General features: G+C 29.4%; 54 protein-coding genes. 2 read left to right on the forward strand and 52 right to left on the reverse strand.

All coding sequences use genetic code 11. The features are described 5' to 3' along the window. Positions 1-99 precede the first annotated feature (99 nt). From B3Z56_RS15860 to B3Z56_RS15985, 26 genes are all read right to left on the reverse strand, one after another. The gene (locus tag B3Z56_RS15860; RefSeq protein WP_346846630.1) at positions 100-843 is read right to left on the reverse strand and encodes an NAD(P)H-dependent oxidoreductase; all 744 of its coding nucleotides are present in this window, start codon (positions 841-843) and stop codon (positions 100-102) included. Between the two features lie 153 nt (positions 844-996). Beyond that, positions 997-1,407, reverse strand: coding sequence for a hypothetical protein (locus B3Z56_RS15865; protein WP_346846629.1), 411 nt, complete (start codon positions 1,405-1,407; stop codon positions 997-999). A gap of 117 nt (positions 1,408-1,524) precedes the next feature. Further along, positions 1,525-2,964: a HAMP domain-containing sensor histidine kinase gene (locus B3Z56_RS15870; RefSeq protein ID WP_346846628.1), complete on the reverse strand. Its 1,440-nt coding sequence runs from the start codon at positions 2,962-2,964 to the stop codon at positions 1,525-1,527. Further along, positions 2,964-3,620, reverse strand: a complete 657-nt coding sequence (locus B3Z56_RS15875; RefSeq protein WP_346846627.1) for a response regulator transcription factor — start codon at positions 3,618-3,620, stop codon at positions 2,964-2,966. Before B3Z56_RS15875 ends, B3Z56_RS15870 begins: the two co-directional genes overlap by 1 nt. 117 nt (positions 3,621-3,737) lie before the next feature. Then, on the reverse strand, positions 3,738-5,603 hold the full coding sequence (gene htpG, locus B3Z56_RS15880) for a molecular chaperone HtpG (protein ID WP_346846626.1): 1,866 nt from the start codon (positions 5,601-5,603) through the stop codon (positions 3,738-3,740). Positions 5,604-5,720: 117 nt separating this feature from the next. Then, positions 5,721-6,143 (reverse strand): hypothetical protein, encoded by a 423-nt coding sequence (locus B3Z56_RS15885; RefSeq protein WP_346846625.1) that lies wholly within the window; start codon positions 6,141-6,143, stop codon positions 5,721-5,723. A 230-nt stretch (positions 6,144-6,373) separates the two neighbouring features. Further along, entirely contained in the window at positions 6,374-6,622 is a 249-nt protein-coding gene (locus B3Z56_RS15890; RefSeq protein ID WP_035133546.1) for a (2Fe-2S) ferredoxin domain-containing protein, read from the reverse strand. Between the two features lie 5 nt (positions 6,623-6,627). Beyond that, the gene (locus B3Z56_RS15895) at positions 6,628-8,316 is read right to left on the reverse strand and encodes a [FeFe] hydrogenase, group A (RefSeq protein WP_346879174.1); all 1,689 of its coding nucleotides are present in this window, start codon (positions 8,314-8,316) and stop codon (positions 6,628-6,630) included. A gap of 4 nt (positions 8,317-8,320) precedes the next feature. Further along, positions 8,321-10,195: an NADH-quinone oxidoreductase subunit NuoF gene (nuoF, locus tag B3Z56_RS15900; protein ID WP_346876915.1), complete on the reverse strand. Its 1,875-nt coding sequence runs from the start codon at positions 10,193-10,195 to the stop codon at positions 8,321-8,323. A gap of 1 nt (position 10,196) precedes the next feature. Continuing rightward, the gene (locus B3Z56_RS15905; protein WP_346846622.1) at positions 10,197-10,673 is read right to left on the reverse strand and encodes an NAD(P)H-dependent oxidoreductase subunit E; all 477 of its coding nucleotides are present in this window, start codon (positions 10,671-10,673) and stop codon (positions 10,197-10,199) included. Between the two features lie 314 nt (positions 10,674-10,987). Further along, positions 10,988-12,367, reverse strand: a complete 1,380-nt coding sequence (gene citG / locus B3Z56_RS15910; RefSeq protein WP_346879175.1) for a triphosphoribosyl-dephospho-CoA synthase CitG — start codon at positions 12,365-12,367, stop codon at positions 10,988-10,990. A gap of 123 nt (positions 12,368-12,490) precedes the next feature. Further along, complete coding sequence (gene citC / locus B3Z56_RS15915) at positions 12,491-13,528, reverse strand: [citrate (pro-3S)-lyase] ligase (RefSeq protein ID WP_346876917.1); 1,038 nt, start codon at positions 13,526-13,528, stop codon at positions 12,491-12,493. A 39-nt stretch (positions 13,529-13,567) separates the two neighbouring features. Continuing rightward, positions 13,568-13,771 carry a hypothetical protein gene (locus B3Z56_RS15920; RefSeq protein WP_150842468.1) on the reverse strand — a complete coding sequence of 68 codons (204 nt, stop codon included), beginning with the start codon at positions 13,769-13,771 and terminating at the stop codon, positions 13,568-13,570. A 110-nt stretch (positions 13,772-13,881) separates the two neighbouring features. After that, positions 13,882-15,228: a citrate/sodium symporter CitS gene (gene citS / locus B3Z56_RS15925; RefSeq protein WP_346876918.1), complete on the reverse strand. Its 1,347-nt coding sequence runs from the start codon at positions 15,226-15,228 to the stop codon at positions 13,882-13,884. Positions 15,229-15,346: 118 nt separating this feature from the next. Beyond that, positions 15,347-16,897 carry a citrate lyase subunit alpha gene (gene citF / locus B3Z56_RS15930; RefSeq protein WP_346846618.1) on the reverse strand — a complete coding sequence of 517 codons (1,551 nt, stop codon included), beginning with the start codon at positions 16,895-16,897 and terminating at the stop codon, positions 15,347-15,349. Continuing rightward, a complete protein-coding gene (locus B3Z56_RS15935; RefSeq protein ID WP_150842466.1) occupies positions 16,890-17,798 on the reverse strand; it encodes an aldolase/citrate lyase family protein in 909 nt (302 codons plus the stop codon). Before B3Z56_RS15935 ends, citF begins: the two co-directional genes overlap by 8 nt. A gap of 12 nt (positions 17,799-17,810) precedes the next feature. Continuing rightward, entirely contained in the window at positions 17,811-18,095 is a 285-nt protein-coding gene (gene citD / locus B3Z56_RS15940; RefSeq protein WP_346876919.1) for a citrate lyase acyl carrier protein, read from the reverse strand. Between the two features lie 242 nt (positions 18,096-18,337). After that, the gene (locus B3Z56_RS15945; protein WP_346846615.1) at positions 18,338-19,009 is read right to left on the reverse strand and encodes a GntR family transcriptional regulator; all 672 of its coding nucleotides are present in this window, start codon (positions 19,007-19,009) and stop codon (positions 18,338-18,340) included. A 222-nt stretch (positions 19,010-19,231) separates the two neighbouring features. Further along, positions 19,232-20,035 (reverse strand): polysaccharide deacetylase family protein, encoded by an 804-nt coding sequence (locus tag B3Z56_RS15950; protein WP_346876920.1) that lies wholly within the window; start codon positions 20,033-20,035, stop codon positions 19,232-19,234. Between the two features lie 150 nt (positions 20,036-20,185). Further along, entirely contained in the window at positions 20,186-20,956 is a 771-nt protein-coding gene (locus tag B3Z56_RS15955; protein ID WP_346876921.1) for a copper homeostasis protein CutC, read from the reverse strand. 111 nt (positions 20,957-21,067) lie between these two features. Then, entirely contained in the window at positions 21,068-22,093 is a 1,026-nt protein-coding gene (locus B3Z56_RS15960; RefSeq protein ID WP_346846612.1) for an asparaginase, read from the reverse strand. Positions 22,094-22,246: 153 nt separating this feature from the next. Continuing rightward, complete coding sequence (locus B3Z56_RS15965; RefSeq protein WP_346879176.1) at positions 22,247-23,635, reverse strand: MATE family efflux transporter; 1,389 nt, start codon at positions 23,633-23,635, stop codon at positions 22,247-22,249. Between the two features lie 186 nt (positions 23,636-23,821). Then, positions 23,822-25,330 carry a DUF1846 domain-containing protein gene (locus tag B3Z56_RS15970; RefSeq protein WP_346846610.1) on the reverse strand — a complete coding sequence of 503 codons (1,509 nt, stop codon included), beginning with the start codon at positions 25,328-25,330 and terminating at the stop codon, positions 23,822-23,824. Positions 25,331-25,462: 132 nt separating this feature from the next. Further along, entirely contained in the window at positions 25,463-26,530 is a 1,068-nt protein-coding gene (locus B3Z56_RS15975) for a nitronate monooxygenase (protein ID WP_346846609.1), read from the reverse strand. A gap of 241 nt (positions 26,531-26,771) precedes the next feature. Continuing rightward, entirely contained in the window at positions 26,772-27,422 is a 651-nt protein-coding gene (locus tag B3Z56_RS15980; protein ID WP_346879177.1) for a zinc dependent phospholipase C family protein, read from the reverse strand. A 19-nt stretch (positions 27,423-27,441) separates the two neighbouring features. Further along, positions 27,442-28,116: a hypothetical protein gene (locus tag B3Z56_RS15985; protein ID WP_346876926.1), complete on the reverse strand. Its 675-nt coding sequence runs from the start codon at positions 28,114-28,116 to the stop codon at positions 27,442-27,444. 236 nt (positions 28,117-28,352) lie between these two features. Here B3Z56_RS15985 and B3Z56_RS15990 point away from each other — a divergent pair, with 236 nt between their 5' ends. Beyond that, positions 28,353-30,146: an ABC transporter ATP-binding protein gene (locus B3Z56_RS15990; RefSeq protein ID WP_346846606.1), complete on the forward strand. Its 1,794-nt coding sequence runs from the start codon at positions 28,353-28,355 to the stop codon at positions 30,144-30,146. 61 nt (positions 30,147-30,207) lie between these two features. On the opposite strand, the gene B3Z56_RS15995 is transcribed toward B3Z56_RS15990, so the two are convergent. The 4 genes from B3Z56_RS15995 to B3Z56_RS16010 all read right to left on the reverse strand — a co-directional run bounded on the left by B3Z56_RS15995 (position 30,208) and on the right by B3Z56_RS16010 (position 32,361). After that, entirely contained in the window at positions 30,208-30,681 is a 474-nt protein-coding gene (locus B3Z56_RS15995; protein WP_346846605.1) for a lasso peptide biosynthesis B2 protein, read from the reverse strand. Beyond that, a complete protein-coding gene (locus B3Z56_RS16000) occupies positions 30,656-30,982 on the reverse strand; it encodes a lasso peptide biosynthesis PqqD family chaperone (RefSeq protein ID WP_346846604.1) in 327 nt (108 codons plus the stop codon). Before B3Z56_RS16000 ends, B3Z56_RS15995 begins: the two co-directional genes overlap by 26 nt. 105 nt (positions 30,983-31,087) lie before the next feature. Then, entirely contained in the window at positions 31,088-32,029 is a 942-nt protein-coding gene (locus tag B3Z56_RS16005) for a hypothetical protein (protein ID WP_346879178.1), read from the reverse strand. Between the two features lie 101 nt (positions 32,030-32,130). Then, entirely contained in the window at positions 32,131-32,361 is a 231-nt protein-coding gene (locus tag B3Z56_RS16010; RefSeq protein WP_346879179.1) for a hypothetical protein, read from the reverse strand. Between the two features lie 311 nt (positions 32,362-32,672). On the opposite strand from B3Z56_RS16010, the gene B3Z56_RS16015 reads away from it, so the two are divergent. Next, complete coding sequence (locus B3Z56_RS16015; RefSeq protein WP_346846601.1) at positions 32,673-32,924, forward strand: hypothetical protein; 252 nt, start codon at positions 32,673-32,675, stop codon at positions 32,922-32,924. Positions 32,925-32,975: 51 nt separating this feature from the next. Here B3Z56_RS16015 and B3Z56_RS16020 read toward each other — a convergent pair whose 3' ends face one another. The 22 genes from B3Z56_RS16020 to B3Z56_RS16125 all read right to left on the reverse strand — a co-directional run bounded on the left by B3Z56_RS16020 (position 32,976) and on the right by B3Z56_RS16125 (position 57,437). Then, a complete protein-coding gene (locus B3Z56_RS16020; protein ID WP_346879180.1) occupies positions 32,976-35,363 on the reverse strand; it encodes a right-handed parallel beta-helix repeat-containing protein in 2,388 nt (795 codons plus the stop codon). A gap of 91 nt (positions 35,364-35,454) precedes the next feature. Next, on the reverse strand, positions 35,455-36,684 hold the full coding sequence (locus B3Z56_RS16025; RefSeq protein WP_346879181.1) for a nucleotidyltransferase family protein: 1,230 nt from the start codon (positions 36,682-36,684) through the stop codon (positions 35,455-35,457). Between the two features lie 183 nt (positions 36,685-36,867). Then, positions 36,868-37,785, reverse strand: a complete 918-nt coding sequence (locus B3Z56_RS16030; RefSeq protein ID WP_346879182.1) for a phosphodiester glycosidase family protein — start codon at positions 37,783-37,785, stop codon at positions 36,868-36,870. A gap of 101 nt (positions 37,786-37,886) precedes the next feature. Next, positions 37,887-39,167, reverse strand: coding sequence for a polysaccharide ABC transporter ATP-binding protein (locus tag B3Z56_RS16035; protein WP_346846597.1), 1,281 nt, complete (start codon positions 39,165-39,167; stop codon positions 37,887-37,889). A gap of 10 nt (positions 39,168-39,177) precedes the next feature. Further along, positions 39,178-39,999 (reverse strand): ABC transporter permease, encoded by an 822-nt coding sequence (locus tag B3Z56_RS16040; RefSeq protein WP_346879183.1) that lies wholly within the window; start codon positions 39,997-39,999, stop codon positions 39,178-39,180. A 166-nt stretch (positions 40,000-40,165) separates the two neighbouring features. Further along, a complete protein-coding gene (locus B3Z56_RS16045) occupies positions 40,166-40,969 on the reverse strand; it encodes a glycosyltransferase family 2 protein (RefSeq protein WP_346876935.1) in 804 nt (267 codons plus the stop codon). A 10-nt stretch (positions 40,970-40,979) separates the two neighbouring features. Beyond that, positions 40,980-41,879: a glycosyltransferase family 2 protein gene (locus B3Z56_RS16050; protein ID WP_346846594.1), complete on the reverse strand. Its 900-nt coding sequence runs from the start codon at positions 41,877-41,879 to the stop codon at positions 40,980-40,982. Between the two features lie 13 nt (positions 41,880-41,892). After that, complete coding sequence (locus B3Z56_RS16055) at positions 41,893-43,080, reverse strand: glycosyltransferase (protein WP_346846593.1); 1,188 nt, start codon at positions 43,078-43,080, stop codon at positions 41,893-41,895. Between the two features lie 29 nt (positions 43,081-43,109). Then, positions 43,110-44,300, reverse strand: a complete 1,191-nt coding sequence (locus B3Z56_RS16060) for a glycosyltransferase (protein ID WP_346846592.1) — start codon at positions 44,298-44,300, stop codon at positions 43,110-43,112. 51 nt (positions 44,301-44,351) lie between these two features. Then, positions 44,352-45,542, reverse strand: a complete 1,191-nt coding sequence (locus B3Z56_RS16065; RefSeq protein ID WP_346879184.1) for a glycosyltransferase — start codon at positions 45,540-45,542, stop codon at positions 44,352-44,354. 10 nt (positions 45,543-45,552) lie between these two features. After that, complete coding sequence (locus B3Z56_RS16070) at positions 45,553-46,665, reverse strand: polysaccharide pyruvyl transferase family protein (RefSeq protein WP_346846590.1); 1,113 nt, start codon at positions 46,663-46,665, stop codon at positions 45,553-45,555. Positions 46,666-46,753: 88 nt separating this feature from the next. Then, a complete protein-coding gene (locus tag B3Z56_RS16075; protein ID WP_346876939.1) occupies positions 46,754-47,944 on the reverse strand; it encodes a glycosyltransferase in 1,191 nt (396 codons plus the stop codon). Further along, entirely contained in the window at positions 47,916-49,076 is a 1,161-nt protein-coding gene (locus tag B3Z56_RS16080; RefSeq protein ID WP_346879185.1) for a glycosyltransferase family 1 protein, read from the reverse strand. The genes B3Z56_RS16075 and B3Z56_RS16080 overlap by 29 nt, the downstream gene beginning before the upstream one ends. A 20-nt stretch (positions 49,077-49,096) precedes the next feature. Next, positions 49,097-50,182, reverse strand: coding sequence for an EpsG family protein (locus B3Z56_RS16085; protein ID WP_346879186.1), 1,086 nt, complete (start codon positions 50,180-50,182; stop codon positions 49,097-49,099). A gap of 13 nt (positions 50,183-50,195) precedes the next feature. Continuing rightward, positions 50,196-51,092 carry a glycosyltransferase family A protein gene (locus B3Z56_RS16090; RefSeq protein ID WP_346846586.1) on the reverse strand — a complete coding sequence of 299 codons (897 nt, stop codon included), beginning with the start codon at positions 51,090-51,092 and terminating at the stop codon, positions 50,196-50,198. A 57-nt stretch (positions 51,093-51,149) separates the two neighbouring features. Beyond that, positions 51,150-52,256, reverse strand: a complete 1,107-nt coding sequence (locus B3Z56_RS16095) for a glycosyltransferase family 4 protein (RefSeq protein WP_346876942.1) — start codon at positions 52,254-52,256, stop codon at positions 51,150-51,152. 65 nt (positions 52,257-52,321) lie between these two features. Beyond that, positions 52,322-53,470, reverse strand: coding sequence for a glycosyltransferase family 4 protein (locus B3Z56_RS16100; protein ID WP_346879187.1), 1,149 nt, complete (start codon positions 53,468-53,470; stop codon positions 52,322-52,324). Further along, positions 53,436-54,113, reverse strand: a complete 678-nt coding sequence (locus B3Z56_RS16105; RefSeq protein ID WP_346879188.1) for an acetyltransferase — start codon at positions 54,111-54,113, stop codon at positions 53,436-53,438. The genes B3Z56_RS16100 and B3Z56_RS16105 overlap by 35 nt, the downstream gene beginning before the upstream one ends. A gap of 87 nt (positions 54,114-54,200) precedes the next feature. Then, entirely contained in the window at positions 54,201-54,929 is a 729-nt protein-coding gene (locus B3Z56_RS16110; RefSeq protein WP_346879189.1) for a CpsD/CapB family tyrosine-protein kinase, read from the reverse strand. After that, entirely contained in the window at positions 54,929-55,615 is a 687-nt protein-coding gene (locus B3Z56_RS16115; RefSeq protein ID WP_346879190.1) for a YveK family protein, read from the reverse strand. Before B3Z56_RS16115 ends, B3Z56_RS16110 begins: the two co-directional genes overlap by 1 nt. 15 nt (positions 55,616-55,630) lie before the next feature. Continuing rightward, the gene (locus B3Z56_RS16120) at positions 55,631-56,227 is read right to left on the reverse strand and encodes a sugar transferase (RefSeq protein WP_346846580.1); all 597 of its coding nucleotides are present in this window, start codon (positions 56,225-56,227) and stop codon (positions 55,631-55,633) included. Between the two features lie 103 nt (positions 56,228-56,330). Next, on the reverse strand, positions 56,331-57,437 hold the full coding sequence (locus B3Z56_RS16125; protein WP_346879356.1) for a DegT/DnrJ/EryC1/StrS family aminotransferase: 1,107 nt from the start codon (positions 57,435-57,437) through the stop codon (positions 56,331-56,333). Positions 57,438-57,671 lie beyond the last annotated feature (234 nt).

Genomic DNA, 57,671 nt, shown 5'->3' on the forward strand with positions numbered 1-57,671 from the left:
TAATGTATTCATATTATAGTACTTATCATGTTATAGTTCAAGCTAAATTCTTATATCTTTCATATATTATTTTCCACTTTTTATATATTTATACATACCTTATTTATTCATTAACCCATAAATAATTGTTCCCATTAATTTTTTTAATATACCAATAGGAACTTTAGGTGAGAATACACCTTTACTCATATCTTCACTATGCCAGTAATCATAGTCTGCACTTCCTTCTTCATATTTCTCCTTTGACATGGCTTTCCAAAGGTTAAACATAACTACTGATTTTAAGGAAGGTTTATGAATCTTTTTAGATTTTAATTCCTCACTAAATTTTTTTCCACACTCTAATACCTTTTTTTTATTTTTCTCTGTAAGTTCCCTACTTCTATAAGCAATTGGTAAAGTTTGAACATGATTAAATCCCCAGTAGTTTAAAACACTTCTCACATAGTTTGCAGCATCCTTATGACCTGCGCCAGCTGTGGTGGTTATTATTAAAGCCTTCTTTGTAAATAAACTTGGTCTATGGAAATTGTAAGACATATGATCTATAAAGTTTTTTAGTAATCCACTTATTTGCATAGAGTATACAGGAGAAGTAATTATTAGTGCTTCTGCTTCTTTAATTTCTTTCATAATTTTACTCATAATATCTTTGTGAGGACATTTATCTTCGCCCTTATAAATGCAATTAAAACATCCTATACATAGGGGAAGATTTTCTTTTCTTAGCTCAATATCAATAAACTCTATGTCTAAACTTTTTCTCATTTCTTCCTTTACTAGGGTTAATACATTCCACGTATTTCCTCTTCTTGGGCTACCATGAATAACTACACATTTCATATTATTATCTCCTTCATAGTCGTAGTATATATACAATATTTTACCATAACTATCCAAACTAATGTAAAGAAATATTATAGAAAAAAGGAAGGTAGATATACTTATATAAATATATCTATCCTTCCTATAATATTATCTACCTAAATAATAAATTTAGTTATTTATACAATTTCCTCTACCAGCACCTTTTCCTTGGCCAGCTCCTCTACCTTGACCTGCACCATTACCTAAGCCTTGATTAAGTCCATAGCCTTCCTTGTTTTCTCTATTCATGCTAGTCCCATCACAAGTAGCACTATTTTCAGCCATTTCAGCTTTAATTTCTTCTCCTCTTTCTGCAGTTATTGTTCCTCTTTCTACCGCAGCATCTACTCTTTCATATTTCTCTTGTAGCATAATTTTCTTTGCATCTTCTAAAGTCTTTCCTTCTTCTACTAAGCTTTGAACCTGTGTAGCTCCACCATTTCTAAAAGCTCCTCCTAAATTTTCCTCCGCAAAGGCCATAGTTGCTCCCGAAGCGGTAATTACTCCTACTAGTGCTAAAGCTATCATTGATTTTTTCATATTAAATCCTTCCCTTCATTAATTATTTTTTATTTTCTTTACACCTTTATAATAACAAAGGAATGTTACATTAATGTTACAACAATCTAATAGTTAGATTAAAATAAATATACATTTTTATAACCTTAAGCTTATCCAAAATTCCACACCATGCTTCCTATTCTTTACCCCATAGGTACCCTCATGAAGATTTACTATTTGTTTCACTATGGCTAAACCTAAACCTAGGCGTTTTTCTTTATAGTTTCTTACCTTATCTACCCTTATAAACCCTTCCCAAATCCTAGTAAGGTTATCATCTTCAATGTTACTGCCACTATTATACACAGAGATTACTAAATTATCTTCAATTACTTTTAGATTAATATCTATTATTTTATTTTCATCTACATGGCTAAGGGCATTATTAATATAATTTTGTACTGCTTGCTCTAATCTAACTTCATCCACTATAATAGTAATATTTTCACCTTCCGTAAAGTTAAGATTTATGTTCATTTCTTCGAATCTAAATTTATTTTTCTCTAGAGTTTTTTTTATCAAACTATTTATATTTACTTCTTTTTTATTTAATTTAAAGGTATTTGATTCTAGCTTATATAAATCTAAAAGATCATTGACTATGATACCTAATCTTTCTGTTTCTCCACCTATTACATCTAAATAATATTTTCTATCCTCTTCTGAAGATATAAAACCTTCTTGAAGTGCTTGAATATAACCTGAAATAACAGTTATAGGGCTTTTTAGTTCATGAGATACAGATGACACAAATTCCCTTCGAGCTAATTGATTTTTCTTTTCATTATTCATCATAGTCTCTAACTCTAAATTCTTTTCTTTTAGATTTTTTAAGGTTTCTTCTATTTTATGGGATAAATTATTAACACTTTTAGCTAGTATTCCTATTTCATCAATACTCTTTATATTTAAATCCTCACAAAAGCTTAGCTCTTCTATTTTTCTAGTTTTTTTAGTTATTTCTATTACTGGCATAGTAAATTGTCTTGAAAATAATGCTGTTATAAAAAGTGCTATAAATCCAACAGGTACCATTATCATAAATAAAAGCTTCATAGATTTATTTACTGCATCATCAATAACAGTAATTGGTGTTTTAACAGTTATTTCGTAAGTATATACATTTTTTCCTACAGCAGTTAAGAACTCTACACCTGTAGATCTATCAAGAGTTATGGTTTCACTTACTCCTTCTTTTTCACCTATAAATTCTATAACTTCAAACCTATGCTGCCCATTCATCATATTATTTTTACCCATTTTATGGCTAGAAAATCTGCTCTCTGATGTTAGTGCATCTTTTATATCTATTTGAACACTATACTTCTCTGAAAGTCCTTCTAACTTCCCATCAACTCTATTATCATAATCTTTATCTATATAGTTTTTAATTTCTTCAATTACTTCATTCATTTCCATTAACTTTTCCCTTTGAAAAAAGTCTTTATATGTGACTCCATAGGTTGCAATCCCTAAGATAAAAATACTGAATATGAGAACTATACCAGAAAATAACTTTAATTTAATTGATTTCATCATACTTCTCCAAACTTATATCCAAAACCCCTTATGGTCTTTAGATACTTATTATAATCTTCCAATTTATTTCTCAACCGACTTATATGAGTATCTACAGTTCTAGTATCACCAAAGTAATCTTCATCCCATATAACTCTTAGTAGCGTTTCTCTACTTATTACTTTATTTACATTTTTTACAAAGTAAAGCAATAGTTCATATTCTTTCGGATTTAGTTCTTTCTCCTTACCGTCTATTTTTACCATGTGACTTTCTTCGTTTACTTCGATCCCTTTAAATACAATGCTTCCCGCCTTAATAATTTTACTTTTTAAAAGTCTATTAACTCTAGCAAGTAATAGGGCTATGTTAAATGGTTTAGATACATAGTCGTCCACTCCTATATCAAAGGCAAAAAGTTCATCTAAATCACTATCTTTAGCCGTTAATATAATTATAGGTACTTCTGATATCTTTCTAATCTCTTTACATACAATCCATCCATCATAAATAGGCATCATAACATCTAAAATTACTAAATCAATGGTATCATCAAAGTTCTCTAAAGCAAGTTTACCATCTTTTGCAGTAACTACTTCAAATTTATTAAAAGTTAAATAATCCGCAATAAGTCTTAAAATTCTCTCATCATCATCAGCAACTAAAATTTTCATTGAAACCTCCTAATATAATATATCATTTTTATTTTATACCATTATAGTATAAAATAAAGTGTATGTCCCCAAATTATTTTAGGACATACACTTCATCATTACAATTATTAGGTACCTCTAGTTAATTAATCTTCCAAGTAAATCATTGCTTCTTTTTATGAAATCAGACATTTCATCAGCACCTAATTGTCCATGACTTATCATAGCTAAGTCATACACATGGTTACAAATATCATTAACCAAGTCTTTTTTATTTTCATCTTTAGATAAATTAAATAGTTTTTTAATTAATGGATTTGAACTATTTACAACTAAAGTCTCTTCTTTAGGGAACATTGACATATCCCCTCCTCCAAACATCGCACTCATCTCAGCCATTCTTCTAGACTGTTCTGATAGAGTAATCATAGCAGGAACTTCCTCTGTTTTAATAGGCTCTATAGAGATTTTTAGTTGTTCCTTATTTATAGAATTCTTAAATATCTCTTCTATAGCCTTGTTCTCTTCAGGACTTTCATCTATTGCATCAGCCTTTAATATTTCTGTTAAGTCAGAGTCAATTCTACTAAATTGTACTCCTTCCTCTTTACTCTCCATTAAAGTAATAAAATGACTGTCTAGTGTGGTATTTAAAATCACAGCTTCTAAGTTATTGTCTTTTAGCATTTTAATATATTGAGACTGTTGCTTTTCATCATTAACATAAATAACTTTTTTATCATGATTTTCCTTATTGTTTTCTAGATATTGTTTTAATGTTACATGGTCTCCATTAGTAGTTTTGAAAATTAGTATATCTTTAACCTTGTCATAGAATTTTTCATCTCTTAGACAACCATATTTAATAAAAATATTTATATCTTTCCAAAAGTCATTGTACTCATCTCTATGATTTTTAAATAGAGATGTAAGTTTATCAGCTACCTTATTTACAATGTGTCTAGAAACCTTTGATACATTACTGTCCTTTTGTAGAAAACTTCTTGATACATTTAAAGGAATGTCTTCGCAATCAATAACACCCTTTAATAAAAGTAAAAACTCAGGAATAACTTCTTTTATGTTATCTGCCACAAAAACTTGCTTATTATAAAGTTTCACTTCTCCTTCTGTAGCTTCAAATTCATGTTTTAATTTAGGGAAGTACAATATCCCTTTTAAATTAAATGGATAGTCTACATTCATATGAATCCAAAATAGCGGATCATTATATTCATTGAAGACTTTTCTATAGAACTCTTTATACTCTTCATCTGTACAATCCTTTGGAGCTTTCATCCATAATGGTTTTGTATCATTTAAAGGAGTTTTTTCTATATCCTTCTCTGAATCCTTATCATCTTTTTTCTCATTCTCATCTATTAGATAAATCTCAACAGGGAAGAAGTTACAATGTTTTTTTATAATTTGCCTTAATTTATAATAATCTAAGAATTCATTGCTATCTTCACTTATATAAAGAGTAACAGTTGTTCCTCTAGAAGTTCTTTCAGAAGATTCAATTTCATATTCTGTACCGCCTTCACAAATCCACTTAACAGCTTCTTCGCCCTCCTTATAAGATAAAGTATCAATTTCAACTTTTTCTGATACCATAAAAGCTGAATAAAACCCTAATCCGAAATGGCCAATTATGCCTTTTCCTTCATCAATCTTATCTTTATATTTAGATAAAAACTCCTCAGCTCCTGAGAAAGCTACTTGGTTAATATATTTTTTTACTTCCTCTGAAGTCATTCCTATACCGTTATCTATAAACTTTATAGTTTTTTCATCTTTATTTAAGGATACAGTAACTTCGTATTTAGACTTCTCCACAGTTGCTTCTCCAAAGGTCACTAGTCTTTCTAATTTATTAATAGCGTCGCAACCATTACTGATAAGTTCCCTTATAAATATATCCTTATCAGAGTATAGCCATTTTTTTATAATCGGCATTATATTTTCAGTGTGAATTGAAATGTTTCCATTCTCTTTAAGCATATATATCTCCTCCAAACAAAAATAATAAAATTTTATACTCAACCGTATAAAATATTTTATACCTAATTCTATATAAAATAAAGAATATATTGTGAATTTTTTGTAAAAATATCACATTTACTCTGCTTGAGTTAGTAATCTTTTCATTATATCTCTCAATTTTCTTTCTTCTAATTGGTCATTTCCAATGATAACAATAATTTTTATATCTTTATCTGATTGATCCCATTTATAGGCCTTTGCATCTATAATAGCTTCCTCTGGAATAAACTCTTCCATATCTAAGGCCATCTCTTCTGCTAAACTGAGATATTCATCAAAAATGTCGTCCTCTTCCATTTCACTTAAATTAAAATCATCATATTCTTCTTCTATAATCTCATTTAAGATTGAGATTTTCACACTTAAGCAAAAGGCATGAACATCTTCTCTTTTAGTTCCCTTTGTCATATCCTTAATTACTTTAAAATCAGTTTTACTTTCTATTATTTCTTTCATCTCATCATTATGAATTACATTTTCACCAAATAATACATACATTTATATCAGCTCCTGTTAATTAATTCTTAAGTTTTACATGCACATCATTATATCACATATATAGATTTTAATTAACAACTGCAGAGATTTTTTAGAAGTTATACTTATTTACTATTAGTAAATAGAGCTTCTTCTCAAAATAGCTCACTAAAACTTACAAAATATTGAACCTACACTTTATTATAAGTGTAGGCTCAATATTAATTTAACATTTAGCTTGTTTTATTACCTTATTTTACTCTTGGTAATACTTCTTTTTTAAAGAAACTCTTTGCCGTTAAGCCTGATACACTGAATACTTCTCCGTCATCAATTTTTACAGATACAGCATCAGAACAATGACCTAAACAAAATACTGCCTTTAAGTCTACTTTATCAGATAGATTATATTCTTCAATGCTCTGTTGAAAAGCATTTATAACATTATAAGATCCCTTTACATGACAGGCGCTACCTATACAAACACTTAAGTTTACCACAGCGTTTACTCCCCTCTATTATAATTCACATGTAATAACTTATGAACTTTTCCCTTTAATAATCCTGAATAAAGAGACATCATTACTGGATTTTCTTCTGAACGTTTAAGGCTACTCATCTTATCTGCTGCATATAAACCTTCTCCACGTTTTTGCTTTCCTTCAAACATAGTAAATGGTTGCCCTGCTCCACCTACACATCCACCTGGGCAAGCCATTACTTCAATAAAATCATAATGTGCTTCTCCTGATTTTATCTTTTTCACTAGGTCATCAGCGTTTTTAAGACCACTAACTACAGCAATTTTCAATTCCTTGTCATTTACTGTAATACTAGTTTCCTTTACACCAGACATTCCCCTTACTCCATTAAATGCTATAGTTCTTAGTGTAGATACAGATTTGTCATCTAAAACTCTTCTTAAAACAGCCTCTGTAACTCCACCTGTAACTCCAAATATAACTCCCGCTCCACTACTAACACCAAATGGCATGTCTACAGCTTCTGGTTCTATCTCTGAAAATACAATTCCGGTTTCCTTTATCATAGCTATAAGCTCTTGAGTAGTTATAACATAATCTACATCCTTAACTCCATCAACTTTAAATTCATCTCTATCAGCTTCAAATTTCTTAGCTGTACAAGGCATTATTGCTACATTAACTATTCTTTTACTAGAATGACTATAGTGCTCTTTTAAAACAGAACCAAACATCTGCATAGGAGATTTACATGTTGAGATATTACTCATCATCTCTGGGTAAGTTCTTTCTACATAGTTAACCCAAGCTGGACAACAAGAAGTAAATAACGGAAGTCTTTCATTATTTTCTAATCTTGAAATAAATTCTCCTGTTTCTTCCAGTACTGTAAGATCAGCTCCAGTAGATGTATCAAATACTTCATCAAAGCCCATTCTCTTTAAAGCTCCAACGATTTTACCCATTACATTTTCTCCATCTTTTTGTCCAAGCTCCTCACTTATTCCAACTCTTACTGCTGGAGCTATTTGCACTACTACCTTAGTATTTTTATCACTTAAATCTTTCCATAGTTTTTGTGTATCATCTTTTACTACTATAGCTCCTGTAGGACATACTGCTGCACACTGACCACAACCTACACAGTTTGATTCTGCTATAGGTTTGTCAAAAACTGTACCTACACTCATCTCTGCTCCTCTTTTTATAAAGTCAATGGCACCTACATTTTGAATTTCATTACACATTCTTACACAGTCACCACAAAGTATGCATTTACTCTTATCTCTTACTATACATAAAGATGATGTATCTAATTCGCTTTTTTCTGCTGTATTGTCAAATCTTACTTGTCTTATCCCAAATCGATGTGCTAACTCCTGTAGTTTACAATGTCCATTTTTCTCACATGTAGTACAATCTCTACAATGATTTGAAAGTAATAATTCTAATATATTCTTTCTATATTTTCTTAATCTAGGTGTATTAGTATATATCTCCATACCAGCTTTTGGTGGTGTAGAACATGCAGCTTCAATTCCACCCCACTTATTTTCTACCATACACATACGGCAAGCTCCATATACAGAAAGCTCTGAGTAGTAGCATAAAGTTGGTAAATCTATTCCTGCTTTTCTAATAACCTCTAAAATATTTTTTTCTCCCTTTATTTCCACTGGGATGTCATCTATAATCATAAATTGTTCATTCATTCTATTAATCCTCCTTTATAGCTTTAAAGGCACAAGCTTCAATACAGGCACCACATTTAATACATTTATTTTTATCAATTACAAAAGGTTCTTTAACCTTACCTGAAATGGCACCTACTGGACAAATTCTTGAACATTTTGAACAACCCTTGCAAAGGTCTGCATCTATATAGATAGTCTTAAGTTTTTGACATGTCTTGGTTGGACATTTCTTATCAATAATATGCGCTTCATACTCACTACGGAAATTCTTTATTGTACTTACTACTGGGAATGCTGCAGTTTTTCCTAATCCACATAAAGCTGTAGAAGATATTGTATCTGCAAGTTCTAGTAATAAATCAATATCTTCAATTTCACCTTTACCTGCTACAATTCTCTCTAATATTTCAAGCATTCTCTTAGTACCTTCACGGCATGGTATACACTTACCACAAGACTCATTTTGAGTAAAGTTCATAAAGAATCTAGCGACTTCTACCATACAAGTATTTTCATCCATTACAACTAGCCCACCAGAACCTATCATAGCTCCGGCTTTCTTTAAAGAATCAAAATCTAGTGGTAAATCTAAATGTTCTTTTGTTAAACAACCACCTGAAGGACCTCCAATTTGTACAGCTTTAAACTCTGCTCCTCCTCTTATTCCTCCACCGATATCAAATATTATTTCTCTTAAGGTTGTACCCATTGGAACTTCAATAAGTCCTGTATTTTCGATGTTTCCTGTTAATGCAAAAGCTTTTGTTCCATTATTCTTCTCTGGACCCATGGTTTTATACCAATCTGCTCCATTTTCAATTACTATAGGTACATTAGCAAAGGTTTCTACGTTATTAAGCACTGTTGGTTTTCCAAACAATCCTTGTTCTACAGTTCTTGGTGGCTTAACTCTAGGCATACCCCTTTTTCCTTCAATAGAAGCTGTTAGTGCACTTCCTTCTCCACATACAAAAGCACCTGCTCCTTTATTGATTTTTATATCCATACTAAAACCTGTACCAAGAATGTTCTCACCTAATATTCCATACTTTTTAGCTTCTTCTATAGCATTCTTTAATCTGCTAACAGCAAGAGGATATTCTGCACGTACATATATATATCCTTCCTGTGCTCCACAGGCTACTGCTGCAATCATCATTCCCTCTATAACTCTATGTGGGTCTCCTTCCATTATGCTTCTATCCATAAATGCACCTGGATCTCCCTCATCACCATTGCATACAATGTACTTCTCACCCTCAGGTTGACGTTTTACTTGACCCCACTTGCGGCCAGTTGGGAAACCACCGCCACCACGGCCTCTTAAATTTGAATCATCGATTTCTTTTATAATTTCATCCGAAGTCATATCAAATAGTACTTTTTCTAAAGCAGAGTATCCACCTATAGCAAAATATTCTTCTATAGATGTAGAATCAATATGACCACAATGTTCTAATGCCAATCTAGTTTGTTTTTTATAGAAAGGTATTTCATCTTGAGTTCTGTAAACCTTACCATCCTTTTCATAAGCCAATCTATCTACACATTGACCTAAAACAATAGTCTTATCTATAATTTCTTCACAATCCTGTGGCTTAACCTTTATGTATAAATATCCCCATGGTTCAATTCTTACTAGAGGTCCCATCTCACAGAATCCATGGCAACCACTTTTTTTAATTCCAACAGATTTTTCATGAGATTCTTTTTCTAATTTAACCTCGCATCTTATATCTTTTTCCTTCATTAGTCTTACAAACTCATCGTATATTTCTAATGAACCACCTGCTATACAACCAGTACCTCCACATACAAGAATTTTTACCTTTTCGTTGTGAAAGCTTTCTTTATAGGTATTTCTTATATTAATTAAATCCTCTCTATTAAGAAGCATATTATTTGTCCTCCTTAAGCATATTTAAAAGTTCTATTGCCTTCTCAGGAGTAATAGCCCCATAAACCTTGTCATTAACAGTTAGTGCTGGTGCTAAACCACAGGCTCCAAGACATGAAACCGTTTCCACAGTAAACATTAAATCATCTGTAGTAACTTTGTTTTCTGAAAGATTCAATTCACTTCTTAGCTTCTCTAATATTGGTATAGATTTTCTTACGTGACATGCTGTTCCATCACATATTTTTATTACATATTTCCCTTTAGGTTCTAAAGAAAAGTTTTCATAGAATGTAGCTACGCTGTAAATCTTTGCTTCGCTAATACCTAATTTTTTAGAGAAATATGGAAATATTTCCTCTGGAAGATATCTATATATCTCCTGAGTATCTTGTAATATTGCAATTATACTACTAGGGTTATATCCATGATTTTTTAATATAACATCTAGTTCTTCATAATTAAAGGATGTATTCATTGTTTTCCCCCCTACAATGCTTGTTAAATTATTATCACTATTACATTTTATACTGAATTTTCAAATATTTCAATACATAAAAATAATTATTTTTTTAATTAATTTCTATATATTATATTAAATATGTAAACTATTATTCCTGCATTTTTTATATTTACTTTAATTTTACATTAATTTCTATATATGATTATTATATATTCTCTATATTCCATGGGTATTTTTGAAAAAATTATAAAATAAAGTAGATATATTTAACATCCTGTGTTAATTAAATATATCTACTTTAAAAATTTACATCTGTAACGAGTTAAAGTTTATGAAAAGAACCTTTCAGACTCTGTCAAAAATATAACTAATGCCAATAAGTCCGCTGATCCTCCCGGACTCACATTTTCGTCTATACACTGCTTTTCAAAGTCATGGGCTGCTTTAATTCCTTCTTCGCTATTGAAGCCCCCCAAGTTTAAAATTTCATAGGCACGTCTTTGAACTTCACGAAGTTTTTCTATATTTTGTCTATGCACAATGGTACTATCTTCTACTTTACTAATCAACATAAGCAATGTTTCAGAATACAAATCATTTCCTTTTAGATTAGAATTTTTATGTTTGGGTATTATTTCCTGGAAAATATTTTCAAGACCTTTTTTAATTTCTCCTCTAATTCCAGCAAAGCCATATTTTAAATATAAAGCCTCTCCATGAGTTAAGTCTTTCTTTTTATGCAAATCTTTAAAATCATCCAATATATTTTCACACATATTCTTTAGTATAATTTGAACTTTATTGAAGGATATTTTCTCATATAGAGCTTTACCTAGCGCAGTAGCCACTACTCCTATTAAAAATATCATACCTTTATGGGTATTTATACCTTTAGTAACTTTAAACATAGTCTCTTCACATTTTATTCCAATAGTTCTAATAGCTTTAAAAATATTTTTTGGAGTTTCATAGCTATATCCCGCTTCTACCATTTCCTTTATAAATGGTGCTATGGCAAAACTACTCTCTAAAAATGTATAGTAATCCATATCTTTATGAGACCCCTTTGTAACAGGTGAAACTAATCCATAAGAAGGCATAGTTGATACCTCTGTAATCATTGATTTAAGGGCTAGTTGAGATATCTCATAGGACAATCTATCTCTTTTATCTACATAGCAGGTATATTCTTCATACTTACTAATAAAATACTCTTTTATCCTCTCTATACTATGCTTTTGACTTCTAGAACATATTCTAGCTTCTTCTTCACATAAAAAACATTTTCTAGGTTCTAGGCCTATGTCACTTCTAGATACTCCACGCAAGGACGGCATCAATGGATCACTATCATCAAGATAATATACATCTATGTCTACACATCTGCCTAATATATGATTTTCTTCCATATATATAAGTTGCTTTTTTACTTCAATGTTATCAGTATTAAAAATGAAATGACCTATAACTCCTTCTTTATTCTTATAGATTTCTTTACAAATTATATTTTTATTATGAAATAAATATATATCCTCACAAACTATCTTGGCAATTCTATCTGTAATATAATTAGATTTTTTTATACCAGGATAGTTTACTCTTACAGTGGCAAGAGTAACTCCACCAGATGTATTTCTCAGAAGTTGTTCTTGATATAATACTCTCTTTTCTCTATGATTTAAAAATTCATCTATTTCTGTATAGTCCATATTAATGTAAGGATAGGCAATAATTATCCTATCACTTTTCCCCTTCCTTACTATGATAAAATTAAATGTTTATATTGTCTATTAATTAGCCTTCAATTTTTGTCATAGGAAATATTTATTATTTTAATGAGGCAAATCTCTAAGTTTAAGCTTCTCTATAATATCTTTCCCTAGGCTGCTTGTTAAAAATTCATAGGTAGTTAATGGGACTAACTCCCTTACTTCTTCTAGTCTATCTTCTTTAAGTAATTCTCTAACTCTAGACGCACTTATAGCTTTATTTTCTATCTCGCATCTCTCTATAATTTCAACTTCCACACCGTACTTAGGCAATACTTCTCTTAAAGTTTCATTATAAGTATTGGTAACATTGCAGTAAGGTTCACTTCCTACATATCTTTTAGTTATATTTAGTTCCTTACAAAAATATTTTCCAAAGACGTTTCCATCTATTTTAGTATATTCTTTTAAAATGTCGTCATCTTTTCTTAAAAAATAATTTGGAAAAGTAGCTGATGATATAATATAATTCCCACCAGGTATTACAGTTACATTATTAAATTCCTTAACTCCATCTTTTATTAGTTGAAATCTAACTTGGAATGGAAATGAGGACTTCTCTTCTTCTACCACAAAAATTATAACATTTTTATTATCCATAGCTGCTTTCTTAACTATATATTTATGTCCTAATGTAAAAGGATTACAGTTCATAATTAACGCAGCATATTGCTCTTCTTCCTTTAATTCATAACTCTTCTTTATATTTTTCAACTCACTATGGATATTTTTATTTCCAGCTTCCAATAAACTAACTTTATCCGTATCAACAATTACCTTATATCCAAGTCCTTGAAACAGAAAATTATTCGAAGGCTTTGTAAAAATAAAGTTATGGTATATGTCTTCTTCAAAGAGTTTATTAGTGATATCAGTAATAAGTATATTTGATATACCTTGACCTTGATGCTCCTCGCTTACGGCAAAACATTTAACGATATTATTTTTCTTAGAACAGGTAGCTATTATTTCTCCCTCTTCCTCTATTATTAAAGTATAATCTACATCTTCATATTTAAGGGCAAATCCCCTTAAAAATTCCTCAACCCTATTTACTTCTATTTTAGAATTAAGATTTATTTTTTGAGTGTTATAATACATTTCTTCACCTCATTTAATAAATTACATCCTATCTTAATTTTATAAGTTAAAGTATCTTCTTACAAAGGATATTATTAGTAATGCAATAATTACAATAATTACTGAAAACACAGCATCAAATCCACTTTTAAATTCATATTTCTTTTTCCCTTTAGATATTTCTTCTGCTTCACTAAACATTCCTTCTGCATGAGCTTCTTGTAAAATTTCTTTATTTGTTTTTCTATTTTTCTTTTTACTCATATCTTTCACTCCATTATAAGTTTATAACTATAGGATACTTACATTGTATCATAATATAAAAAGAGTGTTGACAGCAACACTCTTTTTATATTTATTTTCAAAATCTGATTTTAGAAGAACATACCAAAGGCTATACTTGCTAATATCAGCATTATTCCTCCACCAAGACGAGAAGAAATTTGTGCAAAGGACATTAAATCCATACGTTTTGCTGCTGTAAGAACCGCAACGTCTCCTGAACCTCCACGGTTTGCCATACATAATCCAGCTGAAATTGCTGTCTCTATTGGGTAGAATCCTACTAACCATCCTACAATTCCCGATCCAAGAATTGCTCCTAAGACTATTAGGCCTGCTATAACAACGTTAGCTATATTGAATGCTGCTATAAGCTCTCCAAGATCTGTCATAGCTATACCAACTCCAACCATTACTACTAGTAAGAATTGTTTAGAGAAAAATCCTTGAAGCTTTTTAGCTCCTTCTTTTAATTCTAATGGAATTATATTAGCTACATTAGCTATAGCTACTAAAATAACCATCCACGCAAATCTATGAATATCAATTTTAACATTGATTCCCATTAACGTAAATTCCGGTATAATTAAAGTTTTTGATAAAATATTTCCAAGTACATAAAATGCACAGGCAAGAATTAGTCCTGCTGCAACTTCTCTAGCTGTAACTTTAACTACTCTAGTTTCTTCTAATTTAGATATATCTTCTGCATTTCTTATTAATTCACCATGTCCATTAAATTTAGCTCCAGCTTTAGTTTCACCCAATTTATTTAATACTGACGCTGCTATTATAGCTATAATATTAGCTATTGTAAGAATTGATAGAGCAAAGGATAACCATGCTGCTGGATCCCCACCAGTAACACTTGAGTAAATTTCACTCATTGGAATTGCTCCTGCTCCAGTACCACCACCCATTATTGGAAGTACATACTTAGTAGCTATTTCTGACATAGGAATACCAAATATAGCTCCACCTAAAGCTCCTAATACAAATGCTGCAATTACTCCACCCAATATTGCTGGAATATATCCAAGGAAAGCTTTCATAAGTAGTTTCCTATTAACTGATAATATTGATCCTGTTATAAGTACTGCTATAAATAAGTCTAAGAAATCTGCGGTATCCATGAATATTTTTACAGCTTCAACACTTGCTTCTGGTATTATCCCATAGTAAACTAACGCTGCAGATCCTAGGAAAGCAAGAATTGGACCTCCTCCAACATACTCTTTCCATATTGGAATCCTATCTCCAATCATAGCAAATAGGATACCTACTGAGTATAATAGTGCAAAGGCACCTACAGAGTTTTTAGGTAAAAAACCTTTGATTGCTGCAAAGAAAACTACTACTGCAACTCCTGCAAAAATGTACCACGGCATGCCGTATACTTTAAAGGGACCTTTTTTTTCTTCAATAAGATTTTCTGGCATAATTAATCCTCCTAAAATTAAATTGTATAATTTCATTACTAGGCCTTACTTTTAGTAAGTCCTAATAGGGTTAACAAGTTATTTGTTTAAACCTTTCAAATCAAAGATAATATCTAGCTTACTTTTTAAGCTTTTTAACTACGTCTATAATACTTCCATCTCTGTATTCTATTACTGCTACTACATCATCAGAAAACTCTAATTCCTTAGGAACTCCTATTAGCTTAACAGCAATTTTTCTTAATTCTTCCATAGTTATTAATGGAAGGCCTGCCTTCTTAAACTTGTTGATTAAATCTTGTCTTCTTGGATTTACAGTTACACCATAATCTGTAACAACTACATCTACTGTACTACCTGGAGTAACAATAGTAGTTACTTTTTCAATTATAGTTGCAATTCTTCCTCTTGTAAGAGGTGCTACTAAAATTGATATTTCAGCATTAGCTGCTGTGTCACTATGTCCACCTGATGCTGCTCTAATAACTCCATCAGAGCCAGAAATAACATTAACATTAAAATCAGTATCTATTTCTAATGCACTTAGGACAACAAAATCTAATTTGTTAACTGCAGCTGATTTATTAAATGGATTAGCATAAAAATCTGCACTAACTTCTATATGTTTTTCATTTTTTCCAATGGACTCTGCAGCTTTTAAATCAAAGCATTGGACATCAAATAGTGTATCACAAAGTCCCTCTTCTAAAAGATCTACCATAGGTCCTGTAATTCCACCTAGGGCATAACTTAATTTAATATCTCTTTTCTTTAATTCTTCTTTAACAAAACGAGTAACTGCTAGAGATGCTCCACCACTACCTGTTTGCATAGAAAATCCATCTACAAATCTTCCAGATGCAAGCATTACATCAAGTACTCTTTTTGCCATTAAAAGCTCTTTAGGATTTGATGTAAATCTAGTTGCTCCAGACATTATCCCCTTTGAATCACCAATTTCATCAACTACAACTACATAGTCAACTTTAGTTTGTGGAATGCTCTGTGGGAAGTTGGGATAATCAACTAAAGTATCTGTTACTACAACTACCTTATTAGCATACTCTGCATCTACCTTTGCATAACCCAAAGATCCACATATGGATTTTCCTTTTACACCGTTGGCATTTCCCATGCAGTCAGCAGATGGAGCTGCTATAAATGCTACATCTATTTTCAAATCTCCTTCTACAATAGCCCTAGCTCTTCCACCATGAGAACGAATAACTGCTGGATGCTTATCTAAAATTCCTTCAGATATTGCAGCTGCAAGTTTTCCTCTAAGACCACTGCTTTCAATTCTATTTACAACACCATTTTCTATATGTGCTACAAGTCCATCATGAGCACTTGTTAAAGAACTTGATGCTACTCTTAAATTTTTAATACCCATTTCTGCCAATGTATCTACTACCATCATTAAAAGCTTATCTCCAGCTCTAAAGTGATGATGGAAAGAAATAGTCATCCCATCTTTAATTTCACATTTTTCTATAGCAACTCTTATAGATTCTACTACTTTAGTTCTCTTTACTTGCTCTTTTAAATTTTCACCATCACTTTCAACCATAGTTCCCTTTGGTTGATTAATAAAGGGAGTTTCATAAACCTTTCTATTCTCATATCCCGGTATGCTATTTAATAATTCTTTGCTTATTCTATTATTCATTATCTTCACCTCCAACTAAAACCCCCGCTGCTTTAGCAAGTTCTAAAACTCTTTGAGCTCTCTCTATAATTGGTTTATCTACCATTTTACCGTCTACAGTAAATACTCCCTTATTTTCACGTAAAGCTTCTGCTGTAGCATCGACTATCTTTTTAGCTTTAACTATTTCTTTTTCACTAGGAGTATATACACTGTGTATAAGCTCCACTTGTCTTGGGTGAATTAATGACTTACCGCCGAATCCCATTCTCTTAATAAGATTAGCTTCTTTTAGGAATCCTTCATCGTTATTTACATCTGAATAAACGGTATCTAACACTTCAAGTCCACAAGCTCTTCCTGCCATAGCAATCATTCCTCTTGCCACATAAAGCTCATCTCCCTCTGGAGTTCTCGTTGTCTTCATACTAGTTACAAAATCCTCACCACTTAAAGCCATACCTATTAACCTTTTAGTTGGAGATTTTGCTATTTCAAAGGCATGCATAACTCCTAAAGCCGATTCAATGGCTACCATTATCTTTGTTGAACCAATTTCTCTTCCACAAGCCTTCTCTATTTTTTCTATTTCTCTATCTACAGTCATAACATCTTCTACAGTTTCAGTTTTAGGAATTCTTACAACTTCAACCCCACCTGTAACTATTGCTGCTAAATCTTCTTGCCAAAATTCTGTATCTAAACCATTGATACGAACCACCGTTTCTATACCCAGTTCTTTATAGTAATCTCCTAGATTTTTTAACATATTGTGAACTAAAAATCTTGCAGAATCCTTTTCTGATATAGCAATTGCATCTTCTAAGTCAAACATTACTGAATCAGGTTTGTATATGTGTACATCTCTTATGATTCCTGGATTATTTCCAGGAACAAATAGCATCGAACGTCTTAGTTTCATCTTAATCTCCCCTTACACCCATTTATATTCCTTGTTTTCAGCTGATCTATGAACTGCAGTCTGAACTCTACTTTTTATTACAGGGTTGATTGCACCTTTATCATTAGCAAACACCTTTGCACTTTCTACCCCCAAGGATTTAAGAGTTTCTTTGATAACTGCTTCTATTTCCTCTCCAAATTGTGCTTTAACAGTACTTTCTAGAGTAATTTCTATTCCAGCAGTTGAAGGTTCAATTATAATTTGAATATCACTGGATTCCAATGTGCCAGCACTAGCTACTGTTTTAAGTTCCATATTTACGCCTCCTGATTAAAAATATTCAATAGTTTTGTATCCCTTTTCATACTTTAAATACTTTTTGTATACATCTTGTTTATAGTGTATACAATTAATTTATAAAAATCAATAGAAAATTAAATATTTTTTTAAAAATTTTCGTAATTTCAACCTTGCTACAAAGCATAAAAAAAAGAATTGTTAATACAGTTTTAGTATTAACAATTCTTTATGTTTTATAGGTAATGGTTTATAAACTACTATTTAACCACTGCATTTTGAAAAGATTTTTTAGCACGCGTAACATGATCTCTTGCTCTTTCTTCAGCAAGTTGCTCATCTCCAGCTTCTATAGCATCTACAATTTCTATATGCTCTTTAAGTGCATCTAATTTCCTTTCTTTTGTCATTAAACTAATCTTTCTTAGGCTCTGTAAGTATTCATATATATATTCCATTTGTGATATTAGCCTTTTATTATGACAAGCATCTAAAATTATTTTATTAAATCTATTGTGAACTTCTACATATTCCTTTTCTTCATTAGTATCAATAAGTTTTTTCATATTTTCTATGATTTCTCTCAATTCTCTTATTTCAATTCGAGAAATATGCATACATGCTCCCCTTACTGCAAGGCCCTCTAAAACTTCGCGAATATCATATATCTCTATAGCATCCTCAATACAAATCCCCTTGACTATAGTGCCTTTTCTAGGGATATTCACAGCCAAGCCTTCACTTTCTAACTGTCTTAGTGCCTCTCTAACTGGGGTTCTACTGACCCCCATAGCTGTAGCAATATTATTTTCTATCAATCTATCTCCCGGGTTTATATCTCCTGTAAATATAGCTGTTCGAAGATCTTTAAGAACTATTTCTCTTATAGATTTTTCTTTTCCATCATCTAAATTCTTTAAAATACTACTCATAAATATCTACATCCTTAATAAAATAATTTGTGACTATACTACACATACTTTATTTTAATTATAAATTTTCATTACAAATAAAATCATTCCAATTAATATTTTAACTATACAAAAATATTAATTATATACATAAATATTACATACCTTTAACCCTTTGTCAAATTAAATCAAGTATAATACTTATGCATATAAAGTAATTATTATTTTTAAAGGATTAGATTCTTAATTTGAAGTATCCGTTTGCTTTGGTTGATTATATTTATTAATCTGTCTTTGATTCAAAAGGTGAGATAATTCTTCCTCAGATATATCTCCAAAATTCTTAAATTCGTAGTCATTATCCTTAAAATATTTTATTATATAAGGAAGCGCCTTAGGTGTTGTAGAATTTGAGGCCCCATCGTGCATGAGTACTATAGCAGTATTGGGATCTATAAAAGTTTTTTTAAGCTCCTTTTTAAAGGTAGATAAAAGTTTTTCTACAGGCACATTTGTAGAAAGAGCATCCTCAATAGATATATTCCAATCCACATAGTACAATCCCTCATCACATAATTCATTTCTAATAGCTCTAACAGTTCCCTTATCTCCAATGGTAGTGCTAGACCCTCCAGGCATTCTCATGAATTTTGAAGGTTCATGACCAAGGACATCTGTGATAGCTTTATTAGCTTTGTCATAATCTTCTAAATATTCTTCCTTACTTGAATAGATGCAGTTCTTATGATTATAAGTGTGTATACATATTTCATGCCCTTGTCCTTCAACTTGCTTTAATATATCAGAATTTTCTTTAGCTAGCTCTCCTATAACAAAAAATGTAGCTTTAACATTTTCTTCTTCTAAAATCTTCAGTATCTTTAAAGTATTATTGGTAGGTCCATCATCAAAAGTTAGATATACTATTTTTTTTAAGTATTCCTTGTCAGTACATTCCCTATTGTCTTCAGCTAATGCTAAATTGAAAGTACAAAATATACATATAAGTATAAGTACAACCACAGAAGAATATTTTAATTTCTTCATTACTAATCCTCCTTATATAAATAGTTAATTATCTTAATATATATTGTGCTCTTATTTATAAAGATATACTATTATTTTAAAGGTTAAATTAACAAAAAGAGGTTGTCTCAAATTTAACATGAAACAACCTTTGTTAAAAATAATTTTTATCTATTTTATACAATTAGCTTTAGTAATAGTTTTTATATTCTCACACATTTCTTTTAAATATTCGTAATTAGCTATATCATAGTCAATCTCTTTTGGATTTAGAGGACTTCCAAAGTAAACTTTTGGATTGCATTGGGTTGAATGATCTTTTCTTCTAGTAAAAGAGGCTACATGAAGCTGATTAAACTTCAAAGTTTCGATCATCCATTTTACATTATGAGGTCTTACCCCCCCTGGAAGTATTTCAATTTTTCCCTTACTATACTTTATCAACTCTTTTAAAAGTTCTGCTCCATCTTCTATTGTATTTTTTTGTCCCTTAGTAAGAATTCTTTTTACACCTAAATCAACTAAAGTATCCAATACTTTAAAGGGATCTTTCACTACATCAAAGGCACGATGGAATACAGCTTCTCTATCTCCTATAATATCCATAAATCTTTTGCATAATTCTACATCAAGAGTACCATCTTCCCGTAATGCTCCAAATACTATACCATCAGCACCAGCTTTAATTGCTGCTTTCATATCTCGTTCCATGGTTTTAATTTCATATTCAGAATAACAAAATCCAGCTCCTCTCGGTCTTATCATTACCATAATAGGAATATCTACTAATTTCTTAGCTTCTTCAATAGTACCTATTGATGGGGTTATTCCCCCCAAAAACATATTTGAATTTAACTCTACCCTATGGGCTCCAGCTTTTTTAGCTATTATAACATCTTCTAGTGAACCACAACATATCTCTACTAAAACATTTTCTTTCATTATTAATTACCTCCATCTCAACCTTTTAATATGTAATATACTTCCTGCAAATAATTACATATTAATATATAACTATCTAAGTAAACTTAATATTAAAAATAGGTTGATCTGCTATAGCTTAAATCTTACAATACTTTCTCCTACTTCTTTATTATTATCATTAACAATAACCCTTGGAAATACCCTTTTTAGTCTATCTATAGTATCTTTATTTTTATAATTAATCTGCTCTAATATAGACGCTACAATTAGCGGCCATTCTTCCTCTGATCCGTCTATTATCTTAATTGAAAATCCAAGTCTTTCATCTCTAAGTCCAAAACAATATACTCCTTTTGCTCCACCCTTTGCAACTATATTATCATCCATTAAAAGTAATGAACATATTAAATCAGTACCGGAAACCATCTCATAATTTTCATTCATTAGTTTAGTAAGCTTTATTACAGCATCTCGTGTTAACTCATCCCCAATAGTGTCAGGACATGCCATCTTCATATAAGCCATAGCTAAATTTTTCATAGGCATTGCAAATACAGGAACTCCACATCCATCTGTACCAACTTTTATCTGTTCTCTTGGATATCCAGATATCATTGAAATGTGGGAAAGAATTTCCTGTTGTGCTGGGCTATTAATATTCCAATATTCCCTTTTATCACAGTTCATATCAGTGCATAAAGTTAAAATTCCCATATGTTTTCCTGAACAGTTGTGATAAATTCGTCTCTTTTCTCCACCATTTCTTAGTATTTCTTCTTTAGCATTCATTGATAATGGATATGTAGGTAAACATATAAGTTCATCTTCATCTATCTTGACTTTATCCATTATAGATTCTAATGCCGTAACATGAAATGGTTCTGCCCTATGAGAGCCTGTCATAACTGTAATTTCTTTATTACTAAGATTATACTTTGTATCAATGCCTCTCTTTATTAATGGAATAGCTTGTATTGGTTTTGCTGATGATCTCATAAAAGTTACAAATCCAGGATCACCTATAGAGTAAACAACCTGTCCATCTTCATTTACACAACATATATATCCTCTATGTACACATTCTAAAAGTTCTCCCCTATATTCTTCAATTAAAATCTCATCCATAATAACATTCATTCCTTTCGCTGTGCTCAATGCACAAAATTTTATGAAAGTGATTAACTTCTAAAACACTATCAATAATATAGACAAGTATAAAACAATAATATATATTAAATACACATAGGATAATTATTTATCCCATGTGTATATTTTAACATTAATTCTGATTTCATCCCATAGATTCCTTTATTTTGCCTCTTTCAATTCTATACAATCCTTATGATGAATTATATTTTTCTCCCAGGCTCCTTTGCGATACATTATATATCCAAAAATACATATTATAAGATTGCTAAAACTCATAGAAAACCATATGCCTACAGAACCTATATTTGTAAAATTCTTGAATAGTAATATCATAGGAAGTCTCACAAACCAAAGTCTTCCCACTTCCATCTCCATAGAATATTTAGTATGACCCGATCCCTGAAATACCCCTTGCAATACACTGAATATACCCATAAGTGGCATAGACCATGCTATATATTGCAAATATGTTATCCCCTCTAAAATTACCATCATGTCATCCTTAGACTGCATAAAGAAACCTATGATTTGTTTATCAAAAGCTAATAATACAATTAACCCTAAAACAGAAAAACCGATGGTAAGCTTTATGGCTTTTACAAAGGCTTCCTTCGCTCTTTTAAGTTGGTTACACCCTAGATTTTGACCTATAATAGACGTAAGGGCTGCTCCTATTCCCATGGCTGGTTGAATTACAAGAGATGTAATTCTATTTACCATAGCAAAAGCTGCTAGTGTAGCTGTGCCATAGGATACTATAAAACCATTTAAAGCCATAAATCCTAAGGCTGAACCAGATTGTCCAATAGATGATGGAAGGGCAACTGATATGATTTTCTTAATTATTTCTCTATCAAATCTAAAGTTCTTAAAAGAAGGTTTTACCTTAGATGATCTTCTCATCAATACATAAATTCCAGCTATTGCTAAAACAGCCTTTGACAATAGAGTTGCTATAGCTGCTCCTGCGATTCCCATATTAAATGTAAATATAAATATTGGGTCTAAAATCATATTAAGAACCGCACTAATTGCACTAAGGACAGTTGGAAATACTGTATTTCCCTCTGCATTCATTATGGAGTTAAAGTTAAAAAATAAAAACATAAAAGGCATATCTAAGAAGGTAATTCTTAGATATATTATACTATTTCTTGCGAGTTCCCCTGTACCCCCCATTACTCTTACAACAAAGGGAGATATTATATATCCTACTATAGCAAATAGTATTGAAGATAAAAAAGATACTACCAAAAGCTGACTTGCATACTTATTAGCCTCTTCATATTTATCAGCTCCTATAAACTGAGAAATGATAGATGTACCTGCTATAGATAAGCCCATTCCGATAGATATAAATAAAAAATTAACTGGCCAAACAAACCCTGTAGCTGCAAATTCTACTGATCCAATTTTACTTACCCATAATCCATCAACTAAATTATATAGTGTTTGTATTAAATTATTTATCATAATAGGAATTGCTAAGACACCTATTACTTTGTATAAGTTATCATTTAAAATAAAATTTCTTTTATTCTTAACCATGTTCCCTCCTAAATCACATTTAAATTTGTTATTACTACTATATATATTATATACCATAGATACTATAAATTTCTATAAAAAGCTTAGGATGTCGAAATATATTTTTTTCTAAATAAAACAGTGTATATTTCATGATTTTAAATTCATCATCATATACACTGTTCATTTATTTTTATTTATACTATTTTACATATTATAAAATAAATTTTGTGAAGGATACTCAGCATCACAAGTAACATCTATTCCCAGTTTTCTAAATATTTGCTCGTCACCAGTACTTAGAATAGTAGTAGAGTGAGCTTGACACCCTTTAAGCTTTATAAGTTTTTCTAAAGCAACTTGAGCCATAGGATTAGTAGCAGCACAAATGCTAAGGGCAATCAGTATTTCTTCTGAATTTAAAGATGTATTATTACTTCCTAAAGCATTGGTTTTCAAACTTTTTATAGGTTCTAATACCACTGGTGAAATTAAATGAATCTCATCAGATATGTTAGCTAGGTACTTTACTGCATTTAAAATAGCTGCTGAAGATGCATCCATTAGCTCTGAACTTCTACCTGTTAAAACAGTACCATCTTCAAGTTCTAGAGCTACTACAGGGCAGGCATCATTTTTGTTTGCTTCTAATTTAAGCTTACTAGAATATTCTCTAGCAGGAATGACTACTTTTCTATCCTCTGGTTTAAGATTTAAACTTTCCATAATTATTTTAATTCTTTGAAAAACCTCTGCATCTACATATCCTTTTTTATATTCAACACTAGTTTTAAAGTATCTTCTAATTATCTCCTGTATAGAAGCTTCCTTAACAACTTCATCATCAGTAATTCCAAATCCTACTCTATTAACTCCCATATCTGTTGGTGATTTATATATAGATTCTTTTCCAGTTATCTTCTCAATAATCCTCTTTATAACTGGGAACATCTCAATGTCTCTATTATAGTTTACTGCAACCTCATTGTATGCATCAAAGTGAAAAGAGTCTATCATATTTACATCTTTAAGATCAACAGTAGCTGCTTCATAGGCAATATTTAAAGAATGTTTCAAAGGCACATTCCATACAGGGAAAGTTTCGAATTTAGAATATCCAACAGCATTTCCTCTTTTATTCTCATGGTATAATTGATTTAAACAAGTAGCCAATTTCCCGCTTCCTGGTCCTGGTGCTGTTACTACTACTATTGGCTTAGTAGTTTCTATATATGGATTCCTTCCATAGCCCTCGTCGCTTACGATAGTTTCAACCTCTGTAGGATAACCTTTAATAGCTTCATGCTTATAAACTTTAATACCTCTACGTTCCAATTTATTTATAAAGATATTAGTAGCTGGTTGACCACTATAACGAGTTATAACCACACTATTTACCTGTAAATCATATCCTCTAAGATCATCAATTAATCTTAGTACATCCATGTCGTATGTAATTCCAAAATCGCCTCTTATCTTATTTCTTTCAATATCACCAGCATATACACAGATAATTATTTCTGCCTTTTCTCTAAGCTTATGAAGTAACTTTATTTTTGCATTTTCATCAAAGCCTGGCAAAACTCTTTTAGCATGCATATCAAATAATAGTTTTCCTCCAAATTCTAGATAAAGCTTATCATAATTATTTACTCTCTCTAAAATATATTTTGATTGTTCTTCCAGATATTTTTCATGATCAAATCCAATTTTCATCTTTACACCTCATCCTAATAATAAAACATACATATTATTATTACATATTTTCATCATTAGTAAAACCTAAATTAAAAATTTTTAATTTTTTTGTTAATTCTAAATTTGATGTTTATGATTTATTTCTGGATTTTATGCATTTAAAATTTCTGCTTTTAACTCCTCCATTAATTCCTTTACTGTAACTATACTTTTTATCCTATGGGCATTGTCTCCACAAAATACTAAAGCTTCATCCATATTTCCCTTAACACCATTTATTAGTGCTTCACTAATGCAATAAGGAGTTTCTTTTGGATTACAGTGAGATATACATCTATAGCATTTTTCCACTTTCAATTTCCCTTTAAAAGTATTCTCTACAAATGGATTACATATAGCTCTTCCTGGTAACCCTACAGGACTATCTACTATAACTATATCATCTTCTTTTGAATCAACATAAGCCTTCTTAAAATTTTCTGATGCATCACATTCTACTGTTGCTACAAATCTAGTTGCCATTTGAACTCCATCTGCACCTAGTTTTAGGTATTTAGCTATATCTTTTCCATCGTATATACCTCCAGCCACTACTACTGGAATTTCCTTATTATACTTTTCTCCATAAATTTTAGTTTCATTAATTATATCTACTACTTCTTTATCAAAGGCTTCTTCAGTCATATTTATATTTTCTTTTTTAAATCCTAAATGTCCTCCTGCTCTTGGTCCTTCAACTATAACCATGTCAGGGGCTACTTTATCATGTCTATCCCAAAGCTTCAAAATAACTTTGGCTGACTTTAAAGAAGATACTATTGGTGCAATTTTTACTGAAAAACCTTTGATTAACTTTGGTAATTCCATTGGTATTCCAGCTCCTGAGATTATAATATCCGCACCCCCTTCTATGGCTGCCTTAACATGCTCTTTATAATTATTCATAGCGACCATTATATTAACTCCAATAACTCCTCCATCAGTAGCTTTTTTTGCTAATAAAATTTGTTTTTTTAAAGCTCTAATGTTTGCAGCTAAATTATTACTTTCAAAGTCCTCTTCATCATATCCTACTTGTGCTGCAGATATAACTCCGATTCCTCCTTCATTAGTCACTGCTGATGCTAGTTTTGATCTAGAAACTCCTATCCCCATTCCACCTTGAATTATAGGCATAGGTACAAATATATTTCCTATCTTAAGACCTTTTATATTCATAAAAACACTACCTTTCAAATTAAGATATTTTACTTTGAATTTCAAATACTTTGATAATCAAAGTTTATTTTATTATAAGCCATTTTAATAATTGATGCAATAAGTATCCTAGTGGAATATATATATAATTAACTCATTCTTCATAAAAAATCTACTATTATATTTATAAAGGAATACAAAAATAAAAGAACTATAACATAAAATCATATGTATAGCTCTTATTCTTAATATTTTTCTTTATTTATTGAATTTTACCTTTTAAAATACCATTTATCTTTTTAGAAGTATCATCTATAAACTTATCCATTTCCTCTTCATTAAGATATATAAAATTCTCCTTAGTTTCTTCATTATCTCCTAAATAATATTCTGTTATATACTTAACTTGCTTCATTAAAGCCCCTTTAGGAAAATAATCTATATAATCCGGTACCTCGTCTATATTTTTGAATATAGTATGAAAAATAAAATTAGGATTTTTTTCTAAATATAAAAAATCTAATCCATACCAATCCTTTTTTATGGTCCAAATAAAACTTGCATCCTCTTTTAATTTTTTATTATATAAAGCATTTTTCTTTTTTTCATTGAAAAACTTAGACCATTCAATATCTGTAAGCAAGTGTATATAATATCCAAGGACATAAGAATATTTTGAGTATTCCATCAAATTATTTTTTAGATACCTATCAAAAAACCTCTCTGCATCTATATTATTTTCTTCATTAATCCAATGAGTAATTTTTTTTGGTGGATTGAAGCTACTCCAATCTTCATTCGGAACTCCAGAATCTGGACCAACATTTCCAAGTATAAATGCTATAGAATCTAAATCATCCATATTCTTCAATATGTTTTCTGCAATTCTAAGATGAGCTATCCAAGTTGCCATTAAACCCCTCCTTCTTGTACTATCCTACGACTTCTTGTTCATTAACTATAGTTTTTTTAGACTTTTTGGCTATAGCCATCATAAGACCTAAAGCTATTGATAAGAAAGCCGAAGCAACTACTCTATACTGTGGTGGCATTAAAAATACAAGGGTATGACATGGAATCCAGAAAAATGGAATTGTTTTTAACATACTAAACCCTATGAGCATATTAAAATCAATTTCTTTAACCAAATCATTTATAGTTACCTTTTTCATCCCTCTATATTTAACATCAATATATAAATCACAAAACTTATGAAATAAAAACATAAAAGGTGCAAAAGTAATATTCATCATAGCACTTGTTAAAAATGCATGTCCAAACTTTGAGCCATGGAAAGGTAATCTGCCTATATCTTGTGCAGCTAACACTCCTTCTGAATATAGTGTAAAGGCTAAAGTTATCATCATTCCAATTATTCCCCATATAATTGCTTTAAAAATTAATCCTTTAGTCTTTTGCCACTGTCCATGTAAAATTCTAGCTCCCAACATGTCTCCCATGGTAGCTAAAACAAAGAATTTAAAAAAGCCACTTATATATGGATATGCTTGTGTCATAGCCATAAATACTTCTCTAGTTGTTGGAACTACTAAAACTGCAGCCCATAAAAGTAATAAACCTCCCCATAAGTAATCCCCTAATTTCATTTGATTATTCTCCCCTTTTCTACTGTATCTTTTAAAATTTGTTATTTAATAAATATTATAACGTTTTCAATTCCATTTATCTACAATAAATTTTCATTTTTCAGAAACTTTTTATAAGTTGAAAATCTAGCTTAGTTATGTTACCATATTATTACATTTATATTCATATTTTACATGTTATTTCATTGAAGTATATTTAATTCTTTAATATTAAATAAAGTCTATAGGAGGACTATATGAACAATTCAATAAAGGACATATATCTTAAATACATTAGAATAAGTAAATTAAATAAATATATAAAATTGGAGTCAAAAGAAGATTTTAGAAATCTCTTTGCAAAAATGAAATGGGTTAGTTCTCAATGTAAACCTATTGTTCCTTTTTTTATTTCTACAATAATAATCAATTCTGCATTATCTTTAATTGGAGTTTATAATGCTATAATATCAAAATCTCTTATAGATGCTGCTATTAGTGGTAAAACTTCAACGGTTATTCAATGGCTCATTGTAATGGCCACTATAATGTTTGGAAGAATGCTCATATCTCCTATTACCTCATTTATGAGTACTAGGGCATCTACTAGACTCAATCAAGGTATGCAAAGTAAGCTTTATAAACATCTTACCTATAGTGAATGGATTGAACAATCAAAATTTCACAGTGTTAGCTTGCTTACTAGAATCACATCGGATGTAGGGACAATATCTTCAACAATATTAGGTACTATTCCTAGCATTATATCTCTGCTAGTAACTTTTATAGCTTCCTTTTCTACTCTTATTTATTTTGCTCCATCCGTAGCAATTGTAGCAGTGATAGTAGGTCCTATATTGCTTTTAATTAGTCGTTCCTTTGGTAGAAAACTAAAAAAACTATATAAAGAAATACAAGAAGAGGATATAAAATATCGCTCTTTCATTCAAGAATCTATTCAAAACTTAATGATAGTTAAAACCTTTTGTATGGAAAAATTTAATGTAGATAAACTCCATCTAATACAAAAAAAAAAATATGAGTTAGCTATGAGAAATACTAAACTTAGTGTTCTTTCAGGGATGTCCATGGGATTTTGTTCTACCATTGCTTATTTCTCTATATTTTGTTGGGGGGCTTTAAACATTTCAAAGGGATTGGGAACATATGGTACTTTTACCGCTATGATACAACTCTACAGCAATATTCAAGGTCCTATTTCTGGACTTGCTAACACTTTTCCAGCCCTTATAGGGTGTATCTCAGCTACTGAAAGACTTATGGAGATTGAAGAAATCTCTCTTGAAGATGTCAATGTTCCAAGTATTCCCGAGTCATTTAAGTCTCCCTATATTAAGTTTAAAAATGTATCCTTTAGTTATAGGGAAGGAAACCCTGTAATAAATAATGTAACCTTTAACATAGCTCCTGGAGAAATTGTAGCCTTAATTGGTCCCTCTGGAGAAGGTAAAACAACCTTAATAAGACTTTTACTATCGCTTATTCACTGTGATGAAGGAGAAATTACCCTAGGAAGCTATAACATAAGAAACAGTGATGAAATAGTTTTAAATAGAAATCATAGGGAACTTATTTCTTATGTGCCTCAAGGAAACACTCTCTTTTCTGGAACCATAGAGGATAATCTTCGCTACGGTAAAGATGATGCTAATTCAGATGACATTGAAGAAGCCGCAAAAGCAGCCTATGCATTGAAGTTTATAAACAAATTAGAAGATAACTTTCATACCTTAATAGGTGAAAAAGGTAGTGGAGTTTCAGAAGGTCAAGCTCAAAGGCTAGCTATAGCAAGAGCTCTACTAAGAAAAAGACCAATTTTAATCCTAGATGAGGTAACTTCATCTTTAGATGTTGATACAGAACTCAATGTCCTTAAATCAGTAAAAGAACTAGAACATAAACCAACCTGTATTATAATAACCCATAGACCTTCTGCATTACCTATCTGTGATAGAATTTTAAAACTTGAAAAAGGAACGCTGAAAGAGATTGAGAATAAAGTTATACTAGAAACTGCAGTAAATCAATAAATAAGCCACCAATGAAATTTTTAGGATTTCATTGGTGGCTTTACTCATATGTTACACTAATTCATCTTTTCCATCCCAAAGTTGAAAATTTAGCTACCACTGCATATCCACTTCTATTCTCTCCACCTGTAATAAAGTAAGACCCACACCGTGTCCATGCATGTGCTACCATCTCATTTTTTTCATTCTTTTTAACCCCTAGATAAATTGTAGTTGGTATTCCCTTTCCTCTCATCATTCTTTGTGCAGTAAGAGCTTTAATAAGGCACTTACTTTCCCATGGCGTATATCGTGAAGCACTAATAACTGCCCACTTTATGTCTCGCGCTATTCTATATGAATTTATATCTACCTCATCAGGCGACTCTTCTTTTACATTACCCAATCTCTTCCTAAGTTTATTAAAAGGTACAAAGATTATTAAAGTCCTATATATTCCTGTATATATATAAGCTTCTAGAAATTTCAACTTAATACTCCAATCTAAAATAGCAAAGGTTCTAATCTTTCTAGTTAATACTGATAAGCTCTGCATTTTTAAGTTTTCCTAAAAATTCTACTACATTTTCTTTACACTGACTCTTTTCAACCTGAAACTCTCCAAGCAATGTATTAATAATATTATTAACAGTAGAAGGCTCTTTAATAATCTCCCATATTCTACTTCCAACCTGGTTCATCATAAAATATTGACCTTTTTCTAAATTCATCATAACCACTTCACCATCTAAATCTGTAGCATCAATATCAGAGTTTCTTGTAATCTTAGAATTTAGTGTCATCTCCATGTTTTCATTAATTTCAGCAGATTTAACTTTAAGTTCTTTAATCTCCATCTCTCTCATCCTCTCAAATATAATTATAAATTTAACCCATATAATATTATGCTATTTATAAATGTAACTATAACTCCAATTATTAATATGAATTAACTTAAAAATTTACATATCCCTAAACCCTTTTTTCTCTTTAAATATCTCCTCAATAATTTCTATTTGATCATCCACCGTGTACTTATCCCTAGGCCTTGTAATTCTATAAAACTTAGCTTTTTGAGCGATCTCTATACAGTTTTTGAAATACTTAGGAGTCATACCTTCCATAGATCCTATATATTCATTTCTATATATATTTTTAATAATCTTATTAAGCTTTTCTACTCCCCTTATCTCTTCCACTCTTACATTATCAACCCCACCCATATCAAGCTCACAAATTGCTGTTAGTGGAAACTTTTCTTTAGAAAACCCATGAAAATCTGGAACTATATACTTTATCTTTCCATCAACATGAAAGCAAGGATAAGATTCTTTAACATAACACATATTCTCTAAAGCATCAAAGCATAGTTTATGGTAAGGAAAGCCTGGTTCAATGACTATTTTATTATCAAAACTTAATGCAGCTACATCATCTGCTACAAAATTATAGCCTTTTTTTACAAGTGCTGTAGTCAATGTCGACTTTCCAGCCCCCCTTTCTCCTGTAAATATAATAGCCTTTCCATTTATGACAACGGTGCCTCCATGAATAGCTGTTGACTCCCTTTGAAGTAGGAGAAACCCTAAGACACTTCCCATTATATAAACTTTCATAAGACTTTTATCACAATTCTCACAGGGATCTACTATCACAGTATTTCCATTTTCAATACAATAAGTAGCCACATGGTCTATATGAAACCAAACATGATCCTTTGTTACGTGAATACTTTTTCCCTCTTTAATTTCTTCTAAAATGTTATTGGGAGTTTGTCCATATAATATAGTTACAATGTCTTTATCTATAAAATCTTCATTTCTTTTAGGGAATTCTAGAATTTCTATATTGGAATCTATATTAAGTCCATATACTCTATAGAAATACTTTTTATCTATATACATACTTTCATTAAATCCTTTCTGGCATTCTATGTTTCTAATATTTCCTTAAATCAAGACACCTATATCAAGCTTTATTTTGATATAGGTATCTTGGACAAAAATTATGATTGTTTTGGTGCACTTCCATGATTTTTAGGATGCCATCTATTGTGCTTGTAACACCACACCCAATCTGGATGATCAGCAGGTTGAATATTAGGATTAGTGTAATCTTCATTATTAAATTTAATACTCATTGGTTCTTGCCAATTACAAAAATCAATATATTCAGTTTCATTTGTATCACTAGCAGCTAATTGTAATAATATTGGTTTCTTCCACTCTCTTTTCATTTTTTTCCTCCTTCTATTTAAATATCATCTATATACACATATTGTTTTATGTGTATAATTTTACCATCTTATTGTTTAAGATTCAATAGATGAGTTTATTATTTAAACCTATATTTGATAAAAATCTTTGCATGAAATCTGTTATTCATTACATGCTTTTTTCTAATTACTTTATATAATGTATTTAATAAACTATTACTTTTAAATTAACAAAACTAGCATTATTCTTTAATATCCATCATAATTATTTATATAATTAATTTACATTTATTTACTCTTATAGTAACATATTATAGTAGGGAGGTGAAAAGATGAAAACTTGGAACAAACCAGAATTAACAAATTTAAGTGTTACTGAGACTAAAGATACAAACCCCACATTTTGGAACCCACTTATAGGTGCATGTAAAAATCCTGCTGGTGCAGGCAATAATTGTCCATTAACTTGGGAAAGAGATTGTAAATATTATGAACTACTTAGCTTAGATCTTTGTACTGGATATGGAAAATGTACAAAAAAAATTCAACCAACTCCTCCAGATCCTCAAATTCCAACATCATAAGTTAAACATAAATATAGATAAGAAAGCCTATGCCTTCTTATCTATATTTATTTATTTGGTATAAATTACAAAATATTCATTATTAAAATATATTGGATTTAGAATTTTTGCGTTTCCATTTATAGTATTTCGAATATCATTAAATTCAAATAATCCTTTCTTTATGGTAGTTCCGCTAAAAATATACGGAGATGAGTTTTGGTTAAATACGTTTTCTCTTAAGGTAACTTTTCCGTTGGGATTACTATAGGTAGTATCAAACATATTTAAAACAGAATTACTACTGCTATTATTAACTTCATTATTATTAAATATAAGGTTTTTCATTTTTCCTGCTGACAGCTTTATGAAATCATCAGATGAAGAACTCATTTCTATAATATTATTCTCAATCTCTAATACTGTTGAACTTCCCCATGTTTGGGTAAGAAGGTTACAATCTATTATCTTGCATTTATTCAAAATAATAGTTCCTGTATTTCCATGGGTTCTTACTATAGATTTGGAAATGATACATCCATTCATTGAAGCATTTAATAGTACTGTTAAAACGCTATCTTCAATAATACAACTATTAAGTTCAGCACTTAAATAGCATTGTTTCATTTTCAAACTGCAATCTTTTAAATTTCCAACAATTCTCACATTTATAGTTCCATCACTAGTAACTATTGAATTAAAAATTATATCTTCCTCAGTCATTCTATCAATACTGCTATTTATAAAAGTTTCTCCATAAACATAAGGTCTTTCAGTCACTATAGTATTTCTTGGTTGCAATCTTAAATTACTATTTATAAACTGATTTTCTTTACTTTCAATTTTAGATGAATATTCATAGATTACAGAATTAGATTTAAATATATTTTTAATAAATTTATAATTAGTTGTTCTTCCCCACATATATACCATTCCTGTAAATTCATTTCCTTCAAATATAATATTATCTCCTGCGCAAGTAACTATATCTCCTGATTTATTCCCCATAAATTTATTATTTTCAACTTTAATATCCTGCATTAGATCCCATCCATCTTCAAAGTCAATAGCATAACCAGGTGCTTGACCTCCATTATTTTCAAAAATATTATTTTCTATAGTCCATTGCTGACCTCCACAAAATGCAATTCCTAAACTTCTATTATTTGAAATGTTGCAATTCCTTAAAATCATATTAGTAGGCGGCTCAAAATTACTAATCCAACCTACATAGCCTAAATTACTAGCTATATCTATCTGTGGAAATACAAATCTCACATAGACTGCTCCTTCTGGTATAATAACCTTTCTAAACTGAAGGCACTTCTCTGAAGAAATAAACTGATTATTTTTATCATAGAAATAAGATATATATTGGGGTTGCTTTATATAAGGATACCCTTGATATCCTAAAGTATATCCAAACTCAAATTTCCCGTTACAAGCTGAAATGTTATAAGCTTTAGTCCTAGAAACAATGTTACTTTCAATAATTTCTCCTTTTAGATTTATATCTCCAATCTGAAAATCTTTTACATAAACAGTATTATACCTATTTTTATTGTTACCGCTATTAGTAGCAACGCCATAACCTGGTACATTGATCACTGAAATATTATCTATAATACAATCTAAACCACCATTTACTACTAATCCACATCCCCACTCATGAGTTCCTGGTACTGTAATATAATCATGGGTTTCTTTATCTCCTTCTAAAATTCCATTGGTAAATATAAGGTTTTCTGCTCCATCTTCAAAGCTAACAATAGAATATCTTTCTAGTGCATTACTGTTAATTTTTAGAGTAGAACCATTTAAATCTATAGTTATATCTTTTAATTTAATTACTATTGGATTATTTTCATCTATTAAATAAATACCCTTTGGAAAGATTATCTTTTTATACTTTAGTGATGATGACATGAATTCTAAGGCTTTATTAATACCTTTAGATGTTTCTATAGGTGAAGTTCCATCGTTTTTAATATTAAAATATTTCAAATCAATAATATACTCAGTACTTTCCTTCTTTCTATACTTGAAATCTATAACTACATTGGGATTTTCTATAGTTAATATTACTTTTACTTTACTCTCGGTAATTAGATCATAACCTTCTATTGACTTTGCTTCATAATTATATTCTCCCATATCAATATTCTCTATATTAATAGAAGGTATTAATTTTTCATTTGTATCAATATTTATATAGTTAATTTCTATACATCCATAAATAGGCTCTGGTATATCCTTCTTATTATAATAAAATGTTATAGTATAATTTTTTATGAAGAAAATCACAAATAAAAAGATAGTGCCTTTTATTGGAGTATATCCATTAATATCTTTAGCTTTGTATATATATAATCCCGTCTTTACATTTTCATAAATATCTTTGGAGTATATTAATGCCTTAGTCTCATTATCTCTATATTCTATAGTAACTGTACTACTCATATCTTTTCTCCCTTTGGACTTTAATTTATACTATAGACTTGTCCTATAATATAATATTCAATTATTGGGATTAGTGATATAATTCTATACCCTATAATTCCATCCATTTCAGTAATTTATTTTTCTTTACAGAAATAGAAGCTCCCCTTATTATAAACTTACTCTTTTCAATAAAGGAATATTCTTTTCTAAACAAACCTGCTATTAAGTGGTGAAACCATGCTATAGGGATTAATATTTTACATATCTTTGCGTAATTATATTTATATGACATATATTCTACCCTAGGAAACATAAAACGTATGTATCTCTTTATGGCTCCTAAAGTGGCATTATTATCTTTACATTCATAGTTAAAAGCAATTTGATTACCGAAGGCATTTACCACGTCCTTTTTTCCATAAACTCCACCCTTTAAAATTTCATCTATGAGCAAATTAATATATTTTACTTGATCCAATTTAATATTTATTAATTCATTAGGAACTTTCATGTGAAATAATCTATTACATAATAAAAAAATTATAACGTTAAACTTTTCAAAACCATATTTCTTGGATTTGTCTAAGAAACTTATCCATGAAATTTCATTTCCCTTATTTTCTACTAATAATACTAAGTCACAAAGCTGTCTTAACCCAAATCCATTGGCAGCTAAATGAGATGCCATATGCATACATAGGTGTAAAGCTAAATCTTCATAGCAAAGAGATTTTACTTCTGAGTTACCTACATTAATTTTTATAGAATTATTCCATACATCTTCTTCAAATTTATCAAGATCAATACTAAATCCATCTCTCTTAACAATATGCCAGTGTACTTCTATAATAGGAAAAGTATAATGATAAAATACTATATGATGAGATGAAGCATGATCCTCTAATTGGCTATAACCCAAGTCTAATAAAATACATTTAACTTTTTTCAAATCTTCTTTATGAACTAATATATCTGCATCATTCATATCCCTTTGTTCTGGGTGAGGATAAAAATTCCTTACCACTAGTCCCTTTAATACAATTACAGGAATTTCTTCGTCATTAAACCTACTAAATATTTTAGCTAAATTATATATATTTCTCAGTTGTTTTGTTCCAGTATGAAATACTGATATCTGAAGCTTTTTTAGCAATTCACAATCTAGCTGTGATATCATATCTTTTTCACTTAAAGATGAATAAATTATTCCCTCCACTTTATGTAATTGGGCTATAGTTAATATTTTATCCCAATTAACGTTATTATATAATCTATATGTTATTTTCCCCCTGATTGAATGAGACAATAATTCTATGAATTCACTCTGTGTATTGTCCATAATTACACTCCTAACTATATTAAATTTACGTTCTTTATAATTCACCTTTACTTTGAATTTATGTTAATATATGTATTACACAACAATTGTAACATATTTACAATTATGTGAACACCTTTATTCTTCATGGTTAGATATTTCCCTCTAAAAAAGTTACCCAACCTTAGTTGAATAACTCTAAATTTAATTTATGAAATATAATATATCTGAAATATTTCTCTCTCCATTAAAATCTGAAGGTTCATTTATAACTTCACCATTAAAATATAATGTAGATGAGCCTCCTCCATCTAAGTTATATGCAAGGTTGCAACCTAACTTTTGAAATTCAATTGCTAAATCATAACAACTCATCCCCTTGGACCTAATACTTCTTCCATCAACCACAATTATTACATATTCTAATGATCCTTTTTGACCAATAGCTGTGCGTGGTTGCATATCTTCCTTATACCATGTATCTCCATAATCAACAATGTTACCATCTTTAATTAGATCTGGACCAAAGTCATAGGTATGCCTTGCACCCAAACTCAATAATTCTTCTGCATTCTTCTTTCCATACTCATATATTTTAAAGTTTCCTTCCTTATCTATAACCAATGGAGCACAATCTAAATCAGTACCTCTGTATACTACACCATCTCTTATTACATATCCTGATGTATTAAATCCACAAGCTGCACCATTAATAGCAAGAATAGCATTATGCCTGTTGGCTATAGAAGATGTTTTCTCTTTTATATTTAAGGAAAAAATGTCTCCTGAAAAAGCAGAATTAAGCTGACTTTGATTTTTTATCTTTACTGTTGTAATCCAACATCTAAGGTTTGGGTTAACTTTTACTATAGGTTCAATGATGATCATCATTGTAGGTGACCCATACTTCCTAATCCCTGTTTCATTATCTATTTTAACATATGTATCAGATGGAAATTCATCAAGCTCTACCTGAGAAATAACTTCACTATTTAATGGAGTATAATTATATAAACTAGCAACTAAAAATAGTAATATCCCTATTAAAATAGCAGATAATATTATTGTGATAATCTTTCCAACATCTAGATTACTTAATAATTTTGAGTTCCTCTCATTCATAATATCTCCCCTTGTAATACTTATACTAATATAAATATGTGCAATTATTGTTAATTATAAACAAAAGGACCAATTAATTTAAAACTAATTAGTCCTTTTGTTTATATTATTTTAGTTATTTTTTCATTTGTATTGCTAACTTTCTTAACCTCTGGTAATGATACATGACCCCACCAACGATGAGTCCATGCTACTTTCTCTATTTCACTTTCTTCAGGTATAATTTCAAAATTCAATGCTCTTTCTACTCTATCAACGTCGGTATATGAACCATATTGATTCATTTGTGTTAATAATAATATAGCACTATATTTTCCTGGAGCTAGTGTACTTATATCCAAATTAAATATATCATCATACATGATGCCTGATTTTGCATTTACAAAAGGCTTTGAATAGCTTACACCAACTGGTGTATTATCTGAAAATAAGACTTCAACTCTCAGTCTTAAATTAAACAAATCTTTACCAGCTTTCCATTTCATTTTAAAGGTAATAGATTCTTTAGAAGTAAATATACAATCTTTATTATTTAGTATTTGCGTACTTATAATAGTTGCACTTTGCATAATATGTGATTGCCTTTTTTGGTTTTCAAGATTCATTAGTGGGGTAGTATTAAAATTATTATTCATATAAACTTTTATTCCATCATCTACATCACCATCAAAGATAATTTTTCCATGGTCTAAAACTATTACCCTACTACAAAGCTGTTGTATTGTCCTCATACTATGGCTTACATAAAGTATTGTTCTTCCCCCATCTGCTATATCCTCCATCTTTCCTAGACATTTTTCTTGAAATCTCATGTCCCCTACCGCTAATACTTCATCAACTATGAGAATATCTGGATCAAGATGAGCTGCTACTGCAAATGCAAGCTTTACATGCATTCCACTTGAATATCTTTTTACTGGTGTATCAAGAAATTCACCTATTTCTGAAAATTCTACTATATCCTTAAACTTAGCCTCTATCTCCTTTTTTTTCATGCCTAAGATAGACCCATTTAAATAAATATTTTCTCTTCCTGTTAATTCTTGATTGAATCCTGTTCCAATTTCTAAGAGAGAAGAAATCCTACCTTTTATTTTAATTTCTCCCTCCGTTGGAAGTGTAATTCTAGAAAAAACTTTTAAAATAGTAGATTTTCCAGCTCCATTATGCCCAATTATTCCAATTCTTTCACCTCTATTAACGGTAAAATTAATATCTTTCAATGCCCAAAATTCATTACCAGATGACATTTTATTCTTCTTACTAAATGCTCCTTTAATAGAGTTTAAAAGAACAGCGATAAAAGTATCACTTTTATCTTGATTAGATAACAACCTATACTTTTTACCAATCCCTTCAACCCTCAAAACTTCCTGAACCATATAAATCCTCCTAAATTACATCAGCAAAAGTATCTTCAAACTTTATAAAAAATTTTACTCCTAATGTTAATCCTATTAATGAAATAACAATTGAAAAAATTAATGCTGGAACATATATCCTTGCTGATGGCATAATGCACCATCTAAACCCTTCAATCACTCCAACTAATGGATTAATGGAATATATTAATCTTAGATTGGTTGGTATCACTGAACTTGTATATGCAACTGGAGACAAATACATACCAAATTGCAACATTACTGGTATTATATATTTTATATCCCTATATTTTACATTAAGTGCAGAAAAAAATAAGCCAAATCCTAAGGCTATTGTGAAAGCTAAAATAATAAAACATGGAAATAATAATATTTTTATTGGAGGTAAGTATCCAGTGAAAATCATTATAATTAATAAAACTAATAATGAAATAACAAAATCTATAAACGCTGTAACCACAGAAGATATAGGTAATGTAAGCCTTGGAAAGTATATTTTTTTAATCATATGACCATTATTAACTAGACTATTAGATACACCATTGAATGCTGCAGAAAAAAAATTCCATGGTAAAAGCGCTGAATACACCATAATTGCGTAAGGAACCCCATTCTCTGAGGGCATATTTGCTAATCCTCCAAATACAAATGTCATGATTATCATTGAAAATATTGGCTGAAAAATAGCCCAGAGTACCCCTAGTGCAGTTTGTTTATATCTAACTATAATATCCTTCCATGATAAAAATGTTATAACTTCTCTATATTTCCACAGTTCTTTCAATCTCTTTTTATGAGATGGTTTACCTGTTATTAAAATTACCTCATTCATAGTATTTCCCCCTTTAATTGTAAGTACTTATTATACAAATTTGAATTTATACAAAATAGTACCCACATACATTTTTCTTTAAAGCTAAATAAAGGACATTTTAATAAATATAATAATTCTGACGCAAATAATTTTTTATATGTTTTTATATGTGTATTATCCATATTCAATAGATTAAACGCTTTTTTATAGCAATTAAAAAACTTAAAACAAATGTATACTGAGCTTTATTATATAAGTTAATATTTCTTATTTCTTTAAAGAATTTTATTCTATCTTTATATGCATATGCTGCATCAAAATTTTTTAATGTAAATTTACCATTTGTAATTCCCTCTTCATTTTGATAATAATAATACAAGGGATAGTTAATATATACAGTATTTTTACTATTAAATAATACTTTATGAATTACAAATTCATCTTCATGTATTTTACCATAAGGATATCTTATATTTTCAAATATGTTTTTATGATATAACTTATTCCAAGCTGTAACAAACTTAACTCCATTCTCCTTATGCATCTCATTTAATGCTTCAACATTATTAAATTTATTTATATTTAATATTTTAGGAATTTCATATTTTTCTATGCTCTTATTATTCACCATATCATAGTCACAAAATGCAATATCAGCCTGATAATCAATTATAGTATTATATAATATATCATACATATTTGGATGTATGTACTCATCACTATCTACAAATCCTATGTATTCACCCTTTGCTATATCTAACCCTGAATTTCTTGCTGAAGAAACTCCTTCATTATTTTTGTGTATAACTCTTATTCTTTTATCCTTTGTAGCATAATCATCGCATATTTTACCACAATTATCTGGTGAACCATCATCTACAAGTATTAGTTCAAAATCTTTAAATTTTTGATTAAGAATTGAATTAATACATCTATTAATATATTTTTCTACTTTGTATACTGGTACTATGATACTTATTTTACACATACACACCCACCTATAAACTATTAAATTTAAACCTAATATAATTTATTATAAATTTAAATATATCTTTATAATTAAAAACAGTTAGTTTTCTTAGACTTTTTTTTATTTTTGTAAAATTCTTCAACAAGAATTTTACAGGATACCTATAGAGTATATCTATATAAAAACTTTTTAAATATATTACCCCATTATCAAACTCATATCTATAATCAATACTTAAATCTTCTTGTATAATGTAATCTTTTATTCTAATATATCCCCAAAGTAAATCTAATATCTTCTCATTTTTACTACCAGTTGTTGAATCTGACCTAATCAAATAATTATACCCTATATGCTTTGCCACACTCACTTTACTAGACTTTAAAAATAACTTAGGTATTAACTCTAAATCTTCATAATACTTGCCTTCATAAAATAATAAGTTATTATTTAAAAATAGCTCTCTTCTAAATAATTTATTCCATGGATGTGCTCTTTTTAAAATGTCACTAAAAATTATATCTTTAGGAATATACTTATATCTTACAATTCCACCTTCATCTACCTCATTTACACCAGTTAAACACATATCAGCATCATTATATACACATGTTTCATAAAGAATCTTATACATATCAACCTCTATCCAATCATCACTATCAACAAATCCTATATACTCACCTCTTGCAATATTTATACCTGCGTTTCTTGCTGTTGACTGTCCTCCATTTTCTTTATGAATCACTATAACCCTTTCATCTAATTCACCATATTCATCACACATTTTACCAGAACTATCTGTTGATCCATCATCTATAAGAATAAGTTCAAATTCCTTAAAAGTTTGATTTAATATGGAATCAACACATTTATGAATATATTTTTCAACATTATATACAGGCACTATTATACTTATTTTAGGATTCATATTATTTTTCCTTTCAATTAATATAGTTACATAGTTTACTAACTTCACATGTTGTATCTATCTTCTCCCTAGATAAAGCTTTTGAAAAATTCTCACTAACTTTTGGATTATCGATAAGAAATTTAATTTTATCGCATATTTTATCTAAAGTACACTCAGCAATTAAACCATTCTGTCCATCCTCAATCTGTTCATTAGATCCAATAAAATTTGTAATAACTATTGGCTTGTTTAAACATTTTGCCTCTGCTATGGTTATACCGTAGCCTTCATGTCTTGAAGGCTGAACATAGATATCTGAAGCCTTTATGTAGGGATAAGGATTTATAGTTTCTCCTAATAAAATAAAATCGTTTCTCAGATTAAGATTTTCTATAAGCCTCTCATATTCATCTCTATCATTACCTTCTCCAACACAATACCATCTTACTTTATACCCTTGTTTTTTCAATTTATCTAATACGCTTATTGCCAAATCTTGCCCCTTTTCTTTAGATAATCTTCCTATAGTCAAAATTCTTATACCTTTAAAACCATTGTCAAAATCTATTTTTTCTTGAGCCATGTCTTTAATTAATTCATGTGAAACTAAATTGTTAAACACCTGTGATTTAGTAGATGTAACTGGAAACTGCTTATTTAATATTCTCTCTCCATTCTTAGACACTACAAATATCTTATTAAATCTTTCATATAACTTTGTATATAATTTTTTATTTATCTCATGATGTGAAATATCAAAATGTACCCAGGAGATTTTTAGTTTTGCTTTAATTTTATGTGTTATATAAGCATCTATTATCTCAGTTGGACCTGCATAGGCTATTGCTGCATCATATTCTTTCATATTCATTGGAATGCTTTTTAGTATGTTTTTATAATATATATATCTATCATTTGATTTTTTACTCTTAAAATATGAATAAAAAAATCCAAGAATTTTATGATATTTTCTCTTCTTAATATAACTTTTTATAGTCTCATAAGGTGAATCCATAAGAATTGGTTTAATATCTTGAAACCAATTAGTTTCTTCTACTTTTACCCACTGTGGAAGATATTCTAGAAAACCGCCTTTTTTCTCAAGGAGTAAGATTGTAACATTATATTTATCCTTTGGTATAACTGATAATAGTGAAAGCAAGGACTTTTCAACTCCACCAATATTCATACTGCTTAACATAAATAGAACTTTTTTCACTGGCATTACTCCTATCCTTCTATCATTTTTCAGTTCATAATTACTCTACTAATTTTTTCAATTTCTGCTGTTGTATTTATAATCTTACTACTAAGGTTGTTTCTAATTGCCTCATATAAGTCATTATTGTCTAATAGCTTTTTAACCCCTAAATATATGGAATCAGCATCTTCACTAACTATAATTCCATTTTCTTCATTAATTATTTGCTCAGTGGCTCCAGTAAAATTAGTTGTTATAATTGGATTATTAAAGCACCTAGCTTCAGCTAAAGTTATACAGTATCCTTCATGTCTTGATGATTGTACATATATATCACAATCTTTCATATATGGATAAGGATTTAATCTTGATCCTAATAGTACATAATCTTTTTCAATTTTAAATTTATTTATCATTGTCTCATACTCACTTTTAGCTCCACCTTCTCCAACACAATACCAACGTACTTTATACCCTTCACTTTTTAATCTTGCTAAAACAGGTATAGTTAAATCTTGTCCTTTTTCTTTGCTTAATCTTCCTACTGTAAGAATCCTAATTCCGTGAAAATCATCTTTAAAAGAAGCTCCATTATCAGCAAACCTATTAATCTTCTCATGATCTAGAATATTATAAAATACTTGGGTCTTATCCATTACCTTAGGAAAACTCTTTATAAATTTACCTAACCCATCTTTGGATACCACAAAAATTTTATCAAAACTTTTATATAGCTTAGATGCTAATCTTTTGTTAAAATGTATTTTTTCTATATCAAAGTGTATCCATTGTACTTTTTTTTCTGAGTTTATTTTATTTGCTACAAAATATGTTATAAAGTCCATAGGTCCTGCATAAGCTACTGCAATATCATAGTTTTTATCTAAAGCTTTTATATTTTTAAAGATATACCTATAATAGTAGCTAAGATTCCCAGTAATTTTAGTGATGAAATATAAGATGGCAATAATGATACTCTCTAAATATTTATGTTCTGTTACATTTTTCTTTAACACAGATAAAGGTGACTCATTAAAATATGATTTTAAACTCTTATATTCATATACATACTTAACACTAACCCAGTCTGGTATTTTATTTAAAAATCCGCCATATTCCTCTAACATAAGAATAGTAATATCCCATTTAGTTCTATCCATTTCTCTTATCATCGATAGCAGCGCTTTTTCTGTACCACCTATGTTCATATTAATAACCATAAATATTATTTTATACATTTAATCACATCCACAATAGTAATATATTTCTTACTTCATATATTTTAGTTACTATTTAAACAATTCATAAATTTTATATATTTCATTCATTGTATTATAATAGCTTTCTGATTTAAGATTTCTAAGGATCTTATCTCTGAAACTGTGGTCATCTAAATATTTTTTTATCCCATTTAATAGTTGTCCTTCATCTTGTTCTACAATTAAACCATCTTGCTCATTTTTAATTAATTCATTAGAAGTATTAAAATTAGTACATACAATTGGTTTTTTCAAGATTTTTGCTTCAATAACAGTTAATCCAAAACCCTCATTTCTTGATGGTTGAACGTATATATCACACATTTTCATGTAAGGATATGGGTTATCACGAGATCCTAATAATATAAAATATTTTTCAAGGTCATATACTTTAACTAAATCTTGCAATTTCGCTTTATCTTGTCCATCTCCAATAACATACCATTTAAACCTATAACCACTACTTCTTAGTAAATTAGCAGTTTTTATTGCTACATCATATCCCTTATATCCTATTACTAATCTGCCTACAGTTAATATATTCACTTCATTAGAATCAATTTCTTTAATTTTTTCTGTTGCCATATTTACAATTATATCCGGATTAACTATATCTTTAATTACTACTATTTTATTTGTATAATTTTTGTTTACATTTATAATTGAATCTTTTGATGCCTCAGAAACTGCAACTATTTTGTCAATTTTATCATAAAACATTTTATCTAACTCTTTATTATAAGTAGTAGCTTTGTAATCACAATTTATCCAAGCTATTTTCTTATTTGCATTTATCTTATCTACCACAAAATAAGTTGGAAATCCTTGTGCAAAGGCAATTGCTATATCATATTTCTTTTCAATCCTTTTTAATATATTTTTTTGATTTATATAAAATATTTGTTGATTGTTTTTAGTTTTTTTACTCTTTAATTTATTTAATCGTATATCTATAGATGATTTTATACGACACATTCTGTATAATAATCCCTTAACTATTGTTTTATCGTAATTTTCATTGTTTAAGTATAAATAAAAATTGGGAATATCTAATATATTAACTTTATTTGGAATATATTTGTCTAATGATTCTCCCTTTTTTAGCATTAACAAATCTACTCTATACTTTGAATAATCAATTACATTTAAAAGAGAAACTAAACTTTTTTCTGAACCTCCGATTGATAAGGAATTAATTACAAATAATATATCTTTTTTCACTATTAATCACCTACTTTTTGATAGATAAAACTTCATTTATATAATTTTTTGAAGAAATAATTTTTGCTTTTAAAATTTTATCCACTTTAGCATAATCTATATCCTCTAACAATTTATCCAAAATATAGTCATTTTCAATATATCTATGTTCTAAATTAAAATCAATTAACAAATCTCTCATCCTTGTATTTATATTCTCTAACCTTCTAACAATTGCCATAGGTTTCTTATATATTAAAGAAAATGCCACTGCATGAAACGAGTTTGATATTACAAATTCTGCATTTCTCACTAAAGATATGAAAGTTTCTGGTCCACTGAATTTGAAGTTTTTATCCTCATATGACCCTCTATAGTGATTTATAGTATATATCTTACATCTTCTATAATGTGAAATTTCCAATGCTAATTTCTTTATAATAGGATTATTATCAAAATCATAAACTAATACATATTTATCTTTAAATTCTGTATTACCAATATCATCCCATATTTTTCTATCTAATAAAAATACAGGATCAACTACCACTTCTACTTTTTTTAACTCTAATTCATTAATGATTTTTTTACCACTTTTTTCTCTCACCGATATTCTATCTAATTTTAGTAGATTTTCTCTTACAAAATTTTTGTATTTATTATCAATAGTTTCTGTCGCAAAACTTGCTGCATAGGAAGCTCTTATTTTAGAATCTGGTACAAAATCGAGATAAAAAGCAGGATCTTTTCCATTATCTCGTAAACAATTCCATATTTGATCACTTCCACATAAATAAACATCTGCTTTAGGAATATTATTTATTAGTTGTATATTAGATGTATATCTATATTTTGATAATGACATAAATTTATTTTTAAAAGTGTCAAAGGCTTTCTTCCTTTTCAATGCTTCTAATTTAAATGGTAATTTTAAAATTATATAAGTAAGTTTTGTTATATAATTTTTGTTCCACTTAGGGTTATCTATTGAAATTATTTTATAATGTCCACTTAAATAATCTGGCTTATAATCAATAATTTCCACATCATTTCCAATCTGCTTTAAATATTCTATTAATGCATATGCTTGTAGTGAAGCTCCATGATTATATACATCATGACAAGTTATTGTACACACTTTCATAATTTTATTCCTTATCTTTTATTTATAGTAAATCATATTTTTCTTTTGAGTAAACTACTTACTAACGGTTCCATATCTTCTCCCTTTCTTAAAATAGCTTATATATTTTTCCTAATTCTTCCATATTACTATAGTTACTCTTTCCACAACACTCTTCCATTTCCTTTTTTAAACGTCTGTCATTGTAAATATTTTCTATTCCAGAAGCTATTCCTTCTACTGATTTATCACATATTAATCCATCAACTCCATCTCTTAACTGACTTTTAGCCGTAGGATAGTTAGTAATGATTACAGCCTTTCCTAGTATTTGAGCCTCAGTAACAGTTACAGCTCGTCCTTCATACCTTGATGGCTGTACATATAAATCACAACCTTTCATATAGGGATATGGATTGATTTTTTTTCCTAGTATTATAAAATCTTTCTCAAGATGATTCTCTTTTATTAACTTTCTTATCATCTCCTCATCTCCCCCATACCCAACTACATACCACTTTATATCTGTAAACCCTTTATCATGCAATGTTCTTAAAGCTCTAACTCCATTATCTATTCCCTTTGCCATTGACAATCTAGCTACTGATAGAAGCTTAAAGCCTTTTCCTTTACTTATATCATCTTCCACTTCTTCTTCAGCCATGAATCTTATAAACTCTGGAGATACAATATTCTCCATTACCACCACCTTATTTTTTAGTTTGTTATATTTCTTTAAAAAGGAATTTTTACATTCTTCCGATACAGCTACTATAGAATCAAATTTATTCCAAAGCTCTATATCCTCTATAACATCAGTATCAATACAGGAATAATCCGTATGAATCCAGGCTATCTTTTTCTTAGCCTTTACCTTATTAGCTACAAAATAATGTGGCCATAGGTAGCTTATAGCTACATCATACTCTTTATTTAAACAAGGTAAATATTTCAATGAAAATTGCCACATCCTCTGCATCTGTACATGCCCAGATTCTTCTAAACTATTTTTCTTAGCATATTTAGAAGCATCCATTCTAGCTTTAATACGTGCTAATCCTAAACTAATTTTTTTATCCTTAAATATCTCTAATATAGATTTTCGAAAGGTGGTGTATTCTTCTATCTCATCTAAAATGTTAAATTTGCCCCTTAATAACTTCATAAAATCTCCTTTATGTCTATATAACATCAAATCTACATTATAATTGTTATAATCAAAGCTTTCTAAAATATTTATAAGACTTCTCTCTACTCCCCCAACTTCCATATCAAAGGATGCTATTAGCACATTTTTCATATTTATTCCCTTCTAATTCTATTCCATATAATTTATATAGTTTACCTTTAACGTCCTCAATTCTATATCCATGAAACTCAAATGTTCTTTTTATTAACATCTTATCAACCTTGGATTGTTCTAACATTTCCATTACTGTATTACTCCAAATTTCTATACCTGCTTCAAGATTCAATCTCTTAAGTAGATCTAGATGTAAATCTGCTTCCGGCTGAATAGCTGTAGATGTTAAACATGGTACTCCTGAAGCTTGTGCCTCTAAAAGTACAAGGCCTAATCCCTCATAGGTGGATGGTAATATAAATAAATCTATTTCCTTAAGTATGTTATTCACATCATCTCTAATACCTAACAGATGTATGTTATTCTCTAAGTTTAATTTTTTAATTTTTTCTTCTATAGGCCCCCTTAAGTCTCCATCACCAATTAAAATGCATTTAAATTTAGGATTTATTCTCACTAAGTTTGACATTAAATTAATTAGAAAATTATGATTTTTCACACGAATAAATCTTCCTACATTTCCAATTAAAATATCATCATTGTTTATTCCTAATTTTTTTCTTATATAGCTACTACCTTCATTATTAATAAATCTTTCATAATCAATATAATTAGGTAATTTACAGTATCTATCATCTTTAAGTGTACTGTATCCAAATAAATACTTACCTGCTGCATCGCTACATGACAAAAAGTTTGTGGAAAACCCCTTTATTAATCCCTTCATTATGGATATGTATAATCTTTTTATTAGACTTTTACTACAATCCTTAGTAGTATGGGCATGAGATATCCTTACCTTTACTCCAACTAGTTTTGCAGCCAATACTCCAACTCCACAATTAAATAAAGTATGAGCATGAACAGCACTATACTCATCATCATTCTTTATAATCTTCATTAAATTTATTACGGATTTTATCACACCTACTTCACTTGGAGGATCTAACTTTATTATTCTTCCACCTAATTTTCTAATTTCTTCATCATAATAGCCTTCCTTATGGTAATAAGAAACAAAGTCAAATTGAATCTCCTTATAAACCTTTCTATATAAATTCATAAGCATAGTTTCGGTACCACCCACGTCCATTCCACCTACAATATGAAGCACCTTATTTCTTTTCATTTCTCATCTCTCCTTACTTTTCATCTATGATTGGGAGTATAATAGAAAATAGATTTTATATCTAAAACACTCTTATATTGCATATTAAGTCCTATTACTTGCTCTCTATAAAAGAATATTAGATAACACACTATGAATGCTAAATATATTGTTCGTCTTTGCTTACCCTCTAGACAATTCTGTATTATATACGGCAATAGTATAAAGTTGTATAATTGTAAATATAATGAAAACCTATTAAATATCCAATTTGACATACCAAAGGCTACAAATATGCAATTTAAAAGAGCCATATTAACAAATACATTACTCTGTGGCCACTTTTCTTTTAGTTCATTCCTTTTTAAATATGCAAATATAATTGGAACCATGTTTACAAAGGTTCTCATTATACTTGATCCTCCTTCGTCAAAATCTGAATAATACCCATAATTAGTATTTTCTATAATCTTAAACAAGTAACTGCTTAGCACCTCATAAAAAAGAAGTCCTAATACAGCAATTCCAATTATCATGTATATTTTCTTTGACCAAGGTTTTAATCTTGCTATAAAATATATCGGAATCATAAATAGAGCTGATTGATGAATAGTTGAAATTATAAGTACACTTAATAAGTATTTTTTAAAGCTACCATCTATAATAAACTTTACGCATAGAAATAAAAGAGCTGCTGCTAAACACTGTCTCAGTCCATTCATGGTAACTGTAAAATAACCTGCTGCTATATACATAAATATTTCTAGTTCTATATAACCCCTGTACTTGTTTAATACATAGACATTACATAGTTGAGTTATTAGAGCTACTACAAATACAATAGTTAGTGGATTATTGGAAAATTGAATTAAAATTAAATTTAATAGGACAAAACCATAGTCTCCATTAGCTTTAGAAAAACTAGGATTTTCTACTAAAAGATTATAGGTGTGCTTATACATACCTGTATCTCCAATACCAGACCTTAGCCCTGAAAATAATACTAAAACCGAAACTACAAGAGAAATCCAAAATATAGCTATAAGCTTGTACTTTTTATCATTAGCCATTCTAGCAAGCAATGATAATATAAAAGTTGAAGCTAAGGTAGCATAATATATTCCCATTTTTTTCTCCTTTCTATAAGTTTCTTATATCTCTAGTTCTAAAGATTATATAACTATATAAAATACATCCCAGAGGAATAGCTGCTAACATAATCCCTTTGTATGGAACCTCACTTAAAAAATTCTTATCCTTTACAATTAAACTACTAGATACATAATGGACACATTCTTTAAATCTGTATAATAAAGATGTATTAGGTATCTTTAAGTTTTCTATTCTATAGAAGCACCATCCCTTAGGATTATTTCTGTATTGTCTAAGCATATTCTTAGTAGACCCATCTTCCATGTATTCTACAATACAAACAGGTTCATTAACTAAAGCTAGTTTGTACTTCTCATCTAGTTTATGACACTTATAAGCTAGTCCTACATATTTCTCATCTTCAAACTCTGGATATGGATATTTTTTTGTAAGCTCAGTCCTATATATAAGTTTTTTATCTCCTTTAATACCATATTTATGATATATATCAAATAAAGTAGCTTCCCTTAATCCTTCTGAAAACTTTGTTCCTATTATCTCACCAGTTTCATATAAATCAAGAGCTGCAATTCCTGCTATATTTTCTGCCTTTCTTTCTTCCCAAGCCTTTAGAATTTTTTCTACTCCATCATCTGTCATATAATCATCTGAATCTATACATATATTTAGTTCTGTATCAATATTTTCATAGGCAGTATTATGAGCACTATGCATACCGCCATTTTTTTTATATATATAATCTATTTGAAAGTCTGCTTCCTCTTTCCAATTTATAATCAGCTCTTTAGTATCATCTGTTGATCCATCATCTATTACCAACCATTTGAAATTTTTATTTGTCTGTCTTCTCAAACTTTCATAACACTTATATATGAGTTCTTTTCTATTATAAGTTGGCGTAAAAACTGTTAAAATTGGTTTCATTAATATCCTCCATCCTAAATCATGCTTTTTATATATCTGCTTTTATTTTCAAATAAATCACTTACTAATACTATCATAGACTTTTTCAATTTTCTTACAGTAGTTTTTTATATTATAGTTGGTTTTTATAAATTCACGTCCATTTTTCCCAAGATCAATTCTTAATTGTTTATCCTCTTTCAAATTTCTTAATTCTTCCATAAAACTTCTATAATCTCCTGGCTTTATGAGCCTTCCTCTATGAGAGTTTATAACTTCACTTATACTTCCTACATCCATTGCTACAACAGGTATTCCAAATGCCATAGCTTCCAGTATTACCATTGGAAGACCTTCGTAAAGTGAAGGTAGAAAAAACACATCTATAATAGGGAAAAAATCATATACATTTTCTTCGAATCCTGTAAATATAAAAAACTCACCCAATTCTAATTTTTTTACCATAGACCTAATTTCTTCTTCTTGTGTTCCGCTTCCAATTATGAAAATTTTTGTATCTATAAATTTTTCCTTATATTTATCAAATTCTTTTATAAAAGGTATAAGTCCCTTTTCTTCATCTAATCTACCTACAAATCCTATTACTTTTCCATTCTGTGGAATGATATATTTTGTAGCTATCCACGCCCTTTTATTACTTTTAAAATTTATTATTTCTTCTACATCCATAGCATTAGATAATATAGATATTTTTTCCCTATTAAGATAATTTGTATTTTCTTTATAAAAATCATATACAACCTTACCACAAGTAATATTGTAATCATATTTTGGCCTTAATAACTTATCAATACTACTATTTAATCCATTACTATTTATCCATGGATAGCAACTATGAATATGTGATATTACCTTTATATCTACTCCATATATACTCTTTACTAAATAAGCATGTATTGAAGCATTATTATCATGAGCATGGACTATTTTTATATCATTATCCCTTATAATATTTTTAAGATACTTTATATTTTTTAAAATATGCTTCTTAGAAAAACTTAAGGAATAGCTATTTATATTATTATCCTCAAAACTTTTTTTAAGCTTGTCCCCACCACATAGGACTATCGACTCATAATTAGTTAAATTCTTACAAATTAGCAGCACCATTTTTTCAGCTCCACTTAGCTTATTCATTGGTAATATATGAAGACACCTTTTCATATTTTTACATCCCTTCAATATATATTTTCATTGCTACTTATTAAATTCTAGTAATAAGTTATGCTTTATAAATTTATATTTTTTTCAGGCAAATAGTAGTCTTGTAAATCTAAAGTATCATATATATACTCCAACTCACTTATTACATTATTTAAATCATATTTCTCTATTTCCTTAGGTGTATTAAAGCTTCTATCTCCTTCTAGATAATATTCCTCTATAGCTCTTGCAGTAGCTTCATAATCTCCCACTTCTACTAGCTTACCTATACTTTCATTTTCTATAAGATCTCTTATTCCTCTTATATTAGTACCTATAACTTTTTTCCTATGTGACATAAACTCCATTATACTTTTAGGCAACCCTTCTCTATAGGAGAGTAATATCCCTATATCTGAAATTTTTATAAGCTCATTTATGTTTTCTCTATAACCTAAAAAACTTATATTTTCTTCTATTCCCCTTTTTACTATTTCCTCTTTTAACTCTTTTAGCTTATTTCCTTCTCCTACACTAATTGCCTTAATCTTTGGATACTTATCTTTTATAAGTTCCAACGCCTTTATAAGCTGAAGTTGGTTTTTATTATGATTTAATTCTGCTATCATAAGTATTATAAAATCATCTTTATCAAAAGAGAGCTTCTTTATATTAAGCACTTCTGCCTTTAGTTCAGTCCGTCTAATATCCTCTATATTTATACCTACTCCATTAACTAAGTAACACATTTTAGGCTTTAACTTATTTTTAGTTATTTCATAGTCTTCATTATTAATATTTATTATTACATCTGTAAATCTAGCCATAAGCTTCTCCATAGGATAAAACATACACCATGCTATCTTAGGTGCACCTTTATAAAAGTGATAGCCATGAGCTGTATATATAATTTTTATTTTAGGAAACCAAAGTTTTAATATTCTTCCGTATAATGCTGCTATAGGTGTATGAACATGGACAACATCATATTTATTTATCTTTTGTATAAATCTTAATCTCCAAAAAGCTTTAAAATTTCTTAAACTTAAAGGTTTTCTACAAAATGGTACATTGTATACTTTAACTCCTTTGGATATTAATCTCTTGTCTATAGGTTTATCTATAAAGCATGCGCAATCAACAACATATCCTTTATCTATTAACATTTCTATATGTGGAATTAAAAATGCATTAATTGTTCTACTTACTGTTGTTATATATAATATCTTTTTCATAAACTTCCTCTTCCCTTATGACCCTTGCAGGAACTCCTACAGCAGTACTATAAGCTGGGATATCCTTTACTACTACAGAGCCAGCTCCTATTATTGATCCCTTTCCTATTTTTAAATTTTGAATTACCGTAGAGCAGGATCCCATAAGTACTCCTTCTTCAATAATATCTCCTCCTGAAATATTTACGTTCCATAACAAGGATACATAATCTTTTATAATAGAATCATGACCAATACCACATTTAGGACTTATTATTACATGTTCTCCGATTTTAATATCTGTTGTTAAAATTGCTCCTTCATATATTATTGTCCCATGTCCCACAGTCATAAAATCATGTATGGATACTCTTGGATGAATTAAAGTTGCGAATTTAAACTTTCCCTCTAACTTTGAAACTATTTCTTTCTTTACTCTATAGTTTGATATAGCTACAACAACATATATGTCTTTACTAATGTAATTTAATAACTCAACATTTCCTATAATTCTATGTCCGTTTAAAGTTTTCCCTAAATTTGTTGGATTATCATCTAGGAATCCAATTATATTCCAAGTTGGTTTAAAATTATTAATTTGATTTATTATTAATGCAACTTCTCTTCCAACTCCTCCTGCTCCTATAATGATAACTTTTTTCATAGCAACTTCCTCTTTTTCACATTTAATAAAACAAATCTATGACAATTGATTTTTAAAGTCAAAGATTAATATGTTTAATTTGATATTTTAAGCATTAACTTTTTTTGTTTTATATTTTTCATAATTTCTTCTTCTTGATTTTATACTAAGAAAACTCTTTTTTTCTTTAGTATAATATTTATAATAAGAATCTGTTCTCTTTATGTCGCAACTATTCAGTATACTTCCAACTACATTTGCATTTACCTTTTTTAATTCTTTATATGCTAAATTAATATCTTTTTCTCTAGTTTTACCGTACTTCACCACTATAATTGTTGCATCTGCTTTACCTGCAAGAATGCTGGCATCAGTAACAGCTAGTAACGGTGGAGTATCTAATATTATATAGTCATAGATACTTCCTATATTTTTTAAAAATCCTTCAAAAGTTTTCGAACCTAAAATTTCTGCAGGATTAGGAGGAATAGTACCTGATGATATTACTGATAGGTCAGAAGTAAATTCTTGTATAGATTCTTTTAAATTATCTTTATCAATTAAACAATCCGTAATTCCCTTTAAATTAGAAAGCCTAAATTTTTTATGTAAAGATGGTCTTCTAAGATCACAATCTATAATTAAAACTTTATTTCCACTTTCACTTAAACAAAGTGCTAAATTACCAGCAATTGTTGATTTCCCCTCTCCTGGTACTGAACTAGTTATTACAATGGTCTTTATTGCTTTATCAACAGATGAATATTTTAAACTTGTGCGTATGGATTTATAAGATTCAGCAGATATAGAATGTGGCATTTTATTGTATATAAACATTACTCTCTTCCTCCCTTAAATCCTTTTTCGTGCTTAGGTATATTTCCTAATACTGGTACTGGCAAAACTTTTTCTAATCTAGAGTTACTCTTAATAGTGTCATCAAGATAATCTATAAAAAATATTAATCCCAAAGAAAATATTACACCAACTCCGAAGTATATAAGCATTAGCTTCTTTTTATTAGGTACTATGGGATATACTTTACTACTATCTATAATTCTCGGCTTAGCATCTGGAATTATAGTTTTTGCTTGCTCATTAAACTCTTCACATATAGCTGTTAGTACCTGTTCTGCTCCCTCCATATCATTAGTATTATATGTTACTGTAAATATAGGTGTATTCTCTGATGCAGAAAACCCTAATGAATTTTTCACTTCCCAAGACGACTTGTTAATTTTATATTTTTTCAATGTTTCATTTAAAAAATCATCTACCCTAATTATTTCATTAAAGGTATTCATAAATTCATTGTAATATTGAATTTCATTCTGAGAATAATAGTCCATTAGATTATTTCCTCTACCAACGTAAATTTTCGCTGTAGCTTGATAACTTGTAGTCATTAATGAAGCTTTATAACCACCTAAACATGATATAGCTCCAGTAATTAATATTAAAATCCAAATTTTTTTCTTTAGTAAATATACTATTTCATCAAAATTTATCAATTTTTCATCCATAAATTTCATCCTCCTTTAATTGCTTCCATTAAAGTATTCCATGGTAATATTATCATCTTGGTTTATTCCATCTTTTTTAATAACTTTATATATGGTTAAAAATAAAATTTTCAAATCTAAAAGTAGGGACCAGTTACACACGTACCATATGTCTAATTTAAATTTTTCTGTCCATGATATAGCATTTCTACCATTAATTTGTGCCCACCCCGTAATTCCTGGTAGAACCTGATGCCTTTTTAACTGCTCTTGTGAGTATAAACTTAAATACTCTTTTAAAAGAGGTCTTGGTCCTACTAAACTCATATCTCCTTTTATAACATTTATAAGCTCTGGTATTTCATCAAGGCTTAATGCCCTCAGTGTTTTTCCTATTGTTGTGTGCCTCTTTTCATCTGGTAATACCTTCCCATTTTCATCCTTTATATCTTTCATTGTTCTAAACTTAATCATTTTAAAAATCTTATTCCTTTTTCCTACCCTCTCTTGTATAAAAAAAATTGGTTTTCCTAATTTAATCTTTATTATCAGTGCTATAATAATTAACATAGGTAATAAAATAATAAGTCCTAATATTGAAATAGCAACATCAAATATTCTTTTTATAAACATATTCTCCTCGAACTTTCTTAAATTTTATCTCTGTCTTTTTAAATGTAAATTTATTTTTTAAATTTTATATTAACCAAGTATAAATTACTTATAATTCCAAACTTTATTTAAATAATCTTTTTATAGCATCTATTACCCTTTGTTGATCTTCAATTGTCATTTTTGTATCTGATGGAAGACAAATTCCTCTTTCAAATATATCTTCACATACACTTATACCTACATCATTGTGATTAAAAAAACTAAATCCTTTATAATAAGGTTGAAGGTGGATAGGCTTCCAAACATGTCTAGATTCTATATTTTCTTTTTCTAAAGCTTTTATTATATCTATAGGTTTAATTTTGCATCCTTTAGATAAAGTCATCACACTAAGCCAATAATTTGATGTTCCATAGTCACAAATTTCTTCCATATCAATCCACGGAATATTCCTAAAATTTCTATCATAAAATTTAAAAATACTTTTTTTCTTAGCTATTCGTTGATTCAATATTTTAAGTTGACCTCTACCTATTCCTGCTAAAATATTACTCATTCTATAGTTATATCCAAGCTCTGAATGTTGATAATATCTAGCCTTGTCTCTAGCTTGAGTGGCCCAAAATCTTGCTTTCTCTATGGCATTCATATTATTTGATACAAGCATTCCACCAGCAGAAGTAGTTATTATCTTATTTCCATTAAAAGAGAATACTCCAAATTCACCCATGGTTCCAGTTTGCTTACCCTTATAAGTTGCACCTAATGATTCTGCAGCATCTTCTACAATAGGCACATCATAAAAGTTGCAAATTTTTATTATTTCGTCCATATCTGCACTTTGACCATATAAATGAACTACAATTACCGCTTTAGGCTTCATATTTTTTTCTTCATAATATTCAAAAGCTCTTTTTAATGCTTTGGGAGACATATTAAAACTTTCAGGTTCTGAATCAATAAATACTGGAACAGCTCTTTCATATATTATTGGGTTACAACTTGCTACAAAAGTTAATGATGAACAAAAAACTAAATCATTATTTTTTACATCTAATAGCTTCAATGCCATATGAATTGCTGAAGTTCCAGAGCTTAGTGCCAAGCCTCTTTTTACTTTTACATAGTTTGCTATCTCATTCTCAAAATTCTCTACATTAGGACCCATTGGTGCTATCCAATTAGTATCAAAAGCCTCAAGTACGTACTTAATTTCTTCCTCACCCATATGTGGCGATGAAAGGTATATTTTCCTCCTGCTATCTTCATTAATTATTTCACTAAACCTATTTTGCTCTGCTAATTCTAAAATTTCTTTACTTTCATCTATTTTGTTGAACTTTATTGATTGAATAATATCCTTGTTACTTTTCATATTTTCCACTATATACTTCGCCTCCTTTCATGGGATAATATGTAAAAAACTCTTTCCTTTTCCTTAAAACTTTTATATTAAAATCCC

It is taken from the genome of Clostridium sp. UBA7791 (genome assembly GCF_002480755.1).
Taxonomy (GTDB): Bacteria; Bacillota; Clostridia; order Clostridiales; family Clostridiaceae; genus Clostridium_J; species Clostridium_J sulfidigenes.

What these genes read in the sequence shown, in the direction of transcription:
- B3Z56_RS15860 (WP_346846630.1), bottom strand. Translation starts at nt 843, where the DNA reads ATGAAATGTGTAGTTATTCATGGTAGCCCAAGAAGAGGAAATACGTGG.
- B3Z56_RS15865 (WP_346846629.1), bottom strand. Translation starts at nt 1,407, where the DNA reads ATGAAAAAATCAATGATAGCTTTAGCACTAGTAGGAGTAATTACCGCT.
- B3Z56_RS15870 (WP_346846628.1), bottom strand. Translation starts at nt 2,964, where the DNA reads ATGAAATCAATTAAATTAAAGTTATTTTCTGGTATAGTTCTCATATTC.
- B3Z56_RS15875 (WP_346846627.1), bottom strand. Translation starts at nt 3,620, where the DNA reads ATGAAAATTTTAGTTGCTGATGATGATGAGAGAATTTTAAGACTTATT.
- htpG (WP_346846626.1), bottom strand. Translation starts at nt 5,603, where the DNA reads ATGCTTAAAGAGAATGGAAACATTTCAATTCACACTGAAAATATAATG.
- B3Z56_RS15885 (WP_346846625.1), bottom strand. Translation starts at nt 6,143, where the DNA reads ATGTATGTATTATTTGGTGAAAATGTAATTCATAATGATGAGATGAAA.
- B3Z56_RS15895 (WP_346879174.1), bottom strand. Translation starts at nt 8,316, where the DNA reads ATGAATGAACAATTTATGATTATAGATGACATCCCAGTGGAAATAAAG.
- nuoF (WP_346876915.1), bottom strand. Translation starts at nt 10,195, where the DNA reads ATGCTTCTTAATAGAGAGGATTTAATTAATATAAGAAATACCTATAAA.
- B3Z56_RS15905 (WP_346846622.1), bottom strand. Translation starts at nt 10,673, where the DNA reads ATGAATACATCCTTTAATTATGAAGAACTAGATGTTATATTAAAAAAT.
- citG (WP_346879175.1), bottom strand. Translation starts at nt 12,367, where the DNA reads ATGGACTATACAGAAATAGATGAATTTTTAAATCATAGAGAAAAGAGA.
- citC (WP_346876917.1), bottom strand. Translation starts at nt 13,528, where the DNA reads ATGTATTATAACACTCAAAAAATAAATCTTAATTCTAAAATAGAAGTA.
- B3Z56_RS15920 (WP_150842468.1), bottom strand. Translation starts at nt 13,771, where the DNA reads ATGAGTAAAAAGAAAAATAGAAAAACAAATAAAGAAATTTTACAAGAA.
- citS (WP_346876918.1), bottom strand. Translation starts at nt 15,228, where the DNA reads ATGCCAGAAAATCTTATTGAAGAAAAAAAAGGTCCCTTTAAAGTATAC.
- citF (WP_346846618.1), bottom strand. Translation starts at nt 16,897, where the DNA reads ATGAATAATAGAATAAGCAAAGAATTATTAAATAGCATACCGGGATAT.
- B3Z56_RS15935 (WP_150842466.1), bottom strand. Translation starts at nt 17,798, where the DNA reads ATGAAACTAAGACGTTCGATGCTATTTGTTCCTGGAAATAATCCAGGA.
- citD (WP_346876919.1), bottom strand. Translation starts at nt 18,095, where the DNA reads ATGGAACTTAAAACAGTAGCTAGTGCTGGCACATTGGAATCCAGTGAT.
- B3Z56_RS15945 (WP_346846615.1), bottom strand. Translation starts at nt 19,009, where the DNA reads ATGAGTAGTATTTTAAAGAATTTAGATGATGGAAAAGAAAAATCTATA.
- B3Z56_RS15950 (WP_346876920.1), bottom strand. Translation starts at nt 20,035, where the DNA reads ATGAAGAAATTAAAATATTCTTCTGTGGTTGTACTTATACTTATATGT.
- B3Z56_RS15955 (WP_346876921.1), bottom strand. Translation starts at nt 20,956, where the DNA reads ATGAAAGAAAATGTTTTAGTAGAGATATGTTGTGGTTCACTAGAAGAT.
- B3Z56_RS15965 (WP_346879176.1), bottom strand. Translation starts at nt 23,635, where the DNA reads ATGGTTAAGAATAAAAGAAATTTTATTTTAAATGATAACTTATACAAA.
- B3Z56_RS15970 (WP_346846610.1), bottom strand. Translation starts at nt 25,330, where the DNA reads ATGAAAATTGGATTTGATCATGAAAAATATCTGGAAGAACAATCAAAA.
- B3Z56_RS15975 (WP_346846609.1), bottom strand. Translation starts at nt 26,530, where the DNA reads ATGAATATAAAAGGTCTTAAGATAGGAAATATATTTGTACCTATGCCT.
- B3Z56_RS15980 (WP_346879177.1), bottom strand. Translation starts at nt 27,422, where the DNA reads ATGGCAACTTGGATAGCTCATCTTAGAATTGCAGAAAACATATTGAAG.
- B3Z56_RS15985 (WP_346876926.1), bottom strand. Translation starts at nt 28,116, where the DNA reads ATGAAATTAGGGGATTACTTATGGGGAGGTTTATTACTTTTATGGGCT.
- B3Z56_RS15990 (WP_346846606.1), top strand. Translation starts at nt 28,353, where the DNA reads ATGAACAATTCAATAAAGGACATATATCTTAAATACATTAGAATAAGT.
- B3Z56_RS15995 (WP_346846605.1), bottom strand. Translation starts at nt 30,681, where the DNA reads ATGCAGAGCTTATCAGTATTAACTAGAAAGATTAGAACCTTTGCTATT.
- B3Z56_RS16000 (WP_346846604.1), bottom strand. Translation starts at nt 30,982, where the DNA reads ATGGAGATTAAAGAACTTAAAGTTAAATCTGCTGAAATTAATGAAAAC.
- B3Z56_RS16005 (WP_346879178.1), bottom strand. Translation starts at nt 32,029, where the DNA reads ATGTATATAGATAAAAAGTATTTCTATAGAGTATATGGACTTAATATA.
- B3Z56_RS16010 (WP_346879179.1), bottom strand. Translation starts at nt 32,361, where the DNA reads ATGAAAAGAGAGTGGAAGAAACCAATATTATTACAATTAGCTGCTAGT.
- B3Z56_RS16015 (WP_346846601.1), top strand. Translation starts at nt 32,673, where the DNA reads ATGAAAACTTGGAACAAACCAGAATTAACAAATTTAAGTGTTACTGAG.
- B3Z56_RS16020 (WP_346879180.1), bottom strand. Translation starts at nt 35,363, where the DNA reads ATGAGTAGTACAGTTACTATAGAATATAGAGATAATGAGACTAAGGCA.
- B3Z56_RS16025 (WP_346879181.1), bottom strand. Translation starts at nt 36,684, where the DNA reads ATGGACAATACACAGAGTGAATTCATAGAATTATTGTCTCATTCAATC.
- B3Z56_RS16030 (WP_346879182.1), bottom strand. Translation starts at nt 37,785, where the DNA reads ATGAATGAGAGGAACTCAAAATTATTAAGTAATCTAGATGTTGGAAAG.
- B3Z56_RS16035 (WP_346846597.1), bottom strand. Translation starts at nt 39,167, where the DNA reads ATGGTTCAGGAAGTTTTGAGGGTTGAAGGGATTGGTAAAAAGTATAGG.
- B3Z56_RS16040 (WP_346879183.1), bottom strand. Translation starts at nt 39,999, where the DNA reads ATGAATGAGGTAATTTTAATAACAGGTAAACCATCTCATAAAAAGAGA.
- B3Z56_RS16045 (WP_346876935.1), bottom strand. Translation starts at nt 40,969, where the DNA reads ATGTGTAAAATAAGTATCATAGTACCAGTATACAAAGTAGAAAAATAT.
- B3Z56_RS16050 (WP_346846594.1), bottom strand. Translation starts at nt 41,879, where the DNA reads ATGAATCCTAAAATAAGTATAATAGTGCCTGTATATAATGTTGAAAAA.
- B3Z56_RS16060 (WP_346846592.1), bottom strand. Translation starts at nt 44,300, where the DNA reads ATGTATAAAATAATATTTATGGTTATTAATATGAACATAGGTGGTACA.
- B3Z56_RS16070 (WP_346846590.1), bottom strand. Translation starts at nt 46,665, where the DNA reads ATGAAAGTGTGTACAATAACTTGTCATGATGTATATAATCATGGAGCT.
- B3Z56_RS16075 (WP_346876939.1), bottom strand. Translation starts at nt 47,944, where the DNA reads ATGAAAAATGTGCTAATAGCATCCTTTGATATGGAAGTTGGGGGAGTA.
- B3Z56_RS16080 (WP_346879185.1), bottom strand. Translation starts at nt 49,076, where the DNA reads ATGAAAAGAAATAAGGTGCTTCATATTGTAGGTGGAATGGACGTGGGT.
- B3Z56_RS16085 (WP_346879186.1), bottom strand. Translation starts at nt 50,182, where the DNA reads ATGGGAATATATTATGCTACCTTAGCTTCAACTTTTATATTATCATTG.
- B3Z56_RS16090 (WP_346846586.1), bottom strand. Translation starts at nt 51,092, where the DNA reads ATGAAACCAATTTTAACAGTTTTTACGCCAACTTATAATAGAAAAGAA.
- B3Z56_RS16095 (WP_346876942.1), bottom strand. Translation starts at nt 52,256, where the DNA reads ATGAAAAGGTGTCTTCATATATTACCAATGAATAAGCTAAGTGGAGCT.
- B3Z56_RS16100 (WP_346879187.1), bottom strand. Translation starts at nt 53,470, where the DNA reads ATGAAAAAGATATTATATATAACAACAGTAAGTAGAACAATTAATGCA.
- B3Z56_RS16105 (WP_346879188.1), bottom strand. Translation starts at nt 54,113, where the DNA reads ATGAAAAAAGTTATCATTATAGGAGCAGGAGGAGTTGGAAGAGAAGTT.
- B3Z56_RS16110 (WP_346879189.1), bottom strand. Translation starts at nt 54,929, where the DNA reads ATGTTTATATACAATAAAATGCCACATTCTATATCTGCTGAATCTTAT.
- B3Z56_RS16115 (WP_346879190.1), bottom strand. Translation starts at nt 55,615, where the DNA reads ATGGATGAAAAATTGATAAATTTTGATGAAATAGTATATTTACTAAAG.
- B3Z56_RS16120 (WP_346846580.1), bottom strand. Translation starts at nt 56,227, where the DNA reads ATGTTTATAAAAAGAATATTTGATGTTGCTATTTCAATATTAGGACTT.
- B3Z56_RS16125 (WP_346879356.1), bottom strand. Translation starts at nt 57,437, where the DNA reads ATGGGTGAGGAAGAAATTAAGTACGTACTTGAGGCTTTTGATACTAAT.